Source organism: Actinoplanes xinjiangensis (assembly GCF_003148685.1).
GTDB lineage: Bacteria > Actinomycetota > Actinomycetes > Mycobacteriales > Micromonosporaceae > Actinoplanes > Actinoplanes xinjiangensis.
Genome location: NZ_QGGR01000014.1, coordinates 1 through 56,511 on the forward strand (window position 1 = coordinate 1; position 56,511 = coordinate 56,511).

Here is a 56,511-nt window from a genome sequence, read left to right on the forward strand (position 1 = left end):
CGACGCACCCCCGCCCGACGCACCCCCACCCGACGCACCCCCACCCGACGCACCCACGCCCGACGCACCCACGCTCGACGCGCCTCCGTCCCGCGCGCCCCCGTCCCGCGCCAGGACCGCCGCGGCGGCCAGTTCCAGACCCTCGGCCAGCGCGGCGGGCCGGCGCCCCGCGCGGGCCAGCGCGATCGCCGACTCGGCGTGACCGCGGGCGGCCGACGGGTCCACCGGCAGGGCGGCCCAGCCGGCGGCGGCGTACGCGGTGGCCGCGGTGAGACTCGTCGCCTCGGCGACCGCCCACCGGCCGGCGTCCCGGGCCACCACGACGTCGCCGGACGCGGCGAGCACCCGGGCCAGCCCACACAGCGCCGGCACCAGCGCCTGACTGAACCCGCGCTCCCCCGCCACCGCCACCGCCTCCTCGAACGCGGCCCGCGCCTGCACCAGATCACCGCGCGCCTCGTGCGTCTCCCCGAGCCCGGCCAGCGCATACGCGACCCCGGCGGCCCCGGCCCGCTGCAGCACGGTCAGCGCCGCCCGGAATCCGTCCCGTGCCTCGGTCAGCCGTCCGGCCCGTACCAGAATCTCGGCCCGGTTGTTGTGCACCAGCCCGAGTCCGTTCGGATGGGCGTCCGGCCCGATCCGAACCGCCACAACACGTGATCCAATTCGGCCAGGGCACCGGTGAGGTCACCCTCCTCCATCCGCTGCGACGCCCGGTTCGTCCGGATCCGCAGCTGCTGTGTACGGTCCTCGCAGCGCTCGGCAGCGGCCAGGCCCAGGGCATAGTGCCGCTCGTTCGCCCGCCGGGCCCCCTCGGCCGCCGCGAGCAGGGCGAGTGCGGTGTGCGCGGCGGCCAGCGCCCGTGGTTCCCCGGCGGCGCCGGCGAGTGCCCGGTCCGCCAGCTCACGGCAGGCGGCCACCTCACCGCGAGCCCACGCGACACTCGCCGACCAGGCCGCGAGCAGCGCGCGATCGGCATCCGCCCCACCCGGAGACACCAACGGGGGTACGGCCGAAGCACCCGCCAGATCACCCCGGAGGTAGAGCACCATCACTGCGGGCCAGGCGTCCCCGGCATCGAGGCGATCCCCGGCCTCGACGGCCCGCTCAGCCTCGGCCACGGCGAGTTCCCAGTCACCGGCGTCGGCGTGCCGCAGCACGGCGTTTTCGGACATGCGCGCCAGTATGGCCTGCTCGGGCCACGGTGTGATCCCGTCAAGTGGCTGGTCCGCGGGGGCCGCTTGATCGAAACCGGTAACTGCTCCACAAGCTCGCCCACATCATGCGCGTCCCTGTGGCCAGGTCGTCAGCCGGGCGGCTCCCGGGTCACGTCGCCGCGTAGTTCTCGCAGGTCGAGGGCGTACAGCAGGGTGTCGTAGCGGGCCGCACCGACGGCGACGAAGTTCGCCAGCCGCCCGTACCGGTGGAACCCCAGCTTCTCGTAGAGCGCCGCCGCACGGGTGTTGTCGCCGCGCAGGTCGAGCGTGAGCATCTCGACCTGCCGGTCCAGAGCCGCCGCGATCAGGGCCGACAGCAGGCTCCGGCCCAGCCCGGCCCCCTGCCGCGCCGGATCGACGGCCAGTTTCTCCAGGTCGGCGTGCGGCCGGTGGGTGGGCCGCCGGTAGCGCCGCCAGTACCCGAACCCGGAGATCTCCTCCCCCGTGTCCCCGCCCGCCGTATACGTCACCGCGATCGCGGCCGCTGCTTCCCCGCCGGGAATGTCCGCGACCAGTCCGTCCAGCAACTCCCGGACCTCCGCTACCGTCGGCGGCTCCACCCAGCCGAGCGCGGCCCCGTCGGCGACGAGCCCGCGCAGCAACCCCGCGATGCCGGCCACCTCACGCTCGCTGAACCCACCGTTCCCGACCAGCCGAACCTCCGAGTCCCCCACCCATCCAGTCAACCAGACCCGAGCCCCTCGGCTGGCCCTCACCGCTGTCTCGAACCCCCCGAGACAGCGGTGGGAACCAGCCGAGGGTGACGGACCAGCCCACAGTGACAGGCCCGCCGAGGGCGACGGACCGCAAACCCGGCTGGACGTCACCGCTGTCTCGAAGGGTCCGAGACAGCGGTGGGGACCAGCCGGGGGTGGGGGTCAGTCTTCGGTGAGGAGGGCGCGGACCTGTTTCTCGGCCTTGGCCGGGGGGTCGGCGGGGGTCGCGTCGATCACCTCGCCGTCGGTGTAGGCCTGCACCACCCGGGGGTCCACGTAGGAGTTGCGGGCCACGGTCGGGGTGTTGCCGAGCAGGTCGGCGACCTCACGCATGGCGTGGGCGACGGCCTTCTTGCGCTTGGTGGGGGTCGGCTGGGGACCGGCCTCGGCCAGGGCGGTGGCCGCGCGGACGGTGCCGTGCCAGGTGCGGAAGTCCTTGGCGGTCATCTGTTCGCCGGTGACGTCGCGGAGGTAGTCGTTGACGGTGTCGGCGCGGATCTCCTGCCAGCGGCGGCGGCCCGGATCCCAGTAGGCGAACAGGCGGTCCTCGCCCCGGCGGCGGCGCTTCAGATCGCGGAGCACCGCGCAGACCTCGCCGTTGCCAACGGTCGCGGCGTGTTCGATACCGGACTTGCCACGGAACTCCAGGAGTACGCACCCGCCGCTCGCCCGCAGGTGGTCGGGCCGGAGCGTGGACAGCCCGTAGGTGGGATCCTCCTCGCGGGCGGCGGACTCCTCGCCCCCGACCCGGAACATGCCCATGTCGAGGAGGCTGACGATCGCGGCCAGCACGCGTTCACGGGTCAGGCCCCGGCCGGTCAGGTCAGCACGCAGCCGGTCACGGACCTCGGGAAGGCGTTCGGCGACCTCCAGGGCGTGGTCGAACTTGGCGCGGTCCTGTCTCTCCCGCCACTGCGGGTGATAGAGGTACTGCTTGCGGCCGGCCGCGTCGACCCCGGTGGCCTGGATGTGACCGCGCGGGTCCGGGGAGATCCAGACGTCCCGCCATGCCGGCGGAATGACCAGGCCCTTGATGCGCTCGACGGCCTCGGTGTCACGCAGCGGGGCGCCGTCGGTGTCGAGATAGGCGAACCCCTTCCCGGCCCGGCGCCGGGACAGGCCGGGCCTGCGCAGGTCACTACGTCGCAATCGCACGGCTGTCACCGTCTCCCGTAGCCGGGACCGACCGCCGGCCGTCGCCTACGGCGGTGATCATGAGCGGGTCACCGCCGTGGGCGACGGACGGCGGGTGGGGTGGGCGGACTCCGCCTCGACGGCGGCGGCCAGGACCTCGTCCGGGGTGATCGCCAGCAGTGCCGGATGGACCGGGCCGGGGAGGTCGCCCCGTTCACTGCGGGTCCCGTGCCAGAGCGGGCGGTGGTAGGGACGGCCGGCGGGCGGGCCCCAGCGTGCCGGGGAGACCGGGCCGAACAGGACCACCGACGGGGTACGGTACGCGGTCGCCAGGTGGGCGATGCCGGTGTCGCCGCAGATCACCAGACGTGCCGAGGCGACCAGGGCGGCGAGTTCGCTCAATCCGGTACGCGGGACCGCCTCTTGCGTGAGGCCCGCGAGCTCGGCGACCCGTACACACAGGTCGTGCTCTTGCGGCGAACCGGTGACCAGGACCCGGTGGCCCGCGGTGACCAGACGGCGTGCGACGGCCGCGAAGCGGTCCGGAGGCCAGCGCCGGGCCGGGGATTTCGCGCCCGGATGGATGATCGTGACGCCCGGGGTGACGTCGGCGTCCGGGACGTGCAGGTCCAGATCGGACTCGTCGCAGGCCACGCCGTAGTAGCGGGCCAGCCGGCACCAGCGGCGGACCTCGTGCTCGTCGTCGTGCCAGCCGGGACCGTCGTGATGACCGGCCGCGCGGCTCGCGAACGCCCACAGCGTGTCCGGGTGCAGCGCCTGGAGGCGGCGATGCGACTCGGGGCCGGAACCGTGCAGGTTGACGGCGAGGCGGGGTCTCGCGGGCGCCGCGTCGAGGGGTTCCAGCTCCCGGGCCGGGATGATCCGGTCGACGCCCCCGATCGTGAGAATCAGCGGCGTGAGCCAGGCGGGGGCGGCCAGACTCAGCGTCTCGCCGGGGAAGGCGGCGCGGAGCCCGCGCAGGGCGGGCACCGCGGTCGCCAGATCTCCCACGCCGAGAGCGCGCAGGACGAGAATCACGGGTACGAGCTCTCCGTCTCCGCCGCGACGACGAGTTCGCGGACCGCGCAGCCGGCCGGCTGGCTGAGCGCGAACACGACCGCGGCGGCCACGTTCGCCGGGTCGTTGAGGATCGCGTCCGGGCCCGGCTTGTACTTCGCGTCCCGCTCGTCGAAGAACTTCGTGCGCATGCCCCCGGGGATGAGCAGCGTGACGTTGACCTGGCCGGCGAGTTCGGCGGCCAGCGCCCGGGTGAAGCCGACGACACCGAACTTGGCGGCGCAGTAGGCCGTCGCGTCCGAGACCGCCTTGATCCCGAGTGTCGAGGAGATGGTGACGACCCCACCGTGGGTCTGTTTGAGAGCCGGGACCGCGGCGCGGATCACCGCTGCCGTGGCGAGCAGGTCGACCGCCACGATCCGGTCCCAGACCTCGCCGGGGATCTCCTCCAACGTGCCCGGCACGTCCATGCCGGCGGCCGTGACCACACCGTCGACGCTGCCGCCGGCGCGGGCGATCAGGTCACGGGTCGCCTGCTCGGCGGCGCGGGTGTCGGCGAGGTCGCACTCGATCCACTCGACACCCTCCCGCGGTGCCTGACGGTCGATGACGTACGGCCGGCCGCCGGCCTTGATCACGGCGTCGACGACGGCGGCGCCCAGGCCACTGGACCCTCCGGTGACGATGACGGCATCCATGCGTTACCTCCTGCGTGCTTCGGCGATGGTTTTCGTGGTGGAGCGGCCGTCCAGGTAGGGGACGATGACGGTCTGACCGCCCCAGCGCTGCACGACCTCGGTCTCCGGGAGCGTGTCGTAGTCGCCGCCCTTCACCCAGACGTCGGGTCGCAGCCAGGTGAGCACCGGCTCGGGGGTGGGCTCGTCGAACACCACCACCGCGTCGACACAGTCGAGGGCGGCGAGCAGACGGCTCCGGTCGTCCTGATGGGTCAGCGGGCGGCCCTCGCCCTTCAGCCGGCGGACCGAGTCGTCGCTGTTCAGGCAGACGATCAGGCAGTCACCGAGAGCGCGGGCGGCGCGCAGGGTGGCGAGGTGGCCGGTGTGCAGCAGGTCGAAGCAGCCGCCGGTGGCGACCACCGTGCCGCCGCGGGCGTGGACCTCGGCGGCCAGACGGCCGGCCTCGTCGGCGCCGATCCGCTCGGGGCCGTCGCCGACGGTCCTCTGCCGTCCCGCGCCCGGTCCCCGCCCGGCCCGGCCCGGCCCGGCGGCACCGGGGCCGCGCCCGTTCGCGCCCGGTCCGCCGGCATGCGCTCCGTGCCCGTTCTGGCCCTTCAGCTCGGCGATGCCGCCGGTTCCGGCCACATAGCGGCTGGCGGCGTCGACCGCCGCCGCCACCGCCTCCGAGACGAGAGCACCGTTCGCCAGCGCGACCGCCGCCGCGGTGGCGAACGCGTCACCGGCGCCGCAGGTGTCCCCACCGGAGGTCTCCGGCACCGGGACGACCAGTGGTGTCGGGCTGCCCTGGCAGAGCACCGCTCCCTCGGCGCCGCGGGTGACCACCACCGCGCCGGCCTGCCAGCGCTGCCGCAGGGTGTGGCCGGCACGCTGCGCGGTGGAGAGCCCCGAACCGTGACCCGCGTCGCCGGACAACCGCCGGGCCTCGCCCTCGTTCGGGGTGACCAGACGGACGTTCGGGACGGGCGACGGGCCGTTCGGGTGCGGGTCCCAGACGACCGGTGCCTTCGACGCCTCGATCGCCGCGCGCAGCTCCGGATGCCGGGCCACACCACGGCCGTAGTCGCTGACCAGGATCGCGGTGGCGTCACGCAACAGTTCCAGCACGGCGGCCGGGGCCTCACCGGGCGGCTGGGGCGGGCCGCCGCGGTCCAGTCGCAGCAGTACCTGACCGGCGGCTCGCAGCCGGATCTTCTCCGGCGTCGCACCCGGCAGCGGCAGCGCGTACACCTCGACGCCGGCGGCCGTGAGCAGCTCGTTCAGCCGGGCCCCCGCGGCGTCCGTGGCTATTGCGGTCACCAGGGCGACCTCGTGGCCGTGTGCGGCGGCGAGCAGGGCCGCGAGGCCCGCGCCGCCGGGACGCTCGTGCACCGTCTCCTCGTCGAGCACGGGTGCCGGGGCGTCCGGGGCGATCCGGGTCACGGTGCCGTGCACGTCCCGGTCGAGAAGGGTGTCGCCGACGATGACAATCCTCATACGTTGACCATCTCCTCGAACTCGTCGCGGTCCAGACCGAAAGGGAGATCACGCGCCGGTCCGGAGCGGGCCGGGCGGGAGCCGGCCGGCTCGGCGGGAAGATCCCGGTCGCCGGTGAACATCGGCAGGTAGCGGTCGACGTACTCGCACATCAGATGGACCGAGACGAGGTGCAGCTCCTGCACGACCTGACTGTCCGGCGACGGGCAGCACAGCGCCTCGTGGCACATGTCGGCCAGCGGGCTGGGGCCTTCCCCGACCATCGCCCAGGTCCGCATGCCCACCTCCTTCGCGGCGCGCACCGCCGTGATCAGATTCGGACTGCGCCCGCTGGTGGACATCACGATCAGGATGTCGTCGCGGCGGCCGTGCGCCCGTACCTGCCGGGCGAAGACCTCCTCGAACCCGTAGTCGTTGCTGATCGCCGTGACCGCCGACGAGTCCGGGGTGAGGGCGATCGCCGACAGTGGCATCCGGTCCTCGCGGAGTTTGCCGACCAGTTCGGCGGCCAGATGCTGGGCCTCGGCGGCGCTGCCACCGTTACCGGCCACCAGCAGCCGTCCGCCGCCACCGAGATGCCGGGCCAGGTGCGCACCCCAGCGGGCCAGCCGCCCGGCCTGCGCCCGGTACGGCAGCAGCGCCTGGATGAGCCCGGTGAGATGCGCGTCCAAGGGGTTCATGCTGTGCTCCCTGAAGTCCGGCGGAAAAGCGGGATCAAGAGACTCGCGGCGCTCGCTCATGCCGCGACCTCCAGATCCGCCACGGTGGCGTAGACGGCGGCGAGCCGTTCGGCGACCCGGGGCCACGAGTACGAGGCGGTGGCCCGGTCGGCGGCCGCGGCCGCGTACCCGAACCGGCGCACGTCGTCGGCGACCAGGCGCCGGAGTGCCGTGGCCAGGGCCCGCGGGTTCCGGGGTGGGACGAGATCGCCGGTGATCCCGTCGACGACGGTGTCGGTGAGGCCGCCGACCTCGGTGGCGACCACCGGCACGCCGCAGGCCATCGCCTCCAGCGGGGTGAGCCCGAACGGCTCGTACCAGGGCGTGGCGGCCAGCACGTCCGCGGACCGGTACCAGGCCGGCATCTCGTGGGCGGGGACGGCGCCCACCAGGGTGACCCGGTCGGCGACCCGGCAGTGCTGGGCGAGGGCCTGAAGACGGCGGGCGTACGGGTCGGCGCGCAGCCCCGCGGCGGGCGGCCCGCCGACGACGACGAGTTCGGCGCCGGGTACCGCGGGCATGGCCCGGATGGTGTCCTCGATGCCCTTGCGCTCGACGAGCCGGGCCACGGTGAGGATCCGGGCGAGCCCGGGACGGCGCGGGACGGCCGGGCCGCGATCACTGAACCGGTCGGTGTTGACGCCGGACGGCACCAGTGACATCCGCGAACGCGGCACGCCGAGGCGCAGGAGTTCGCCGATCTCGTCGCGGCACTGGACGACGATCCGGTCGGCGGACTGCCCGATGTGGCGTTCCAGGCTGATCCGCCGGGCCGGGCTGGTGTCGGCCGTACCCTGATGGCGGCGTTTGACCGAACCGAGGGCATGGAACGTCTGGACGACCGGGACGTTGCAGGCCCGCCCGGCGTCGAGGGCGGCGAGCCCGCTCATCCAGAAGTGCGCGTGCACCACGTCGGGCATCCACTCGGCGCGCCAGTCGGCGGCCGTCCACTCGGCGAACGCCCCCATGTACGGCAGCAGATCGTCCTTCGGCAGCACGGCGGCCGGCCCGGCCGGCACGTGCACGACGTCGACGCCCTCGATCATCGGCACCACCTCGGGCCGGTCCGGGTCGTCCCGCCGGGTGTAGACGCGCACCTGGTGGCCGTGGCCGGCGAGCGCGGTCGCGAGTTCGGCGACGTGCGCGTTCTGCCCACCCGCGTCGACACCACCGAGCGCCGCGAGCGGGCTGGCGTGTTCCGAGATCATCGCGATGCGCATGTTTCCTCCTCCAGCAGTCGGTCCCAGTCGGCGAGGAAGCGGTCGAGGCCGTACCGGGTGAGCGCCACCTGCCGGGCGCGGGCGCCGAGGCGGGCGGCCTCGGCGGGTTCCTCGAGGAGCCAGTGGGCGGCGTCGACGAGATCGCCGACCCGGGTGGACAGGACACCGGCGTCGGGGGGCACGGCGGCGACCGCCTCGGTGGTGGCGAGGGCGATCACCGGCATGCCCATCTGCATGGCCTCGATCAGGCTCAGCCCGAGCGACGTCCACCGGCACAGGTGCAGGTAGGCACGGCGCTGGGCGACCGCCTCGTGCATCTCGTGCTGCGGCAGGTCCTCGTACACGCCGCAGCCCTTCAGGTCGGCGACGCCCATCCCGAAGACGTCCAACGACGGGAAGCGACCGAAAAGATCAGTTCCGGTCACCCGGCCGCGCCGAACCGGTTCGTTCGTGACCACCGCCAGCCGTTCGAGAGAGCCGGTCCACCGGGCGGTGGGCTCGACGATCCCGTGCTCGATCACCGTCGTCCGGGTGCCGCCGCAGTCCCAGAACAGCTCGTTGAAGTGGGTGACGTGCGCGATCAGGACGTCGTCGCGGTCGGCGAGCGGATGCCGGCTGTACGGCACGTCGCCCTTCGGGGTGTTGTGCTCCACGTAGATCACCGGCACGTGCGGCGGGATCAGGTCGAGTTCCTCGGGCCGCTGGGCGATCGCCACGTCGACGTCGCGGATCTGGTCGAGCGGCATCTCCTCCACCGAGGCGGGCCACGGGAAGGTACGGGCCCGGCCGCGCCCCCACTCGTCGCGGGCCTGGTTGACCGGCACCAGATAGCGGTGTTTGCCCTGGACGAACGATGTCGTCCAGGAGCCGTGCACGTGCCAGAGAAGGATGTTCACGCGGCCACCTCGTCGTGGTTCGGTTGCGGGGCGGTGACGCCGAGCAGGCGTACCGCGGTGCGGACGTCGTCCGGTGTGATGCCGGACAGGCAGGGATGACCGGGAACCGGGCAGCGGGTGGCCCGGGTGTCACGGCAGGCCGCGGCGGCGTCACCGAGACGCACCGCGGGGACGCGGTAGGGGCCCCAGCGCCCGTACGGGACGGTGGGGGCGTACAGGCTGATCACCGGGGTGCCGACGGCCGCGGCCAGGTGTGCCGGGCCGGTGTTGGCGACGATCAGACAGCGTGCGCCGGAGAGCAGTGCTCCGAGTTCGGCGAACGGCATCGGCCCGGCATCCTCGGCGGCGTCCCCGGCTACGTATGCCGCGAGGTGCCGCTCCCCCGGCCCGCCGGTCACCACGACGCGGTGCCCGTCAGCGGCGAGCGCGGCCACGATCCGGCGCAGATCGTCCGGCGGGCAGGACCGCGCCTCGCAGCTCGCACCGGGATGAACCACCAGGTAGTCGCCGGGCGGGCGGTGCGGCACCGTCACCCGCAGCCGCCCGTCGTCGGATTCCGGAAGACCGAACCCGGCCGCTGCCGCGACGCTGCGGGCACGTTCCGCCTCCGGCAGTTCATCCGGTACGCGGTGACGCACGTCCAGCAGCGAGCCGGGATAGTCGTCGCTGATCGCGGTGATCCGGGCGATCCCGGCCATCCGCAGCAGCAGCGCCAGTGGCAGCGCCGACTGGTGGAACGACGTGAAGATCACCGCCTCGTCCACGCCGGCCCGCCGCAACCGTTCGGTGAGAGCGCGCATGTCGTCCTCGTCGACCGGCCCGGGTTCCGGGTCGATCCACGGCAGCCGCCATTCGATGACCTCGTCGACGCCGGGCAGCAGGTCGGCGGCGGCCCGTCCGCGCGGTCCGCAGAGCAGGACGACCCGGTCGGCGCCGGCAGCGAGCGCGCGGATCGCCGGTCCGGTGACCAGGACGTCGCCCGCCGAGTCCGAACGCACCGCCAGGACCCCTCCGGGCCGTATCGGCCGGGATGCGGGTATCAGCAGCTCCTGGCGTTGCAGAATGAGATCAGCGGCGGCGGTGAGATCAGCGGCGCGGTGCGGGGCCGCGGCGATCTCGGCCGGCCGGGTGACGGCGGTCGGCACCAGGATGCCGGTGGCCCCGGCGGCGAGCGCGGCCTCCATGTCACGACCGATGTCCCCCACGACGGCACATCGCCAGGGTGCGACACCGAGAGCGGCCGCCGCGGCGGTCACCATGCCCGGTGCCGGTTTGCGGCAGCCACAGCCGGCGCCGTCGTCGTGCGGGCAGACCTGCCAGGTGTCGAACGGCCCGAGCAGCTCCTCGACCCGCCGGTTGACGGCGTCCATCTGGTCGGCGGTGAACCGGCCGCGGGCCAGCCCGGACTGGTTCGTGACGACGCCGAGCCGCAGCCCGGCCGCCCGCAGCCGGTCGAGGGCCTGCTTCGCACCGGGCATCGGCTGGACCTTCGCGGGGTCACCGTTGTAGGGCACGTCCACGACGAGAGTGCCGTCCCGGTCGAAGAGCACCGCTTCGAGAAGCGTTCCGGTCACCGGCGCGCTCCGGCTCTGCCGCCGGCGATGCGCCCGCCATCCGGAATGCGGGCATCCCCACCGTCCGGGTCGCGGTCACCGGCGGAGTCGGGAAGGCTGACGGCCGAACTCGGGGCGGTGACGCGGGTGGGGGCCGGGGAGATTTCCGGCAGGGGCTTGGCGCCGCGCCAGCGGAACCAGCCGCGCACCCAGTGGGCGATCGCCACCGGCGGGATCGCGACGCTGGTCAGGACCATGGTGGTCACCTCACGGCGGTCGCGGGGACCGGGCATGATGCGGGCCGCCGCGAACTCCGCCGTGCCTGCCGCCCAACCCGCGGCGGCCAGGGCGGCGGCGACACTCCATCGCCGGCTGCCGGTGCCGGGGACGGCACCCGATCCCCGACGGCCGGTGCCCGGGGTGACGGCTGATTCCCGACGGGCGGTGAGCAGGTGGGCGACGGTGCAGGCGGCGGCGGTGGCCAGGCCGGCGGTGATCAGTGCGTGCCGGTGGCGGCGGCCGGGCGGGATGCCGAGGCTGGTACGCCACTGCGGCCCGTACATCCGGCGCAGCAGGGCGTCATCGGCGTTGCCCCGTTGGACCCTCAGGCTGACCCAGCGCGCCTCCGGCCGTACCGGATGAGTGGTTGATCTCTGGCCGAGCCGCAGTCGCCAGCCGGCGCGCCGGATGCGGTGAGCCAGTTCGGCGTCCTCGCGGAAGGCCCGCGGCAGGCGTTCGTCGAAACCGCCGACCCGGGAGAGGGCCGCCCGGCGGTAGGCCATGTCCGCGGTGATCCATTCGCCGGAGGCGAGGCCCGCGGTGACCCGCTCCCAGTCGGTCGGCCGGCGGCCGTCCGGCAGCGGCACCCGGATCCGGCCCTGCACGCCGCCGACCTCCGGGCGGGCGTCGCGCAGGTCGCCGAGCAGCCGCCACGCCCAGCCGGACTCGGGAAGGACGTCGTCGTCGAGGAACGCCACCCACTCATGGCGGGCGGCACGCCATCCGGCGTTGCGGGCGGCGGCGGGTCCGGCCCGGCGGCCGGCGACGACGCGGGCGGTGCTCTCGGTGGGAAGAGCAAGGGGGGTACGGATGTCCGCCCGATCGTCCACGACGATCAGTTCCATCCCGGCCGGAAGGGGGCCGAGCGCCCGCAGCATCTCGGCGAGACTCGGCCGGCCGAGGGTGGGAACCACGACGCTGACGGTGTTCACCGGGGCTCGCTTCCGCCGCCGAAGACCTGGCTGCGGTGGACGGCGAACGGGCCGATGGCGAGCAGGTCCACCGGCGCCGACCCGAACAGTTCGAGAGCCTCGCGCGGGGTGTCGACCATCGGGCGGCCGGCCGTGTTCAGTGACGTGTTCACCACCACCGGCAGCCCGGTGAGCTGCTCGAACTCGGTGAGCATCGCGGCCACGAGCGGCTCGGTGTCGGTGTGGACGGTCTGCACCCGGGCGGTGCCGTCGACGTGGGTGACCGCCGGGATGCGGTCGCGCCATTCCGGCTTCACCCGGTGCACGAACAGCATGTACGGGCTCGGGAAGACACCGTCGAAGATGTCGTGGAAGCGTTCCGCGCGGACCATCGGCGCGATCGGGCGGAACTGCTCGCGGCCCTTGACGTCGTTCATCCGGGTCTGGGTGTCCCGGTCGCCGGGATGGGCGAGCAGTGAGCGGTGGCCGAGGGCGCGTGGCCCGTACTCGCTGCGGCCCTGGTACCAGGCGACGATGCCGTTGCGGGCCAGCACCGCGGCGGCCTCGGCGGCGATCGACGCCGGCCGGGTGTAGGGAACGGCGGCCCGCCGCAGCTCGGCCTCCAGTTCGTCATCACTCCAGCCACGCCCCAGAGCGGCGGTCGTGAAGGGCACGTGCTCCGAACCGAGAGCGAGCGCCGCACCGAGAGCGGTGCCCGCATCGCCGGCGGCCGGCTGCACCCACACCCGGTCGAACGGTCCCTCGGCGGCGATCCGGGCGTTGGCGACACAGTTCAGGGCGGTGCCGCCGGCCATGGTCAGCGTGGACAGGCCGCCGGACGCGTCGTACGTCCATCGGGCCAGATCGAGCAGCACCTCCTCGAGCCGCGCCTGGACGCTGGAGGCCAGGTCGGCGTGCGCCTCGGTCATCTCGCCGTCGGCGGCACGGGTCTTCGCGAGGGCGTCCCAGTCGATCCGGTCGATGGTGAATCCGCCCGCCCCGTCGGCCCGCACGAGTTCCCGCAGCAGGCCGAGGAACCGGGGTCGCCCGTAGGAGGCGAGGGCCATCACCTTGTACTCGTCGCTGGAGTGCAGGAAGCCCAGGTGGCGCGTCAGGTCCTCGTAGAGCAGGCCGAGCGAGTGCGGCAGTTCCTGGCAGCGGAACGTCTCCAGTTTCCCGCCGCGGTACGCCCCGGCCAGGTGGCTGGCCGACTCACCGCGCCCGTCCAGCACCAGAACCGCGCTGTCCTCGGGCACGCTGAGCCCGGCCGACGCCGCGTGCGCGACGTGATGTGGCACGAACCGCACCTGGTCCGGGTCGAGGCCGGGCAGCGCGGTCGCCAGGAACTGCGGGGCCCGGCGGGCGTAGTCGGCGCGCAGGTGGTCCCACGGGTCGCCGAGGTTCAGGTCGGCCTGGTCCCGGCAGAGGGCCGGATCGAAGGAGTAGGCGACCGCGTCCAGGTCACCCGGGCGCAGCCCCGCCTCCTGAAGACACCACGCGGCGGAGAGCTCCGGCAGCTCCCACGCCGAGAACGGTACCGGCCGCTTGCCGTGTTTACGGCGGCTGAACCGCTCCTCCTCCGCGGCGGCGAGCACACGACCGTCGACGATCAAGGCAGCCGATGGATCATGAAAGATCGCGTTGATCCCGAGAACACGCATAGCAGCCCGCTTACCCGGACTTCTCTCGCTTACTCACATGATCATTGACTTCTCCAATTTGCGGGACATCGGCGCTGACCTGCACGTTTCCCAGGGGTGTTTGCTATGGGCCAAGGTTTTATGCGATGCACTTCGGGAAGACTGCCTCTCATGTACGAGGCCGCTCAGCTCATCGACGGACGGTGGTCCACCGGCACCGCCGGACGCATCCTGACCGTTACCGACCCCCGCGACGACAGCCCGGTGACCCGGGTCCCGGTCGCCTCCGACGACGACGTGTCCGCCGCCGTCGGGGCCGCCCGGCGGGCCGCCCCCGGCTGGGCGCGCACCGCTCCGGCCGCCCGCGCCGCCGCCCTGCACGCCGCCGCGAACGCGATCGAGGCCGCCACCGGTGAACTCGCCGAGACGATGGCCGCCGAAATGGGCAAGCCCGCCGACGGTGCGGCCGAGTCCATCGGTGCCGGCGTCGCGACGCTGCGCCAATACGCGGAACTCGGCCCCACCCACCGGGGACGGACCCTGGCCGGCAACGACGAGGCGATCGACCTGATGGCGTACCGGCCGCGCGGCGTCGTCGCGGTGATCACCCCGTGGAACGATCCGGTCGCCGCCTCCTGCGGACTCCTCGGGGCGGCCCTGGTCACCGGCAACACGGTGGTGTACAAGCCGAGCGAGCGCACCCCGGCGACCGGCTGGCGACTCGCCCGACTGCTCGCGCCCCACCTGCCCGACGGGGTGCTCAACGTGCTCCAGGGCGACGGGCCGGCCGGAGCAGCGCTCGCCGGCGCCGAGGTGGACGTCGTGGCGCACGTCGGCTCCACCGCCACCGGCCGGGCCATCGCCGCGGCCTGCGCACGGACCGGGGCGAAAGCACTGCTCGAGAACGGGGGCAGTGATCCGCTGATCGTCGACGCCGGCGTCGACCCGGTCTGGGCGGCCGGGCAGGCGGCACTCGGCGCGTTCGCCAACTCGGGGCAGATCTGCGTCGCCGTCGAACGGATCTATGTGCACGCCGATCTCGCCGACGCGTTCGTCGAAGCCCTCGCCACCGAGGCGGAGACGTGGGGCAAACAGATCGGGCCCCTCGTCGACCGGCGGCTGCGGGAGGCGGTCCACGGTCAGGTGCGGGACGCCGTGCGTGCGGGGGCGACCCTGGTGTGCGGTGGATCGGTGCCGTCGGGGCCGGGTGCCTACTATCCGCCGACCGTGTTGTCCGGCTGTAGCGACGACATGGCGGTCATGCGGGAGGAGACGTTCGGGCCGGTCGCGCCGGTGGCGGTGGTGCAATCCTTCGAGGAGGCGCTGACCAGGGCGGCCGATTCGCCGTACGGCCTCGCCGCCACGGTCCTCACCGGATCGATGAGCCGTGCGCAGCGCGCCTGGCGGGAGTTGCCCGCCGGCACGATCAAGATCAATGCGGTGTTCGGCGGGGCGCCGGGCGGCGCGGCCCATCCGCGGCGGGCCAGCGGGCAGGGCTTCGGGTACGGCCCGGAACTCCTCGACGAGCTCACGGTCACCACGGTCGTCCACCTGGAGGCGCCGCCCTCCGGCTGGTAGCCACCCGGACAGCCGATCTCCAATCGAATGCTCCATTTAGAGAGCACTGCTCTTGACAGTGAACAGCGTTCCGCGGTTCACTTGTGTCAGGCGAGAGCAGTGCTCTCTAAATCATGAGGAGCGACCATGCGGTACCTGGCCCCGAAACGCGGTGCGAACGCTTTCAACTCCTTCGCCAAGTGGCTGACCTCCCGCGGCATCAGCCTCATGGGCAGCCGCGTCATCGCCATCCGCGGCCGCAAGTCGGGGGAGATCCGCACCACCGTGGTCAACCTGTTCGACAAGGACGGTGAGCGCTACCTGCTCTCCCCGCGCGGTCACACCCAGTGGGTGCGCAACCTGCGGGCCGCCGGCGAGGGCGAGTTGCGCCTGGGCCGCCGCACCGAGACGTTCACGCCGGTCGAGATCGCCGACGCCGAGAAGCCCGAGCTGATCCGCCTCTACCTGCGTAAATGGGCCTGGGAGACGGGCGCCTTCTTCGACGGTCTCAAGGCCGACTCCCCGGAGGCCGACATCGCTGCTGCGGCCCCCGGTTTCCCGGTCTTCCGTATCGTCACCCGCTGACAACGCCGCCCGCGATAGGCGACGCCCACACCGTCAGTGGGGAAACGCCGGCATCACGGCCGCGTTCCCGACATCCGCCATCTGCGAAGGCTATCGACGCCGGCGCAAGACCTTCGATGTCGGTGATACGGCCGGGCAGCAGGCACCGCCCGAGTTCGTGTGCCTGCTGCGTCTCCGCGGTTCGGGTCAGGTGTCCAGGCGGGTGAGTGCGGCCTCGGTGGACGGTGGCAGTGGACGGCGATGGCGCAGCGCCCAGGGGAGAGCGCGGGCCACGTCCCACACCGCGGGCGGTGACTCCCGGAGGGTGGCGGCCACGGTTCGGGCCACGACCGCTGGTGGACGGCGGAGCAGGGCCGTGAGCAGGCGGTTGCGGGACTCGATGCGGTGGCGGGCACCGGTGTCGCGGCCGGCGGGAAGCGGGAAGTGGCGTACCACCAGGTCCGGGCAGTAGCACAACCACCAGCCGGCCGCGGTCATGTCCATGGCCAGGAGGGCTTCCTCGCCGTACACGAAGAGGCGCGGCTCGAAACCGCCTGCCTGGAGGAACGCCTCCCGCCGGACCACGACGGCGCAGGAGAGGAAGCCCAGCACCGGCGGGCCGGGAGCGCCCGGCGGCGTGCCGAGCGGGGCGGCGGCCTGGGCGGCGGAGATGGGGTCCGGGCGGGCGTCCGGGCCGATCAGCACCTGCGCGGTGAGCAGGCCCAGGCGCGGGTTCGCGTCGAACAGCGCCGCGGCCCGGGCCAGGGAGCCCTCGGTCCAGTAGGAGTCGTCGTCGGCGAACGCGACGTACGGGGTGCGGGCCCGGTGTACGCCCTCGTTGCGGGCGGCGGCGCCCCGGTTCTCGCCGAGCCGGACCACCTCGACGGCCGGGAACGCCTCGCTGATCGCGTCCGGGCTGCCGTCGGTGGAGGCGTTGTCGACGAGGATCACCGGCGCGCGATGCTCCGGCATCGTCTCGAACAGCCGCTCGCGCCGATCGCGGGTGGCCACCACGACGGTCACCCGCTCGCTTTCCGGAGCACCGCCCGCGGCGGTGAGCAGGGCTGGAGATCCGGCCTCGGCGCCGGTGGGGTGCGGGGCCGCCCGCGACGGGCGGCCCGTGGTCGGTGACACGGTCATCGGGTCAGCCGCCCCCGCAGTTCCTTGGCGAAGAAGTCGAGGAAGCCGTCCGGATCGGGCCCGGTGTTCATCAGAACGATGTGGTCGAATCCGGCGTCGGTGTACTCGCGGAATCTGGCCACATACGGCTCGGGGTCGGGGCCGGCGGTCAGGAAGCCGCGGATGTCGTCCTCGGTGACGGTGGCGGAGGCGGCCTCGAAGTTGACCGGGTTCGGCAGCTCGGCCATCACCTTCCAGCCGGTGACCGCCCAGCGGGTGGTGCGGTGGGCCTCGGCGACCGCCTCCTTCTCGGTCGGCGCCCAGGCGACCGGCATCTCCGCGTACTTCGGTCCCCGGCCGCCCTTGCCGGTGAACGTCTCGACGAGGTCCGCGCGGGGTTCGGTGGCGAACAGGCCGGTGCCGTGGGTGGCCGCGAGTTCGGCGGCGGCCGTGCCGCCGGCCGCCACGGCGATCGTCGGCGGAGTCTCCGGCAGGTCGAAGACGCGGGCGTCCTCGAGCTGGAGATACTTCCCCTCGTACGACCGGTAGCCGCCCTGCCAGAGCAGGTTGATGATGTCCAGCGCCTCACGCAGGCGCTCGTGCCGTTCGCGGACACTGCCGAAACCCTGCCCGACGACGTGCTCGTTGAGCCGCTCCCCCGATCCGACGCCGAGCGTGAACCGCCCGTCGGAGAGGATCGCGAGCGTCGCCGCGGCCTGCGCGATGATCGCCGGGTGGTACCGCACCGTCGGGCAGGTGACGCCGGTGGCGAGCCCGAGCCGGGAGGTCTGTACGGCGATGGCGCTGAGCACGTTCCACGCGAACGGCGAGTGCCCCTGCACGTCCAGCCACGGGTGGTAGTGATCGCTGATCTCGACGAAGTCGAAGCCGGCCTCCTCGGCACGGATCGCCTGCCGGACGAGTTCCTTCGGGTCGAACGCCTCTGCGGCGAGCTTGTATCCGAGTCTCATGGTGCGCCGATTCCCCCGTGGGAACGGGACAAACGTGGCAGCGCGAGCTGCCACGTCTGTCCCGTCGACGATCAGGGGGTCGCCGCGTGCCGTACGTCCTGCGCGTCGGACCGCGCCGTCTCCTTGGTGGTCTGCGCCGCGTCGCGGGCGGTCTCGCGCACCTGGCCGGCGGCCTCCTGCACGGTGCCGCCGAGCTCGTCCTTCAGCTCGCTCGCCACGTCCTTGACCTTGTCGGTGAGGTCGCCGCTCTGGTCCTTGAGCTGCTGTCCGGCCCGCCGCTCGGCGTCGGTGACCGGCACCAGCGAGGCGGTGAGCAGGCCCACGCCGAACGCGATGATGCCGGCGGCGAGCGGGTTGCCCTGCGTCTGCCGGGCGACGGCCTGCGGGGCCTCACGGACCCGGTCGGCGGCCGCGGACGCCTTCTCCCCGGCGGTGTCGGAGAGTTCGGACGCCTTGTCACCGATCCGGTGCGCCTGCTCGGAAGCCTTGTCGCTGATCCGGTGCGCCTGCTCCGACGTCTTGTCGCTGATCCGGTGCGCCTGTTCGTGCGCGGCGTACCGGGTGTCCTCGGTGGTTCCCATGACTTTCTCCTTCACCGCGGTCCAGCGCCGGCGGGCGACCTGTCGCGGGCTCGTCTTCTCGGCCAGTAGGTCGACGTCACGGGTGAGCGACGCCCGGGTCCTCTCGATGTCCTGCCTCAGCCGGTCGGGTTCTTCAGCCATTGGGCGTCCTCCTTCAGCGTCTCGGCGGTGCGGCGCGGCACCGGGTCGACGGTCTTCATCTTCTTGCGGCCGTTCACGAACAGAACCGCGCCGATGGCGCCCCAGATGATCGCGACGATCAGCGCCGCCCAGCCGGGGTCCATCACGTTGGAGAGGCCGAACACGACCGCGAAGCTGAGCAGCACCACGGCCAGGTAGCCGGCGAATCCGGCGCCGCCGAGCATTCCGGCGGCCTTACCGGCCTTGGTGGCCTCCTGCCGGATCTCGGCCTTGGCGAGTTCCACCTCCTGGCGGAACAGCTGCGACAGGTCGTCGCTGATGTTGCCGATGATCTCGCCGATCGAGGTCTCCTCGACCCGGTCGGCGGGCTCGTTGCGGTACGGGGTGGTCATGACCGGTACTCCGGGTCACCGGGCGCGACGACGGCCGGCGTTCCGGTGCCGGTTCCGCTGTACTGGGTGGTAGCCGGCGTGACGTAGCCGGTGCCGGTGGAGGCCGGCACGTAGGCGAGGGTCTCGTCGGTCTCGGCCGGGTAGCCCGCCGAGGTGGCGGGGTAGCCGGTGGAGCCGGCCGGGTAGCCGGTGGAGCCGGTCGAGCCGGCCGGGTAGCCGGTGGAGCCGGCCGAGGTGGCCGGGTAGCCGGTGGACTCGGTGTAGGTGTCGGTGCTGGGCTTGGCGGTGCCGGCGTCCGAGTCGGCCTTGGCGATGCTCTTGCCGAGCCGGCCGACCACGAATCCGGCGGCCAGCGCGGTGGCCAGGAACGCGCCGGGGCGGCGGCGGGCGAAGTCCTCGACCTCGCGGAGCACACCGTCGGGGCCGTTGCGGTCCAGGTAGTCGGCGAACTGGCGACCGCCTTCGGCGACCCGCGAGACGACGGCCGCGGCCGGCGAGTCGGACCGGGCGCCGCCCATCTCGTCGAGGTGGTCGGCGGTCTGCCGGATGCTGCCGACGAGACGGCTGTTCTGCGTACGGGCCTGCTCGCCCAGCTTGTCGCGGACCTCCGAGGCCACGTTGCGGGCCTGGGTGCGGGCTTCGGCGCCGACCCGCTGCGCCTGCTCCTTGGCGGTGCCGGCCACGTCACTCGCGGCGTCTCCGGCCGCCGAGCGGGTCTGTTCGGCCACCTGTCGCACCTTGGACTGGTCCTGCCCCTGCGCCGGGGTGGTCTGCGGCGTGAGGTCGTAGGGCTGCGGCGGCACGTCGGCCGGGTACGCCGGCTCCGGCGCGCGGCCGGCCGGTGACACGTCACTCATGGTGGTTCCTCCCGAACCGAGGGGATGCGTACAGTCACTGAGCTACCCAGCCTGGAGCTATCGACTCGTCACCGGTTGTGGTGAATGGCGCAAAATCCCGACCTTTAAAACCGGTGATCTTGGGTACGGCGTACCGGCTCGTACGCCCGGCGGTCTTTGTTAGGGTCGCCAACCGTGAGCGAACTCCTCGGCCCGCGGGTCATCGGCGGCCGGTCCTTCGACTTCTCCCGCCAGGTCGCCGTGATGGCGATCGTGAATCGCACGCCCGACTCGTTCCACGACCGGGGCCGCACGTTCGCTCTGGAGAAGGCGACCGAGGCGGTGGCGCGGGCGGCCGCGGACGGGGCCGACTGGATCGACATCGGCGGGGTGCCGTTCGCGCCCGGCCCGGAGGTGTCGGCGGCCGAGGAGCTGGACCGGGTGCTGCCGGTCGTCGAGGCGGCCCGGGGGCTGGCGGTGGTCTCGGTCGACACGTTCCGCCCGGAGGTCGCCGCCGAGGTGATCAGGGCGGGTGCCGGGGTCGTCAACGACACGTCGGGGCTGCGTGACCCGGCGATGGCCGAAGCGGTCGCGGGCACCGGCGCGCAGCTGGTGATCTGCCACAGCCTGGCGGCGCCGCGTACCGAGTATCCGAGACCGCAGTACGGTGACGTGACCGCCGAGGTGGCCGCGTTCCTTCGGGAGAAGGTGGAGCTGGCCCTGTCCCGCGGGGTACGCCCGGACCAGATCATCATCGATCCGGGTCACGACCTGAACAAGAACACCCACCACTCGCTGGAGCTGTGCCGGCGGCTGGAGGAGATCACCGGCATCGGCTATCCGACGCTGGCGGCGCTGAGCAACAAGGACTTCATCGGCGAGACCCTGGACCGTCCACAGCGGGAGCGGCTGGCCGGCACCCTCGCGACGGTGGTGTTCTGCGTCCTGCGCGGCGCGCGGATCATGCGGGTGCACGACGTGAAGGCGGCCACCGACGCGATCCGGATGACCGAGGCGATGCTGGGCTGGCGGGAGCCCGCCTACACCCGCCACAACATCTGATCACTGTGGCAGGGTCCCGAGCAGGTCGGCCATCCACGGCTGGGTGGGGACGGCGTCCGGGCCGAGCACCCGCATCGCCCCCAGCACGGTGATCAGCATGCCGGCGGCGAAGAAGTCGCGGGCCTCCTCGGCGGACGCCCCGGTCAGCTCGCGGACCAGCGCGAACTGGTCGCCGTAGCACTGGCGCACGGCGTCACCGAGGGCCGGGTCGGCGGCGGCCGCGAACCCGTGCAGCAGGACGACGAGCAGGTCGCGCTCGGTGAGCAGTTGTTTGTAGGCCTTGCCGAGCCCGGCCAGGGTGGGGTCCACCGCGGCCGCGTCGCGCCAGATCTGCTGCACCCGGTCGCCGGCGTGCCGCACGGTGGCCAGGAACAGCTCCTGTTTGGAGCCGAAGATGCGGATCACATAGGGCTGTGACACCCCGGCGATCCGGGCCACCTGATCGGTCGTCGTCCCCGCGTAACCGCCCTGCGCGAAGGCGGTGACGGCGGCCTCCACGAGCTGCGCGTGGCGTTCCTGGGCGGTGAGGCGGGTCCGAACCATGTTGACAGGTTATCAGTCGATGCTTACGGTTTTAGTTATCAGTCGATAACAACTTCGGGGGAGCACTGTGACCACCCTTGCCGGGAAATCCACGAGAACGCGCCCGTTCGGGCTGGTGATCGCCGCCGTCGGCATCCCCGCCTTCATGGGCGCCCTGGACAACCTCGTCGTCAGCACCGCGCTACCGGTCATCCGCACCGAGCTCGGGGCGTCCATCGCCGATCTCCAGTGGTTCGTCAACGCGTACACGCTGCCGTTCGCCGCGTTCCTGCTGACCGCCGCCGCCCTCGGCGACCGGATCGGCCGCCGCCGGATGTATCTGGCCGGCATCGCCCTGTTCACCGCCGCCTCGGCCGCGGCCGCCCTGGCCACCGAGCCGTGGCAGCTCACCGCGGCCCGCGCCGTGCAGGGCATCGGCGGTGCCGCCATCGCCCCGCTGTCGCTGACGCTGCTGGCGGCCGCCGTTCCGGACCGGTTGCGCAACGCCGCGGTCGGCATCTGGGGCGGCATCACCGGCCTCGGCGTCGCGCTCGGGCCGGTGATCGGCGGAGCGGTCGTCGACGGCCTCACCTGGAACTGGATCTTCTGGGTCAACGTGCCGATCGGCGTCGGTGCGCTGATCCTGGCCGCGATCGTGCTGGAGGAGTCCCGTGGTGGAGCGCGCCGCCTCGACCCCCTGGGCCTGCTGCTGTCGTCGAGCGGGATGCTGCTGCTGATCTGGGGCATCGTCGACGGCCCGGACCGCGGCTGGACCTCCGGCCGGGTGCCGGTCATGCTGGCCGCCGGTGCCGCGCTGATCGTGGCGTTCCTGGTCTGGCAGTCCCGCAACAGTGCACCGATGCTGCCGCTGAGCCTGTTCCGGTCGCGGTCGTTCAGCCTGGTCAACGTGGTGACGCTGACGTTCTCGGCGGGTGCGTTCGGTTCGGTGTTCCTGCTCGCCCAGTTCTTCCAGGTGGTGCAGGGCCTCAGTCCGCTGGAGTCGGGGCTGCGGACGCTGCCGTGGACGGCCGCGCCGATGGTGGTGGCCCCGCTGGCCGGCATCTTCGGGGCCCGGCTCGGGCTGCGCAACCTGGTGGTGGCCGGGCAGGTGTTCCTGGCCGCGGGCATCCTGTGGATCGGGCTGGTCACCTCGACCGACGCGAGTTACGGCGACTTCGTGGGCGCGTTCCTGCTGGCCGGTGTCGGGATGGGGCTGACCTTCGCGCCGATCAGCACGATCACCCTGGCCAGTGTCACCGAGCAGCAGCGCGGGGTGGCCTCGGGCGCCAACAACACCATCCGGGAGTTCGGGGTGGCGGCCGGGGTCGCCGTGCTCTCCTCGATCTTCAGCAGCTACGGCGGGTTCGCCGGCGGGCAGGATTTCGTGGACGGGGTGGTGCCCGCGGTGCTGGCCGGATCCGCCGTCCTGGCCGTCGGAGCGCTGGTGGCCACCCGCCTGCCCCGCCGGATCTGAGCGGACGGCCCACCGGCCGGCACGCTTGCGAAACAACCTGTTGCGCGTACGCAACATGGCTGCAACGATGACCTTCGATTCAGCGCCGTCCGGTCAGTGCGTGATCCCCGGCACCGTCTTCGCCGGACCCGGTCACGCCCCCCCGCTCTCCCCGCAGGAACGGACGGCGCGGGATGCGAGAAGTGAGCAGCGTGTGCCGGCCCTCCGACCGGCACACGCCTCCCGCCCCGGCGGTCTGTCTGCCGTCCACAACGGCCGCCGGGGCTCTTCAGAGACCGCCCGGTGATTCCCATCGGCGGCCCTTCGCCGTTGAATCCGCGAACCGGCTCAGCCGATCTGGATCCAGACGTCGTCGAGGGTGCCGTGGAACTGGTCGTTGTTCTGGCCGACGCCCTTGCCGCCGATGGTGAACGGCTCATGCGACTCCACCGACAGCGCCGCCGGCACCGCGGTGACCGACTCGAGGCGGTCGTCGACGACGATCGCCAGCGTGGGACCGGTGCGGCGGCATTCCAGGGAGTGCCACTTGCCGTCGGCCACCGAGGTACGGCTGCGTGCCACGTACACGGTGGTCCCGGTCTTGTCGCTCATCCCGCAGCTGGGCTTGCCGGAGAGCCCGTCGACCTGGAGTTTGTACTGCCCGCCGCCCTTCGAGTAGCCCTTCTGGAGGATGTTCTCGCCACGGCCGGTCTCCGCCGGGGACAGCAGCACGCCGGCGCCGTACCGGAGGGGCCTGTCCTTGGGGTTGAGGTCGTCGGTGTCGCCGGTCTGGAGGATCAGGCGGGGGCACTCGCCGCCGGTGCAGGTGGCCGGGAAGGCCAGGGCCTGGCCGTTGCCGTTCGGGACCATCCGCGGGACGGCGCCGTGCCGGGTGACGGTACGCAGCAGATGCCCGTGCCCGGACCCGTCGTCGAAGGTGCCGTCGGCGATCGTGGTGTCGAAGTTGTACGCGGCGACGTGATCGGTGGCGACGCCTGCCGACTCGGTGCGCGGCGCGACCCCGTTGAACTCCACGTACCGTTTCCGGCTCACGCCACCGACCAGGGTGAAGTCGCCGACCGCACTGATCGACCCGAGCCGCGGGCTGGCCGCGAGCTGCCGGGTGCCGGCGACGCCGTTGGCCTGCGGCGCCCATGCGAGCAGGTTGCCCTCGCGGTCGACGGCGGCGAGCTTGCCCCGCACGACCGACCCGTCGGTGCACAGCCCGCGGGTCCCGTTGTTGGTGGTGGTGCATGCCTTGTCGAAGTGGCCGCCGACGTAGACGGTGTCGTCGAGCAGGGTGACGGCCTGCGCGTCGCCGTCGAAGACCCGGGTCCAGCGGCTCCGGCCGTCGCGGGTGTACGACACCGCCCGCCCACCCTGCCCGCCGAGTGCCGCGTACACGCCCTCGGTGTGCGCGGCCAGGGCGAACACCTGCGACACCGGCCTGGGCAGGAACGTCTTGTCGAGCACGCCGGTGGCCGGGTCGACGGCGGCCAGCCGCAGCGTCGAGCGCACGTCGTTGGTCTTGTGGAAGCTTCCCCCGATGTAGACCCGGTCGGCGGTGACGGCCAGCGCGTTCACGGTGTCGTCCGTGGTCGGCGCCCACGCGTCGAGAGCACCGTCCGCCGCCGTGAACGCCGCCAGGTTGGTACGCGGCTGCCCGTCCACCGCGGTGATCCGCCCACCCAGGTAGATGCGCCCGTGCCCGGCGGCGATCGCGTTCGGCTGCCCCAGCACGGTGTGCTTCAGCGCCGTCACCGTGCCGTCGGCGGCGGAGATGCCGGCCACCGCGTCCCGGGCCTCGCCGTTGACCGTGTCGAAGTCGCCGGCCGCGTAGACGACACCCTGCTCGACGGCGAGGGCCCGGACGTTGGCGTCGACGGCGGGCTTCCAGGCGCGCAGTTCACCGGTGCGCGCGTCGAACGCGGCCAGCCGGGTCCGCGGCTGCGCCTTGCCGCCGGCCGAGGCGGTGGTGAAGTCGCCACCCACGTAGACGGTGTCCCCGGCATAGGCGACGGCGTAGACAGGACCGTTGAACGAGGGGGTGACGGACGGTTGTGAGGAGACGATCTCCGCGAAGGCCGTGCCACCGGCCGCGACGAGGACCGTCGCGAGGCCGGTGAGGATGACACGACGCAGCACCTTTTTGCCTTTTTTGGGGATGTTTGCCACGTAGGTAGCTAACTTCCGAGATCGGCAAAAGTCGCGGTGGGCACTATGCTCCGGCGTACGTCATCGAAGGAGGGGAACGCAGTGCCGCATCGCCGCCGCACCGCCGTGACCGCCGCCCTGCTCGTGGCCTCGGCCGCGTTCGCGGCCGGATGCGACGGGATCGAGATCGAGATCCCGGCCGGATCACTGCCCGCCCCGGTGAGCATCGCTCCGATCCCCTCGGCGTCCGCCGGGCAGCCGGAGTATGTGTGCACAGCCGTCTACAAGGTCCTCACCGAGGGCGCTGTCCGCCTCGCCGAGCACACCGTGAACGACGACGCCGAGGGCCTGAAGCGCACCTTCGCCGACATGGCCGCCCAGGTGTCCGCTGCCGGCGACCGGAGTGCCGACGCCGCCCAGCGCACCGCGGCCGAGGGGATCGCCGACGCGCTCACCGGAGCCTCGCGGCAGGCCGACCCGACGGTGTTCCTCAACGGCGACTTCGCCACGATCGGCCAGAAGCTCGACGGCACCTGCACGTGACCGTTCGGCGCGCCGGCCCACACGCGGAGACCGACACGGCGATGGTGGCGAATGTTGCGGATCCGCCACCACCGCTCCGCGTCACTTCGTGTTACACCGCATCCACGTGAAGTGGTAGATCGTCTCGATGCTGCCGTCGGTGGAGTCCATCGTCAGGTAGCTGACGTCGGTCGACGTGCCCTTGGTGACCCGCAACTCGGTGTTGATGTTGAGGTTGCGCCGCTCGCCGCAGGGACGGAAGACCTGCGACGCGATCGGCACCTGGTCGGTGGCGATCCAGTTGTCGTCCAGGGGCGCGGCGATCGCGTGGTTGGCGTAGCTGCCGGTCGTCATGCCCTGGAAGTAGTAGTTCGCCCGCTGCTGCGCGACCGCGCCGCGCTGGAGGTATCCGTAGCCGCGGTAGTCCACCTTCGCGATGGCGAAGGTGAAACCGGCCGGCGCGTGGACCAGCACGTTGAGCTGGCAGTTCTTGCGGTTCTCGGTGACCGCGACGCCGGGTCCGGCCTGCGCCAGGTAGGCACTGTAGATCGCGGTGAAGGCCGAGTTGTCGGGCGAGATCGCGACGTCGGCGGTGCCGGGGGCGCACCCCGAGCCGGCCATCGCGACCAGCTCGATGGACATCTCGCCGGCGGGCGGCGGGTCGACGATGACGATGATCGCGGACGCCGGCGTGGCGCCGAGCAGCGTGGACGCGAGAAGCGCCAGCGCCACCACGCCACGGGTTAACAACCTTTTCATTACCACCCCTTCGGGGTCAGGGAACGGACGGGCTCAAGCTATTGATGCATGTCAATAGAAGTCAACAGTCCCGCACCCCGCAGGGGCACTTCTTGATGCCCACCGAGAAAGAGGAGGCCGAGGCATCAACCTGGCAAAAGAGTCCAAACTAGAACACGTTTTAAGGGAAATAAGCAGATTTGCCCGGCGGTGCGACCAGGGGCAATGCAACTTGCACAATTTCGTGGAGATCAATAACTAATTCATGCTTGTAAATGCGATCGGCCCGCCACTACGGTGGTCGCGGATGCGAAGACCGCCGTTCTGGAACGATTCCAGATTCAATACTGTGGCACCCACCCGTTCCCCCCGGAAGGAAGTCCATGAAAAACAGCAACCGCGTGATCGCGGCCGTGTTGACCACGGTCCTGGCCGTCCCGCTCGCCGCCGCCCCCGCCCACGCCGCGGCGGCGATCACCGTCGAGGTGATCGCCAGCAACGGCTCGGGCTGCGCCCCCGGCACCGCCTCGGTCGTCGGCAACGGCGACAACACCGGCTTCCGGATCAGGTACCGGGACTTCGTCGCCGAAGCCGGCGGCGGCGCCGCCGTCGTCGACCGGCGCAAGAACTGCCAGCTCGGCGTGCTGGTGACCATCCCGGACGGCTGGACCATCGCGATCGCCTCCGCCAACTACCGCGGCAAGGCCGGCCTCAGGTCCGGGTCCTCGGCCCTCCAGCGCACCAGCTACTACTGGCAGGGCGCCTCCGCGACCGAGCGCAAGGACACGACGTTCACCGGTCCCATGAACGGTCTCTGGACCACCTGGGACGTCGCCCCGGTGCTCACCTACACCGCATGCGGCTCGCAGAGCGTCCTCAACATCAACACCGAGCTGCGGCTCGACGCCGGCTCCTCCACCGGCACCAGCACGATATCGATGGGCGCCTCCGAGGGGGACGTCGACACCCTCTTCAACTACAGCCTGGCCCACTGCTGATCCCGGCCGCCCACCCCCGGCTGGCACTCACCGCCAGCCGGGACCGGCGTGGAACCGGCCGACGGGGGCGCCGGGACGTAGGCTCAGAAGCATGATCGACAGGCCGATTCGCATCGGGCTGCAGCTGCAGCCGCAACACATGGACTACGCCACCATCCGCCGTACCGCCTCGGAGGCCGAAGACCTCGGCGTCGACGTGCTGTTCAACTGGGACCACTTCTACCCGCTGAGCGGCGAGCCGGACGGTCTGCACTTCGAGTGCTGGACCATGCTCGCAGCCTGGGCCGAGTCCACCTCCCGGGTCGAGATCGGTGCTCTCGTCTCCTGCAACAGCTACCGCAATCCCGACCTGCTCGCCGACATGGCCCGCACCGTCGACCACATCTCCGAGGGCCGCCTCATCCTCGGTATCGGCTCGGGCTGGTTCGAACGCGACTACACCGAATACGGCTACGAATTCGGCACCGCCGGCGGGCGCCTCGACGACCTGGCCACGGCACTCCCCCGCATCGAATCCCGCTGGCAGAAGCTCAACCCGAAGCCGACCCGCGACATCCCCGTCCTGATCGGTGGGGGCGGCGAGAAGAAGACCCTCAAGCTGACCGCCAAGCACGCGAACATCTGGCACAGCTTCTCCGACCCGGAAACCCTGGAACGCAAACTCGGCATCCTCGGCCAGCACTGCGCCGACATCGGCCGCGACCCGAACGAGATCGAGATCTCGGTCATGGGCAACACCGAGAACCGCGACCGGATGTACGAACTCGGCGCCCGCCTGTTCACCGTCCACACCGGCGGCCCGAACCCTGACTTGACGGAGCTGCGAGAGTTCCTCGCCTGGCGCGACAAGCTCAACGCGTAGATTGCACGACGCGGGGTGGCGTGGCCCGTCACCCCGCGGTCGCCTGGCGCGACAAAGTCAACGTGTAACGCTCACGGCAGGGCTGAATCTCCATTCCCGGTGTTCAGCCCTCTGCTCGCGGATCATCGGGCGCTCGTCTTCCTTCGGGCGTCGGTGGCCGCAGTCGTAGTTGCATGGACCGCCCGTCGCGCGAACAGGGATCAGAGTCGGCCGAGGTCGATCTCGATGGGGAAGGGGGCGGTCAGCTTCACGACCCCGGTGAAGACATCGCCATCGCGATAACGTCCCGCTGCCGGATCGAGGACGTAGGTGTAGACGAGAGGCGCACCAGTCACGGCCTGCTCGACTCGCCAGTAGAACTGAATACCAGCTTTCGCGTACTGATCAGTCTTGACGATCCGGTCAGTCGTCTCTGAGCCGGGAGAGACCACCTCGACCACGAGAAGCACGTGCTCGGGTCGAGTCGGAGTGACGTCGATGGTGTCCGCCCGGTAGACCGTCACGTCAGGACGACGGTTGTTCAACGGCACGTCCCGGAGCCTGACATCGAAATCGGTGTCAGCGTTCCAATCCGGGCCCGCAGCAGCGTCCAGGGCGTTGGCCAGAAGTCGGGCCAGGCGGTTGTGCCGTTTGGAGGCGCTCGGGCTCACGAGGACCATCCCATCCACGATTTCGATACCGGCGCATTGTTCCTCTGACCACGTCGCGTATCGCTCGGCCGTGACCTGTTCGTGCATCCAGGCTGGCGCGACCATCTCGGCAGTCATGTACACCTCCCGAATGGTGCTTCGGCTGTCGGCCCAAAGATACCGTGGGCCCCATCGGCGCGGTGGCATACACCGTCGCGGCCCCGGAATACGAGTTCGGCACCGCCGGCGGCCGCCGCAAGCTCGGCATCCTCGGCGAGCACTGCGCCACCATCGACCGCGACCCGAGCGAGATCGAGATCTCGGTGATGGGCAGGACCGCCGACCGCGACGAGATGTACGAGATCGGCGCCCGTATCTTCACCGTCCACGTCGGTGGCCCGTCACCCGACCGGACGGAACTCCGCGAGTTCTCGCCTGACGCGACAAGCGCAACGCCTGACCAGCGGGCCGCCCCAGCGATTCACCATTTACCCAGTTTTCAATAGGATATCGCCGTGACCTTCTCCATCAAGTCCGTGAGCTGGGACGATCCCGCGGGCGAGGCGCTACGGGTGGCGATGCGGGCCGAGATGCGGGAACGCTACGCCGACCGGCTGCCGCCCGGCCGCGACGAACCGCAGATGGTCGTCACCGGCGAGAACGTGGTCTGGGTCGGCCTCGCGGTCACCGCCGACGCCACCGCGATCGGGCACGCCCTGCTGCGCCGGCACGGCCCCGACCTGGAGATCAAGCGGATGTACGTGGCGCCGGCCTGGCGCGGCCACGGCGTCGCCACCGCGCTCCTCGACGCCATCGACGTGGAGGCCCGACGGTTCGGCGCGCCCCGCGTCATCCTGCACACCGGCGACCGCCAGCCGGAGGCCGTCGCCCGCTACGCCCGGCACGGCTACCAGCCGATCCCCGTCTACGAGCCCTACCTCGGCATGCCCGGCGCCCACTGCTTCGCCAAGTCCCCACCCTCGTAGTCGCGGCCGCCCGACGCAGAGCGCTGCTCGCGAGCCGGGTCCGGTCTTCCTTCACAAGATCAAAACCATGCTCCGGTACGCCGTCGGCCGCCCTTCGCCGGACCACACCTCCCGGGCCTGTCCCCGCGACGTCCGTGCGGCGCACGGCCGAATCGCGGCCTCCGGGCCGGAGCCACTGGTCACCGACCCCCACAACATCCGAACGCCGCGCGGCCGAACCGCGGCCTCCGGGCCGGAGCCGCTGGTCACCGACCCCACTGCCGGCCCGGTCGGGGGCGGCCGGAACTTTCCGGGTCCGGCGGCCAGAATGGGGTCATGACTTCGTTCGTCGTCACCGGTGGGGCGCGGGGTGTGGGCCGGGCGATCGCGGAACGCCTCACAACAGACGGGACCGTCGTGGTCGTCGATGTGGTGGAGCGGCTCGAACCGCCGTACGAGCGGATGGTCTTGATCTCCGGTGATGCCGCGGATCCGGAGGTGGCCCGGCGGGCCGCGATGACCGCCGAGGCCGCCGGGCCGCTGACCGGGTGGGTCAACAACGCCGCGATCTTCGACGACGCGAACCTGATCGGCGCCCGGCCCGCGCGGATCCTGGAGTTGATCACCGCCAATCTGGCGCTCACGGTGACCGGCTGTCACACCGCCGTGAACCACTTCCGGCAGCACCGGCGGGCCGGTGCGATCGTCAACGTCTCGTCGCACCAGGCGCAACGGCCGGTCCGGGGCGCGCTGCCCTACGCCACCGCGAAGGCCGCGATCGAGGGCCTGACCAGGGCGGCCGCCGTCGATCACGGGCCGGACGGCATCCGGACGAACGCGGTCGCCCTGGGTTCGATCACGACGGCACGGTCCGAGGCGTACCGGAGGGAGCACCCCGAAGTGGACGACCAGATGGCCGCGCTGCACCCGCTCGGCCGTCCCGGTACCGTCGCCGAAGTGGCCGACGTGGTGGCGTTCCTGCTCTCCCCCGCCGCCGGATTCGTCAACGGTGCGATCCTGCCGGTCGACGGCGGCCGCGCCGCGAACGGTCCGGACCCGGAGGCTCAGAACCGGATCACCTCGTCGTAGGCCGTCACCTAGGGTGGCGATCACCGGCCGTGCGGTCACTCATCCGGCTTCCTCGCGGCCCGCTCACCAGCCTCACCGATGGCGTTGAGCATGTCGCCGGCGGCCTTGCCGTCCTTCTTCGCGGCGTCGAGCTTCGCCTGCTGCTCGGCGGCGGCCGTCTTGTCGTGTGCGGCGACCTTGGCCACCTCCGCGGCCTTCGCCACCTCCGCAGCCTTGCCGACCTCGGCAGCCTTGGCGACCTCCACCGGCTTGGACTGCACGGCGGGCCTCTCGACGAGCGCGCCGTTGCGCTGGTTGTCGTAATGCTCGGCAAGCTTGCCCTTGTGCTCGATGGTCTGCAGCACCGGCGTCCCGACCATGATCACCCCGGCCGCGACGCCCGCCGCGGTCCGCTTCGCCGCGCCGCCCTTGTCCGCGACAGCGCCGGCCGCGGCATGGACGGCAGCGTCCGCCCGGTCCTTGACCGCCCCGCCGGCGTCCTTGATGGCACCCCCGGCCCCCTTGACCGCGTTGCCGCCGGCATCCTTGATCGCTCCACCGGCGTCCTTGACCGCGCCACCGGCGTCCTTGAGCTTGCCGACGGCCAGCGCCGCACCATGCCGCACCTGGTCGACCTTGTCGTGCACGTTGGCTTTCGCCAGGTCGAGTTGCGACGGCTTGCCCTTGTCCTGCGCGGCGACCGCACCGGCCGCCCGACGGGCCGGATTGTTCTCCGCGACGGGTGCGGGCGGTGGTGGGGGCGGCGTGTCGCGGGGCTGCCGGTTGTCGGTTGCCACGTCTCTCCTCAGTCTTCGAGATGGTCGCTGAGCTGGCTGATCAGCAGTTCCAGCGCACCGTCACGGCAGGTCAGCCGGATCGCCTGGGTGAACCAGGACGGCCCGACGCCGCCGGCCACCGCGATCACCGCGCTGGTCAGCCCACTTGCCGCGGCGTCACCGAGGGCGGCCTTCTCCGACCCTTGGGCGTACGCCGGATCGCGCAGCAGTTGCTCGAACTGCCCGCCGAGCGTCCCGGCGTCGAGCCGGAGCCCCTGCGCGGCCCAGTCCCCGGTGTCCGGATGCGGCAGGTAGCCGTGTGCCGCCTCCTCGCCGCCGACCTGTTCGATCGCCGCTTCGAGGGCACCGTGGACGTTCGCCCACCGGTAGGCACCGGCCCGCCACCGCCGCACGTCCCCGTCGGGCACGTCCTCCCCGGTGAGCAGCGCTCCGAGCACGGCATGCAGGCGCCGCCCGTAGTCGGCGGGGTCCAGCCGGCGGGCCAGCCAGGGGCGCCGGGCCGCGACCGCGGCGTCGACCACGGTGGCCAGCGCGCAGTCCCGTGCCCGTGGCTCCCCGGGCCAGGCGGCGAGCACGTCGGGGGCGGGTCGCGGTGGTTCCACACCCATCACCACGGACGCCGCCGCCATCTCGGCCCAGATCGTCGCGTAGGCCGGGACCGCCGCGCCGGCCATCTCGGCGAGCGTGCAGGCGCGCACCTCCCGGCAGGCCGTTCCGCACAGGTCGCTGCGCCGCCCGTTCAACGGCGGGTAGGTGCCGCACCCGTCCGCCGACTCGTTCCCGGCACCGCCGGCCATCTTGGCGAGCAGTGGCCGGTCCCAGCCGTCGACCGACACCGCGGCGTGTCCGGGCCGGAACGCGACGACCGACTCGTGGCCGCCGGGCTGGAGGTTCATGGTGGCGCCGACGGCGTCCCGGTCGTCCTTGGCGGGCAGCCGGTGCATCACTTTGAGAGCAGTGTTCTTGATGACGTCGGGCAGGATCTTCGCCGGGATCTGCTCGACCACCACGACACCCTCGCCGTACGCCCGGATCTCGGCCAGCAGCGAGGCGAACAGCTCGACGGCGGCCGCGGCCGGCCCGTCCTCGACGTTCTTGAGCAGCCGGTGCGCCTCCTCGATGAGCAGCACATGCCGCAGCCCGCCCGGTTCGCCGTCCCGGGCCGCGCGCACCCGCAGATGCTCGACGATGCGGATCAGGACCGTACCCATGAGGAAGGCCTTGTCCTGGTCGTTGGTGATCGATTCGAGTTCCAGGACGACGTTGCCGTCGAGGAGGGCGGCGACGTCGAGGGGATGACCGCCCTCGAAGAAGCGGCCCGGCGTGCCGTCGCGCAGGCTGCCCATCCGGACGTCGACGAAACCGCGCACGTCGGCGGCGACCTCCCGGCCGTACCCGATGTCGTCGACCACCCGGCGGGCGACCGCCTGCAGGTCGCCGAGGGTGGGGTAGCGCCCGGCCGCGTGGGCGCCCGGCCGGGTCGCGCTGGTGATCAGATCCCAGCCGGCGGCCGTGTAGCACTCGGTGAGCGCCCGCGACAGCACCTGCGGGAACGGCTCGTTGGCCTCGAACGCGGCAAGGAACAGTGCCCGCACCAGGTCGGCGTGGCTCTGCAACGGGAAACCGGGTTCGGGTTCGAGCGGGTTGAGTGAGGCCGGGACGGCAGTCGGGTCACCGGGCCGGATGACCAGCACCTCGGCACGCCCGCGCAGCCGGCCCGCCATCCGGGCGTATTCGGCCTTGGCCGGCTCGACGACCAGCCACGGGATCGGGTGGTCGCCGGTGGCGAGGGATTCCAGCAGGCGGCGGGCGGTCTGTGACTTGCCGGAGCCGGTGGCGCCACAGATGAACCCGTGCCGGTTGAGGGTGTCGTGCGCGACGGTGAACGCGCCGGCCGGCTGGAGCCCGGCGTCCAGCACCGATCCGAGTTCGATCGACGGGCCGGTCACCTCGACGTCGGGGGTGACGTCGAAGTCGGGCGCCGTGACGAGGCGGATGCCGGGTAGTTCACGGGCCGGTCCGCGGGCCAGCCGGGCGGCGGTCTCGCTGGCCGCGAGGAACGGTGACGCCGAGCCGTCCGGGTCCTGCTCCGGTTTCGCCCACACGGTCGTCAGGTCGCCGGTGGTGCGGGACGGCAGCAGCGACCAGGACAGGTCGTCGAGGTCGCCGGCGCCGCAGAGCACGGCGGCGGCCTGCCGGGCGGCGACCGGGGTGGCGCCACCGGCGAGCACGTCGATGCTCCACAGCCCGGTGCGGCGGCCGCGGTCCAGCTCCCGGAAACGGGTCTGCCCGCGTTCCAGGGTGAGGCGGGCCTGTTCGGACTGCTCCCGTTTACGCAGCAGGGTCAGATCCACGGTGAGATCGGCGACGGCGTCGTCCAGGACGCGGTCCGGCTGCGGGTGGGCGGCGACGATCCAGGCGTACGGCTGACGCAGGTGCGCCACCCAGTCGTCGAAGGAGCGCGCCCCCTCCGGCTCGTCCGGCTGCTCGGGCCGGGCGACCACGGTGCCGAGACACCGTACCCAGTGCCCGAACCCGCCGATCCGCTCCCGAACGGCCCCCGGGTCGGCGGGCGTCGCGGTCGCACCCGGGGGGAACAGCAGAGGCTGCTCACCGTGGCCGTCCTCGTCGGCGTCACCGGCGACCGCGGACAGTCCGGGCCGTCCGCCGACGAGGAACTCGAACGGGGCCGTCCCGCCCGGATGCAGCCAGGCCACATAGAGAGCACTGTCCGCGATCCCGGCCAGTTCGGCGTGCGCGGCGGTCAGCAACGGGACGATGCCACGGGCCGTCCACCGGCCGGGATGCACGTCCCGCGGCGGGCGCGGCACGGACCGCAGCCGCCACCAGCGGACGCCGTCGAGCGGTTCGGTCACCGGAGGCTCATGATCTCTTGCTCGTTGAGCGGACGGCCGTCCCGGTGCCCGGTGATCTGCCAGCCGCTGAACATCGGCTTCTCCGCGTCCTGCTGGTAGGAGACCAGGTAGCCGGCCTGGGTGAGCTTGTCGGCGAACGTCCGGTGCATGCCGGTCGGGTCGACGATGCTCACCACGTCCACACCCTGCGTCGCCGGCCGGCCGGCCCGCACGTCCGGCGCCAGCGGTGTGTCGGCGACCCCGTCCAGCGCCAGGACCGCCGGGTCGCAGGTGCCGGCCCGGAGCCGCCGGCCACCGCCCGCCGCCGGGTCGACCAGCACGAAGCTGCACGGGTCGAGGCCCTGGAACGTGGTGGGTTCGACGCTGAACTCGTACACCCGTGATCGGGTCTCGCCGTCGGACTCGGTGGTGCCGTCGGTGCGGCTGGTGCCGTCGGTCTGCCCGTGCGAGTGGTTGTGCCCGGTGCTGGAACCCCAGGTGCTGCCGCCGACGCCGCCACCGCGATTGGTGCTCTCGCTCGACCCGTGGGTGACCGTGGTGCTGCTGTTCGTCCCCCGCGTCGTCGACGTGCCCGCGGTGTGCGTGAACTGGGTCAGCTGGAAGGTGTGGCCACGCCCGATGTACTCGGCGGCCCGGCCGGCCTCCCTGGTGTTCTGCATCCGCATGAAGATCGAGGCGCTCTCCGCGTCCCCCAGGTACGTCTCGAACTCCTCGCCCAGGTGGTCGATCATCAGCACCAGACGGGTGCCGGCCCGCTGGGCGGCGGCGTGCAGGCGCTTCAGAGGCTCGGCGCCGACACCGTCGGCCGCGGCGATCGCGATGACGTCGCCCGTACCGCTGCCGGGCTTCTGATCGCGAAGCCGGTGGACGAGGGTCTGCACGACGAGCCGGTTCAGCAGGTCACGGCGGCGATGGTTGCTGTGCTCGGAGACGAAGACGGTCAGCCCGGGGCTCTGCTCAGGCGTGCCACCGGCCGCCTCCGGCTCGGACTCGAGGGCGTCACCGGCCAGCGCCTCCAGGGTGCTGCGCAGATCCTGGACCTGCGCGGCGGTGCGTTCGCCGGTGCCGAGCACGTCCACGTACTCGGCCAGGCGCAGCCGCTCCTGGCTGGACAACGACGCGTTGCGGCCGTCGTCGATGCGCTGCACCACCCGGAGGGCGGCGACCAGACGTACGAAGGTGATCTCGCCGTCCAGGCGCCGCCCCACGTTCTTGAGGATGTCGGCGTCCAGGTCGAGTAGCGAACCGCTGTCCCGGTCACCGCGCCGTGCGTGCAGCGCCTCGGCGATCAGCTCGGCCACGTCGTCGGCGGCCATCCCGTCGAGCAGCCCGGCCCGGTGCAGGTCGGCCGGCAGGTTCACCTCCTGGTACGGGAATCCCGCCAACCGGGCCAACTGGAGCAGCGGGTCGGCGGCCGCCCGCTCCGACAGGTCCACCACGGTCAGGCCGGTCCCCTTCGCCAGCAGCCCCGAACCCAGCGTGAGCAGGAACGCGGCCCGCCCCTCGGCGGTACCGCCGAACACGTCGATCCGTGACGGCGTCACCTCCGGCATGATCGGGAACCAGCGATCCGCCGACGCCACCCGGCGCTGCTCGGACAGCCGCCACGCCTGCTCGGCCTGCTCCCACTGGGCGACCGTGGCGTGATACTGCTGCCCGGCCTGCTCCCGGTGCACGGCGTGCTCGGCCAGCAACTGGTCGGCCTTCTGCTTCGCGGTCACCATCGGGGCGAACCAGAACGCGGCCAGGCCCAGACCGGCCAGCACGAACAGGATGCCGGCCTTGCCGGCGCAGAGACCCACCAGCACGACGGCCGCGACCACCGCGATGCGTTTCGGCATCGCGGCGCGGGCCCGCTGATATTTCTCCTCCATCGTCGGGAGGTACGGGGCCCGAGGCTCCGACCACTGCGGCCGCGACGCCGGGAACCCGCGAACGGGAAGCGGCTCGTGGAACTCCCAGCCCCAGCGCTCGTCCGGGGTGGCCAGGCGCCGTGCCACCTGCTCGATGTGGAGGACTTCCAGTTCCGCCATGTGCCGTTGTCCCTTTATTGCCAGTCGATCTTCAGATTCGGGACTCTCGCATGGGCACTTTCCAGGGGGCAAGCGTCTGGGGTCGCCCTCGTTGGTGCCGTATGCGCTGGTCAGCGACTTGCGCCCGCGTGGGCGGGAGGGTGCGAGAAATGCACCGGCGGCCAGTGAACGCCGAGATCTTCGGCCATCCGGTCCGGCCGAACGGCCAGCGCCTCCCGCGACTCGCGGTGGTACATCGCCGCCTATCGGGGTGGCCCGGGGTCGGCGGACGTGGCACCACTCTCCGGTTAGCCCTGCTGGCAGGGCGGCACCACCGTTGCCGGCTGGCAGGCCCGCACCACCGTTGTCGATTGGTAGCCCCCACCGCCGTTGTCGATTGGCCCGCACCGCCGTTGTCGATTGGCCCGCACCGCCGTTGTCGATTGGTAGCCCGCACCGCCGTTGTCGGTTGGTAGCCCGCACCGCCGTTGTCGGTTGGTAGACCCAGCACCACCATGAAGAGCAATGCTGGCGGGATGTCGCCGGGGCCGGCGCCGGACGAGCATCAGGGCATGCGAAATTTCCGGGAAGCGCCCGCCACGGTGCGGGTGGCATTCGTCAGCTGGCTCGCCGCCGTGGGCGCGGGCGTGCTGGAGACGCTGCTGGTGGTGATCGGCAGCGACGTGCGGGCTGGTCTGGTCACCGGCCTCGCGATCCGGGCGGTGGTGTTCGTGACCGCCGTCGTGGTGGCGTGGCAGATGCTGGCCGGCCGGCGATGGGCCCGGCTCGCCCTGGCCGCCGGGCTCGGTGTGGTCGGCCTCTCCTCCCTGGTCGCCGACCCAGTCACCTGGCTGGCCGAGGGCAACTCGGTCGCCACCCTGCTGGCCGACAGCACAGCCGTCGACCTCCTCTTCGGCGCCGTCCGCTCGATCCACATCGTCGCGGTCCTGTCCGCGACGGCCCTGATGTTCACCCCACCGTCGAATGCGTGGTTCCGCCCCGTGCCGCCACCGCCCGGTTCGTGGTCGGCGATCCGGCCACCGGCCACCGCGGGCCGCCGTCCGGAGTGACCGGTGCGGCACGCGGCCGGTCGACTAGCGTTCTCCGGGCGCACGACTCCCGAGGAGGACACCCCATGAGCGACCGTCTGACCAGGCTGCTCGGCATCGAGCATCCGATCGTGCAGGGCCCGTTCGGCGGCGGCATGTCCGCGGTGGCGCTCGCCGCCACGGTCAGCGCGGCCGGTGGCCTCGGCTCGTTCGGAGCGAACCACCTGCCCCCGGACGACATCACCGCCCTGGTCGGGGAGTTGCGTTCGGCCGTGCCCGCGGGCCTGCCGTTCAACGTCAATCTGTGGGTGCCGCATCCCGGTGAGCGGGAACTGCGTCCCTCGGCCGCCGACTTCGAGCGCCTGCGGCCGTTCTACGAGCGTCTCGGCCTGCCGGTTCCCGAGGGCTATACGCCTCCGCCGCTCTTCGACGACCAGATCGACGCGCTGCTGGCCGCCGGACCACCGGTGATCAGCTTCGTGATGGGCGTCCCACCGGCCCGGGTGATCGACGAGGCACGCCGCCGCGGCATCGTCACCCTCGGCACCGCCACGACCGTCGACGAGGCGGTGGCCCTGGAGCAGGGCGGCGTCGACGTGGTGATCGCCTCCGGCAGCGACGCGGGCGGCCACCGTGGAGCGTTCCTGCGCCCGCTCGCCGAGTCGCTGGTGGGCACGTTCTCCCTGGTCCCCCAGGTGGCCGACGCGGTACGGATCCCCGTTCTGGCCGCCGGCGGCATCGCCGACCGTCGCGGCGTGACCGCGGCGCTGACCCTCGGCGCCGACGGCGTGCAGATCGGCACCGGTTTCCTGGCCACCGCCGAGTCCGCGGCCAGCCCCGTGCACCGGGCCGCCCTGGCCGGCCCCGAAGCCCGAATCACCGTCCTGACCAGGCTGTTCTCCGGCCGCCACGCCCGCGCGATCGTCAACCCTCTGATCCGCGAACTGGCCGCCGCCGAGGACACCGTCCCCGCCTACCCGGTCCAGAACACGCTGATGCGCCCACTACGCGCGGCCGGCGCCGCCCGCAACGACGCCACCTACGTCAACCTGTGGGCGGGCCAGGCCGCGCCCCTGTCCCGGCCCCTCCCCGCCGCCGACTACCTGAAGTCCCTCATCTGACCCGCCCGCCGGGCTCCAGCACCGCTGACCGCGGCGGCCGTCCCGCCCCCGCCGCCCACCGCCACCTACACCGAGCCAGACACGGACCGAACCGAACCGAACGAACCGAACCGAACCGGAACGAACCGAACCGAACAATGCCAAACACGCCGAGGGCGGGCCGGACAACGCCGCAATCCAGCCACAACCGGGCAACGCCGTAAACAAGCCGACGCCTGGCCACGCAACGCCGCAATCCAGCCACGGCCGGGCAACGCCGTAAACAAGCCGAGACCGGCAACGCCGCAAGCAAGCCGACGCCTGGCCAGACAACGCCGTAAGCAATCTGGGGATTGGCCGGGCAAGGCCACAAGGGAGTTATGCGGCGCGGCGCGGGCAGTGTCTGCTTTCCGGTGCATGCAGGCGCCCGATCTTGCTCGGCTGGCCGTCACCGCTGTCTCACGCTCCTTGAAACAGCGGTGAGGACCAGCCGAACAGATCCGGCTGGTTGTCACCGCTGTCTCAGACGCGCTGAGACAGCGGTGGGGACCAGCCCGGCGTGAGCCACGGTTGCCCAGGCAGTCCCAGGCGAGCGGCACTCCACACGAGTACCGCATAGGAGCGAAGCGCCATACGCGACAAGCGCGGTCGGCTCTTCAACCCCGTGGCGCGCAGCTGGCAGCGTCCGCGGCTGGCGACGAGGGTCTGGCCGGGTCGGGCGGCCGCGAGGCGGTCCGGCGGTGATGTTTGCGGCCGGCTTGCGTGGATCGGGTGGCGCGACAGCCGGTGACCGGCGGATTCGGCCCGGCGGGCGCGTTTCGGCCTGGAGTGGCGGCCGCCCGGCGTGGACGGCCACGGGACTTTTCGTAGACCGTACAAAATGGTTAAACGATCAGGGAGAGGAGCATGACGCAGGCGAAACCGACGACCGAGATGATCGTCTCCATAACCGACCAGGTCTTGATCGTCTGGCCGACCGTCATGCCGAAGTATTCCTTGACCATCCAGAAGCCGGCGTCGTTGACGTGGGAGAAGAACAGCGAGCCGGCGCCGATCGCCAGCGCGAGCAGGGAGACCTCGGGGCGGTCGAGGGTCGTGGCGAGTGGGGCGACGATGCCGGCGGCGGTGATCGTCGCGACGGTGGCGGAGCCGGTGGCCACGCGGATGCCGACGGCTACCAGGAAGCCCAGGAGCAGGGCGTTGAAGTCGGCGTCGCGGGCGGCGTCGGCGATCACGTTGCCTACGCCGGCGTCGACGAGGACCTGTTTGAAGCCGCCGCCCGCCGCGACGATCAGCAGGATGCCGGCGATCGGCGGGAGCGCGCCGCCGAGGACGGCGTTGGTCTCGCGGCGGTCGAAGCCGGCGCGGTGACCGAGTGCCCACATGGCGACGAAGACGCCGGCCAGCAGGGCGACCACCGGTTCGCCGACGACTTCGAGGACGTCGCGGACCCGGTCGCCTTCGGGGAGCAGCAGTTCGGCGGCGCCGCGGGCGAGCATCAGGGCGACCGGCAGGAGGACGGTGAGCACGGCCGCCCAGAAGCCGGGGTTGCGGCGCGGGCCGAGCTGCTCGTCGACGGTTTTGCCGGGGCCGACCGGGTCGGCGATGTCGTCACGGTCGACGAAGTCCTGCCCGCCGACGGGCCCGGTGGGCGGCCGATCACCGGAAGCCGCGCCGCCCGAAGAAGGGCCGGCGGAAGAACCGGAGGCCGCGCCGCCTGAAGAGGAGCCGGCCGAAGAACCGGAAGCCACGCCGCCCGAGGAAGAGGAAGAGGAAGACCCGGCGGAGGCCGTGGCCAGCAGTGCCGGAACCGGCAGCGGGACCCGCTTGGCGATGAAGTTGCCGAAGATCGGGCCGGCGACGATCACCGTCGGGACGGCGCAGATCAGGCCGAGCATCAGGGTCAGCCCGAGGTCGGCCTGAAGGCTCTCGATCGCGACGAGCGGCCCGGGGTGCGGCGGCACGAGACCGTGCAGCACCGACAGTCCGGCGAGCGCCGGGATGCCGAGGCGGAGCAGTCCCACATCGGTACGCCGTGCGACGAGCAACACGATCGGCACCAGCAGGACGACGCCGACCTCGAAGAAGAGTGGGAGCCCGATGAGGGCCGCGACGCCGGCCATCGCCCAGGGCAGGGCGGCTCCGGAGACGCCGTTGACGATGCGGTTCACGATGCCGTCGGCGCCGCCGGACTCGGCGAGGAGCGCGCCCACCATCGAGCCGAGGGCGATGAGGACGCCGACACCGCCGGCGGTGGTGCCGAGTCCTTTGGTGAACGATTCGACGGTGTCGGCCGGCGCGGCGCCCGCGGCGAGGCCGAGGACGCCGGCGCCGGTGATCAGCGCGAGGAACGGATGCCACTTGGCCCATGCGATGAGCAGGACGACCGCCGCGATGCCGAGCACCGCCGCGAACACGAGCTGGGCGGTGCCGGCATCGGTGATGGTCTCCGTCATGCGGCGCGTTTACCCCGCGGTGCCAGCCCTCAATCCCGGGGTGAGGGGATTGACGGGTCCGGATTTCAGGGTGACCGGCGACTCGGGGAAGACGGCCGGGCAGTGCGTGTTCTTCGGCGGGGTACGCCGCTCGATCAGGTACGTGTCGATCGCGGCCCGGGCGCAGTCGCTGAGCCAGTAGGTGCCGTGCCCGACGCCGTCGTAGGTGAGGAACGTGGCGCTGGGCAGCTGGTTCGCGAGGCTCCGGCCCCACTGGTACGGGGTGGCGACGTCGTACCGGCTGTTGGCGAGAAGGATCGGCGGCAGCTTCGGCGAGGCGTGCAGCCGGTGCGGCGGGTTGGTGACCGGGTACGGCCAGTTCTGGCAGGAGGTCAGGTCGGTCCACGCGATCGGGCTGAGCCGGGTGTGCGGGGCGAGCCGGTTCTGTTCCTTCTCCAGCCGCCGGACGTTCTGGTAGGAGCCGACGTCGAACCGGAAGTCGGAGCACATGACCGGCAGGTAGCCGTAGGGCGTGGGCTCGCCGCGTTTGCGGGCCTCCGACCCACCGCCGTTACCGAAATAGATCAGGTCCTCGGCGAGGTAGAACCAGCCGGCGGGCTCGTACATGTACATGAAGACCAGGGAGACCACGAACTCCGGCACGATCTGGACGCCGTCCACGATCAGCTCGCCCGCTTCGGCCCGCGCGTACAGAGCGTCGAAGTACGCCAGTGCCCCCTGCTCGTGCAGCGCGCACTCGGGTGTCCGGTCGCACCAGGCCGTGAACTGGAGGAACGAGCCCTCCATGGCGAGCGTCTCCCACTTCTGGTAGTCGCGGATGTTCTGTGAGTGGTCCATGTTCGAGTCGAGCGCCATGGCCCGGATCCGGTCGGGGAACAGCTCGGCGTACTGCTGGCCGATCATGGTCCCGTAGGACACCCCGTAGTAGCTGATCTTGCGTTCGCCGAGGGCGGCCCGGATCGCGTCCATGTCGCGGACCACGCTCGCGGTGTCGACGTACTTGACCAGCGGCCCGGACAGATCACGACATGTCCGGGCCAGCTCCCGGTTGGCGGCCCGCAGTTTCGCGTAGTCGGCGGCGCTGTGCGGATACTGCCAGTTCGACTGCTCGAGGACCGCGTCGAGGTCGCAGTTGATCACGTTGCTGCGGGCCTGGCCGCGCGGGTCGAACCCGATGACGTCGAACCGGTCGGTGATCGTGTCCGAGAATGCCTCGCCGGCACCGTAGGCGAAGTCCACCCCGGAACCGCCGGGGCCGCCCGGGTTGATCAGCAGGGGCCCGATCCGCCGGGACGGCTCGGAGGCCGGCAGCTTGGCCAGGGCCAGGGTGATGGTGGAGCCGCCCGGCCGCGACCAGTCGACGGGAACCTCCAGCTCACCGCAGACCACCCGCTCCGGCGCCTCGTCCTCGGGGGCACACGGCCCCCAGTCGATCGTGTCCGCGATCGATCCGGTGGGTGGCGCGGCTTGGGCGACCCCCGGTATTGCCGGTCCGAGCAGGGCAAACAGCATCATTGGTACGGCCAGACGCACAACTGAGCGACGCATGGGCAGACCTCACGTGTCGACGACAGGGTCGTGGCCCATTCAAGTACGCCGATGCAAGTGCCGTTCTCTCACTGCCCGGACAGCTGAGCCTTGACCCCTCGGGTCAGGTCGTCACCGAGGATCTCGGCGTCACCGCGGGCGACCGCATCGAGGGCGAGCGCCGCGACCAGCGCCGGGTCGCTCTTCTGCTCCGGCGGGACGGCGGCCGCCATGTCGGTGTCCATGTAGCCGACGTGCAGCCCGGTCACCGTGATCCCGCGCGGGGCGAGCAGGTCACGGCTGGCGTTGGTGAGCGCCCAGGCCGCCGCCTTGGCCGCCGAGTAGGAGCCGTAGCCGCCGGGGTGCAGCCAGGACAGCACGGACAGCACGTTGAGCACCGCTCCCCCACCGTTGCCTTCGATGACCGGCGCGAACGCCCGGGTGGCGAGCAGTGTGCCGAAGTAGTTGGTCTCCATGTCGAGCCGGATGCCGTCCAGGTCGCCGTCGAGGACCGGCCCACCGACGGCGACGCCGGCGTTGTTGATCAGCAGGGTGGCGTCGGCGGCGGTCACGGCCGCCTTGGCCACCGACTCGGGGTCGGTGACGTCGAGCTGGAGCGGGATCGCGCCGGGAAGGTCGACGCTCTCGGGGTTGCGGGCGGCGGCATAGACCTTGGCGCCGCGCTCGATCAGCTGACCGGCGAGGTGACGGCCGAACCCGCGGTTGGCTCCGGTGACGACGGCGACTGCACTGGTGAGTTCCATGGGACTTAGATTATGGCCATCATCTAATGAGCGCCAGAGCCTCCGGAGGTAATAGATGACACACATAATCTATAGTGGCACGCATGGGACGGGTGTCGCAGGCGCAGGCCGCCGAGAACAGGGAACGCATCGTCGCCACGGCCGCACGCCTCTTCCGTGAGCGAGGGATCGCCGGGGTGAGCGTCGCCGACGTGACGGCCGAGGCCGGCCTGACCCACGGCGGCTTCTACAAGCACTTCGCCTCGAAGGACGCGCTGGTCGCCGAGGCGGTGGCGCGGGCCTTCGCCGACCAGGCCACCGCCGTCCGCGCGACCGCACCGGAGCCCGGCGGAGGCACGGCCGTCCGGCCTCAGGAGCTGATCGACGCCTACCTGTCCGCCGCACACCGCGACGACCCCGGCGGCGGATGCCCGTCGGCCGGCTTCGGTGGTGACGTGGCACGGGCCACCGGTGGCGACGCGACGCGCGGGGCGTACGCGAAAGGGGTCGAAGGTTTCGCCCTCCACCTCGGTGGCGGCGCCGAGCCGGACCTGGCCGCCCTCAGCACCATGGTGGGTGCCCTGATCCTGGCGCGCGCCACCGCGGGGACCGAGCTCTCCGACCGCATCCTCGCGGCGGCGCGGGAGAGTCTCGACCGCCCGGCTCAGCCGGATGATCCGCTGCGACGGAGGCCTGAGCCTGAGCCCGCCGCGGTCAGCCCAGCGGAAGGCCCTGCTGCAGGAGAGTGAGCGCCTGCTCCAGACGCCGGTAGTCGTCGGGCGTGACCCCCTCGACCGGCGCCACCCGACCGGCGGGCAGGACCGCCAGCATCGCGCCGACCGCCGCCCCGGCGGTCACCCGCGCCGAGAAGTCGTCGGCGGGCAGCCCGGCCCGCTCGGCGATCACGCCCGCCATCAGGTCGATGGCATCGGTCATCTGGTGCATCATCCGCATCCGCAACTCCGGAACCCCGAGGATGAGCACCTGCCGGCGCCGTTCGAACGCCCACATCTCGGGGCTCAGGTTGCCGAAGACCTCGCGCATCGCCCGCAGGATCGCCTCGATCGGCGCCAGGTCGGCTGGCTGGGCGCGGATCGCCTCGACCAGCACCGCATCGACGTCGTCGACGAGAACCGCGTCCTCCTTGGTCGGGAAGTAGCGGAAGAACGTGCTCGGCGAGACCTCGGCCGCCTCCGCGATCTGTTCCACGGTGGTCGCCGCGAACCCCTGCTCCTCGATCAACCGCATCGCGTGCTCGCGGAGGGCGGCGCGGGTCTTCGCCTTCTTACGTTCGCGCAGGCCGGTCGGGGAGGTGGTCATACCCCCGATTCTGCCAGCACCGCCGCCGGCTGCCCGGTCCGCGCGCCACGAGGAAGGATCACCAGGGCGAGGATCACGCCGGCCGCCGCGACGCCACCGGAGACGATCAACGACAGGTCCATGCCGTGTACGAACGCGTCCCGCACCGCGCCGAGCAACTCGTCGTCGCCGAGCCGCTGGGCGGCAGCGGCCCCGGCGGCGGCGCTGTCCCGCAACTCCTCCCCCGCTCCCACGGGCAGGGCGGACCGGTAACCCGCGTTCAGCACCATGCCGAGCACGGCGACACCGATCGCGCTGCCGACCTGGCGGATCGCCTGGATCAGGGCGTTGCCGACGCCGCTGCGCCCGGCGTCCAGGGTGCTGATCGTGACGTTCATCGAGGTCGGCATGGTGAAGCCGAGCCCGACGCCGGCGACCCCGATCCAGGCGGCGACCACGCCGTAGCCCGCCGCGGCGTCGGTCGCCGCACCGGTGAACAGGGCCGCGGCCATCAGCGTGAGACCGGCGGCGATCACCGCACGCGGGCCGAACCGGGTGGCCATTTTCTCCCCGATGCGGGCGCCGACCATCAGACCGCCGATCACCGGGAGCAGCCGCAGGCCGGTGCCGAACGCGTCCGCGCCGCCGACCGCCTGGAACAGCTGCGGCAGGGCGAAGAGCAGCCCGAAGAAGGCGAACCCGGCGATGGTGGCGAGCAGGGTGCCACCGGCGAACGACCGGTTCCGGAAGAGGCCGAGATCGATCAGCGGCGACGCGGCCCGCCGCTGCCACCACACCAGCGCGGCGAGCGCCAGAACCCCCACCGCGATGATCACCGAGGCGCGCACGTCACCCCAGCCGCGTTCCCCGGCTTCGATGATGCCGTACGTGACACCCACCAGCGCCGTCGTGGACAGCAGGATGCCGGGCAGGTCGAACCGGCGCCGACGGTCGCCGTGCGACTCGGGGACGAGGACGGCGACGGCGATCAGCCCCAGCCCGACGATCGGCAGATTGATCAGGAAGACCGATCCCCAGTGGAAGTTGTCGAGCAGCCAGCCGCCCAGCAGCGGGCCGAGCGGGATGCCCAGCGCGTTCGCGGTGATCCAGATGGTGAGGGCGCGCGGGCGCTCCCGATCGTCGAAGAGGACAGTCAGGACCGCGCCGATCAGCGACATGATCACGGCCGACCCCAGACCGAGGACGGCTCGGGCGGCGATGAGCTGCCCCGTCGTGTCGGCCAGGGCGCAGGCGGCGGACGCGGCCCCGAAGATCGTCAGCGCGATCAACAGCAGCCGCTTGCGCCCGAACCGGTCGCCGAGCATCCCGGCCGGCAGCAGCGCCGCGGCCAGGACCAGCAGGTAGGAGGTGGTGAACCACTGAAGGTCGGCGGTGGTGGCACCGAGATCACGGGCCAGGGTGGGCAGCGCGACGCTCAGCACGGTGCTGTCCAGCCCGATGACGACCGTGCACAGCGCCAGGGCGGCCAGGGCCGACCAGCGGTGCGATGTTTTGAGAGAGGCCATGAATTGAAGGTAACTCTCAAAATAAAGTGGCTGTCATAATACTGTGGGATCTCTCAGGATCGGCGCGCCTCCTGCGGTCCCTTGCGGGGCTGTGTCACGATCTTGGATGGCGTTTCCACGGGTCAGCAGGTTTCCACGGGTCAGCAGGTTTCCACGGGTCAGCAGGTTTCCACGGGTCAGCAGGTTTCCACGGGTCAGCAGCGTGCGGAGGATCGAGTTCCGATGAAGAAGGTGCTGGGCTGGATCCTGCTGTTCCTGCTCGTCTTCTGGATCGGCACCAACCCGACGCCGGCCGCCGAGGTGGCCCGCAGCATCGGTGACGGGGTCGCCGACATCTTCAGCAACATCGGCACGTTCTTCGTCGAGCTGGCCAACGGCAACTGACGTGCGCCCGCACCCCGCCGGCCCGCATCCCCCTCCCGCCGGCCTGCACCCTCATCCCGCCGGCCTGTATCTCCATCCCGCCGGCCTGTATCCCCATCCCGCCGGCCTGCGTATTTCTGGCCCGCACCCCGACCCTTCCGGCCCGCACCCCGCCGCCGGGCTGGTCGGCCGGCGCTGACATGCGGCTGCTCTTCGTGGGTCTGGTGACGGTCGACCTGGTGCAGCGGGTGGCGCGGCTACCCGGCGTCGACGAGAAGGTGCAGTCCGAGTCGGTGGACGTCGCGGCGGGCGGGCCGGCAACCAATGCGGCGGTCACCGCGGCGGCGCTCGGGGCGACGGTCACCCTGGTCAGTGCGGTGGGCTCGCACCCGCTCGGCGATCTGGTCCGGGCCGACCTCGCAGCGCACGGGGTAACCCTGGTCGACGTCACGCCGGAATCACCGGTGCCCCCGCCGGTCTCCGCGGTGACGGTCCTCGCCTCCACCGGCGAGCGCACCATCGTCAGCCGCAATGCCGGAACCCGCGAGGTCGCCGTGCCGCCCGAGGGCCTACCCGACGCCGACCTGACTCTGGTCGACGGGCATCATCCGGCACTCGCGGTCGCCGCGGCCCGCGCCGCCCGCCGTCTGCTCGTCGACGCCGGAAGCTGGCGCCCGGTCTTCGCCGACGTCTTCCCCCACGCCGAGGTGGTTGCCTGCTCCGGCGACTTCCGCCACCCGGCGGCCACCGGCGGTCTCCACCAGCCCGTGGCCACCGGCAATCTCAGCGACCCCGCGGCCACCGAGGATCTCGACCCCTCCGTAGCCGCTGGCGATCTCGGCGGCCCCGAAGACACCGGCGATCTCGGCCGGCCCGCGGCCACGGTCTTCCGGCGCCCCGGGGACATCGGCGAAACCGAAGCTGCCGCCGACATCGACGCCGCCACCGCCACGGCCATCAGGAGGACCCACCCCGCTGCCCACGTGGTGATCACCCACGGTCCCGAACCGGTCCGCTGGTTCAGTCCGGAGGCCGCCGGCGAGGTCCCCGTGCCAACCGTCACCGCAGTCGACACCGCGGGAGCCGGCGACGCCTTCCACGGCGCCCTCGCCGTCGCTCTGGCACGCGCCGCCCCGGCCCGGAGCGACGCTACCCGCCGCGCCGTTGCCCGCGGCGCCGTTGCCCGCGGCGCCGTGGACCTTCCGGCCGCGATCAGCTACGCCGCCAGGATCGCCGCCGTCCGAGTCAGCCATGCCGGACCTCGTGCCTGGCTGGCCCACCTGCCCGGCTGAGATCTCAACCGGCTCGAGAGTCCGTGGACCGGCCCGGCCGGCGGCCGGCTTGAGACCGGCCCACCGGTGACGAACGACCTGGTCAGGCCCGCCGACCACCCAGTGTCGGCGGGCCGGAACAGCAGGTCAGACCGTCTGGGCGAGACGGTCGGCGAGGAGCTTGGCGAAGCGGGCCGGGTCCTCCAGGTCGCCGCCCTCAGCGAGCAGCGCCGTCCCGTACAGCAGCTCGGCCGTGTCCGGCAGGGCCGCGTCGTCAGCGCTGCGCTCGTAGGCCGCCCGCAGGCCGGTGACCAGCGGGTGGCCCGGGTTGAGTTCGAGGATCCGCTTGACCCGCGGGCCCTCCTGCCCCATCGCCCGGTACATCTTCTCCAACGCGGGAGTGATGTCGTCGGCGTCGCTGACCAGGCACGCCGCCGAGGTGGTCAGCCGGTGCGACAGCCGCACCTCCTTGACCTGCTCGGTCAGCTTCTCGGTGAGGAAGCCGAGGAGCGGGCCGAAGTCACCCTCCGGCTCTGGCTTGTCCTCGTCCTTGGGCAGGTCGACCGATCCGCGGGCGATCGACCGCAGCTTCTTGCCGTCGAACTCGGGAACCACGTCGACCCAGATCTCGTCGACCGGGTCGGTGAGGATCAGCACCTCGTAGCCCTGCTCACGGAAGGCTTCCATGTGCGGCGAGTTCTCCACCTGGGACCGGCTCTCACCGGTCAGGAAGTAGATCTCCTCCTGGCCCTCCTTCATCCGCTCCACGTAGGCGGCGAGCGTGGTCGGCTCGGTGCCCTCGGTGGTGGCGAACGAGGCGATCTCGAGGATCGGCTTGTGGTTGTCGGGCTCGGCGAGCAGGCCCTCCTTGACCGCCCGGCCGAACTCGCGCCAGAACGTCGCGTACTTCTCCGGGTTGCTGCTCAGCAGGTCCTTGATCGTGGACAGCACCTTCTTGACCAGGCGGCGCCGGATCATCTGGATGTGCCGGTCCTGCTGGAGGATCTCGCGGGAGATGTTCAGCGAGAGGTCCGCGGCGTCCACCACGCCCTTGACGAAGCGCAGGTAGTCGGGAATCAGCTCCCGGCTGTCGTCCATGATGAAGACGCGCTTGACGTAGAGCTGGAGACCGCGGCGGGCGTCCCGCTGGAACAGATCGTGCGGGGCCCGGGAGGGGATGAAGAGGAGAGCCTCGTACTCGAAGGTGCCCTCCGCCTTCATGTTGATGATCTCGAGCGGGTCGGTCCAGTCGTGGCTGATGTGCTTGTAGAACTCGTGGTACTCCTCGTCGGTGACCTCGCTGCGCGGCCGGGCCCACAGGGCCTTCTGCGAGTTGAGGACCTCGTCACCCTTGCGGATCGGGAACGAGATGAAGTCGGAGTACCGCTTGACGATCTCCTTGATCTTCCACTCGTCGGTGTAGTCGTAGAGCGCGTCGTCCTCGTCCTTGGGGCGCAGGTGCAGCGTCACGGTGGTGCCGATCGGCGCATCGGGCGCGTCGTCGATCGTGAAGGTGCCCTCGCCGGCCGACTCCCAGCGGGTGCCGTGGCCCTCGGTGCCGGCCTTGCGGGTCACCAGCTCGACCCGGTCGGCGACCATGAACGTCGAATAGAACCCGACACCGAACTGGCCGATCAGCTCGGGGCTCTCCTTGGCCTCCTTGAGCTTGCTCAGCAGCTCCGCCGTGCCGGACTTGGCGATCGTGCCGATCAGCGCCACGACCTCCTCGCGGGTCATGCCGATGCCGTTGTCACGAACGACAAGTGTGCGCGCCTCCGCGTCGACCTCGATCTCGATGTGCAGGTCGGAGGTGTCCGCCTCGAGCCCGTCCTGCAGCTTCGCCAGGCGCAGCTTGTCCAGCGCGTCGGAGGCGTTCGAGATCAGCTCGCGCAGGAAGATGTCCTTGTTCGAATAGATCGAGTGGACCATCAGCTGCAGCAGCTGGCGCGCCTCTGCCTGGAACTCCAACGTCTCCATCGTCACCCGTTTCCGTCATGTCCGGTGTTACGTCCCCGATCGTAGGACGCCCGCCGGGGCGACCGGTCACCCGGCGTCGAACCACTCCTCGCCGGCCGCCCAGTGCCGCACCCAGCCGGCGAATCCGGGCTCCCCGGTGACCTGCCCGAACGGCATGGCGCCCTCCCCGGAGACCATCCACACCTGGCCACGGTGGGCGCCGGTGACGACGAGATGCCAATTCATCCCGCAGCCGTCGGTGCCGAGCACGATCGACCCGTCGTCGAACACGCTCGCCAGCCGCGCCTCGTCGGGCTCCTCGTCGTCACCCTCCCACAGCCATGGCTCGGTCAGTGGGAAAGGCCGGGTCAGGTCACGCCCGGAACCGTCGCTGCCGTAGTCGGAGGGCAACGCGCCGAGGGCGACCAGGCCATACTCCGGTGGGCCCGCGTGTGAACCGTCGGACACCTCGGCCACGAACGACCGATAAGGCTCGGGCAGCACCACCCCGTGCCGCTGCTCGAAGGCGTGCACCGCGGGCCAGCCCAGCGCCGACGCACCGTCGTCGTCGGCCCCGACGGCGTCACGCAGCTCGGTCAGGACGCCGGGATCGACATGCTCGATGCTCATGGCGAAAGTAATATCAGCCCGGTCCGACACTTTCGCGAACCCGCTGGTCAGGCGACCCGGTGGACCCTTCCCGCGGGGACCGGCGGGGCCGAATCCGGGTGCAGGATCGTGGCGATCGCCTCCACGCCGTCCACGAGACGCGGCCCCGGTCGTACCACCAGGCCGTCGCCGTCGATCGCCCACACCGCCGCGCCGGGGAAATGCGGGACCACCGCCTCGGCCTGCCGGATCGCGCCTTCCAGGTGGTAGCCGCAGGGGGTGACCAGCACGATCTCCGGCCGCGGAGCGGCCAGTTCGGCCCAGGAGACCTGCACCGACCGCATGCCGGGCCGGGCCGCGACCGGTTCGCCGCCGGCCGCCGTGATCAGGTCCGGCACCCAGTGCCCCGCGGTGAACGGCGGATCCACCCATTCCACCACGGCCACCCGGGGGCGCCGCCTCCCGGCCACCGCGGTGGCCACCGCCGCCAGCCTCTCCCGCAGACCGGCGACGAGATCAACACCCCTTTCCGGTACGCCCACCGCGTTCGCCACCACGCAAAAGGTGGCCAGAACGTCCTCCAGCGAGTAGGGATCGAGGGACAGGACCTCACTGCGGCAGCCCAGGTGGCTCAGCGCCCGGTCGACATGCCCGGACGGCAGCGCGCACACCCGGCACAGATCCTGCGTCAGGATCAGATCGGGGTCGAGGCCGGCGAGCGCGCCGGCGTGCAGCGTGTAGAGATCACCGCCGGCCGACATCTGGGTACGCACGTAGTCGTCGATCTCGGCCGGCGTCATCCGGCTGGTGTCGCGGCCACCGACCACGACGGTCTTCTCCGAGCGGGCCTCCGCCGGCTCGTCGCACTCGAACGTGACGCCGACCAGGTCGTCACCGAGCCCCAGGGCATAGACGATCTCGGTCGCGGACGGCAACAAGGACACCAGGCGCATACCCCCATACTCCCGGACTACGACCACGGGATGATGCCGGGCCGCGGAGTTACCACCTTGGACCGATGCGGCGGCGACGGCCGGACGGGAATGCTGGTCGGCACCGGATCGGCGGCCGACCCGCTGATCCGGTGCCACGGGGCAACGGGAGGACACTCATGACGACGGCACCGCCGGCCCACGACGACGTTCTCGTTCTCGACTACCTGGCCTCGCTCTGGGCGGCCGCCGGCGACCTGCCGCCGGAGACCCGCGACGAGCTGATGAACACGGTCGCCGGTTACATCGCGATGCGCCGTGACCTGGCCGACGATCCATCCCGGGTGCTCGGCCGGTTAGGGCCGCCCGATCAACTGGTCGCCGCGGTGCGCCGCAGCGGCGCCCCGACCCATCTGCGCCTGCCGGCCGGCTCCGTCCCGGCGCCGGACGCACCGGGCGGTTCCGAAAGGGTGGCGGTCGCGCTGCTCACCGGCGGTGCGATCGCCCTGCCACTGGTCGGTCAGACGGCCGGGCTGATGATCGCGACGGCGTCGCCCCACTGGACCCCGCTGCAGAAGGTCACGGCGTGGCTGCTGGCCACCGGCCCGGTCGCCGGTGCGCTGTTGGTGCTCCTGGTGCTGGTCGGCGTCTCACTGTTCACCGGCCTCGGCTTCCTGGTCGTCTACGCCGCGGCCTGCACCGGCTCAATCGCAGCGGGCCTGACCCTGCACGCCGCCACCCGACCATGACCGCCCCACCCGCACCCCCAACCCCCCACCCTCAACCTCCGACACCGACACCGACACCGACACCGACACCGACACCGACACCCTGAACGACCAGCACCGCTGGCACAGCGCATCGTCGGTATCACCGGCAACCGCATCCCTGCGCCCTCTGCCTAAGCGGCCCCTCACGAGTGACCCCTTTCGAACAGCGCGGGAGTGTCTGCTTTCAGAGCAGTTGGTGGCCATCGATCCTTCCCGGCTGGTTCCCACCGCTGCCTCACGGCCCTCGAAACAGCGGTGGGAGCCAGCCGGGAAGATCCGGCTGGCCGCCACCGCTGTCTCACGACGCTCGAAACAACGGTGGGAACCAGCCACAAAGATCCGGCTGGCCGCCACCGCTGTCTCACGACGCTCGAAACAACGGTGGGAACCAGCCACAAAGATCCGGCTGGCCGCCACCGCTGTCTCACGACGCTCGAAACAACGGTGGGAACCAGCCACAAAGATCCGGCTGGCCGCCACCGCTGTCTCACGACGCTCGAAACAACGGTGGGAACCAGCCACAAAGATCCGGCTGGCCGCCACCGCTGTCTCACGACGCTTGAGACAGCGGTGAGGACCAGCCGGGCGTGATCCACAGATGCGCGGGCAGTCAATGGCGCCGCGGGGGAAAGCGGGCCCACCGGCCGGAGAGATCATGCGATCGGGGGCCGGCCGGTGGGGGCTCCGTCGGCCCGCGCAGCCCGTTGCCAGCCTCGTCCGGCACCGTCCGTGGGGCGCCATCACTGGCACGACGGCGTCAGAGTCGCAGGCGGGCCACGACCGGGATGTGGTCGCTGGCCGTGGGCGGCAGGGTTCGGACCGCGGTGACGGTCAGTGAACGGGCGAGGACGTGATCGATCCGGGCGATCGGCAGGGCCGAGGGGAAGGTGAACGCGAAGTCGGAGCCGTCGGTGGACAGGTGGGTGGTCACCGGGTTCAGCCCACGGTCGGCGACGGTCGCGTTCAGGTCACCGAGCAGGATCACGCGCTCGTGTCGCTCGGCGCCCAGCGCTGCGCCGAGTTTGGCCGCGCTGTCGTCCCGGCGGGTCGTGTCGAGGCCGGTCAGGCCCGGTCGCACGGAGGAGAGGTGGGCGACGTAGACGGCGACGTCGCCGTGCGGGGTGCGGGCTACCGCGCGGAGGCCACGGTTCCAGTCGGTGCCGAGGTCTGCGGGGCGGATGTCCAGTGGTGCGGCCTCGATGAGCGGATACCGCGACCACAGTGCGACGGTTCCCTGGACGGTGTGGTGGGCGTATGCGGTGGGGAACGCGGCCGCATAGGCGGGGGCTGCCTCGGGGGTGATCTCCTCCAGGGCGACCAGATCAGGTTCGGCCTCGAGGAGTGTGCGGACGGTGCCGGCCGGGTCCGGGTTCTCGTCGCTGACGTTGTGCTGGACCGCGATCAGGTCGTGCGGGGCGTCGCCGTCCGGCAGGAGGTGGCCGCCGAACACTGCCAGCCAGGCGGCCAGCGGAAGGAGAGCGCCGAGCAACGCGGGCCGGGAGCGGCGCCACAGCGCCGGCAGAAGCAGTATCGGCACGGTCAACCCGAGCCACGGCAGGAAGGTGGGCAGCAGGCTGCCGCCGGGCAGCACCGGAGAGCACGCGAGGAGAACCGCGACCAGTCCCCCGATCGGCGCCAGCACGAACCGGCCCGACCGGTCCCGGCCGGTGGCCCTGAAGTTCCGCACCGCGTCGGGAATCCGCACGCGGCGATGCTCGCACAGCCGATCAAGCGGCCGGATCCACGCGGGGCGCAGGACTCGACGGTTCGGCGAGGCGAGCTGAGGGCTCCGGCGGTCGGATCGGGCGAGCCGACAGGTCCGGCAGCCAAGCGGGGCGGTCCGACGAGCACGACGGTCCGACGGAGTGACCCGCCGGCCACGACAGCCCGACAGGGCGATCCGAGGAGCACGACAACCGGACAGCGCGACCGGCGAGCACGCGCCCTGGAGGCCCAGCCGCTGGCGCCGGCGTCGACAACCCGACAGCACAACCAGACGGCGACTACCCGACAGCGCAACCCGACAGGCACGAGAACCGGACAGCGCAACCCGACAGGCACGAGAACCCGACAGCGCAACCAGACAAGCACAACAACCGCACAACGCAACCAGACGGCACGACGGCCCGACAGCGCAAACCCAGGGCGGGAGAACTGGGCAGGGCGAGCCGGCGAGGACGAGAACTGGGCAGCGGCAGCGCTGCCCGGCGCGTCCGGCGGCCGGGACAGGGCGGGCCTACGAGCCCGCGGGCCGGGCACGGTGGTGGGCGGATGGGTTTGAGGGTGGGACGGGGTGTGGTGGGCGTCGGGTGGGGTCAGGTGGCCAGGGCGAGGATCGCGGTGAGGACCTGGGTCCAGACGGCTCGGGGTGGGAATTCGTGGCCTATGCCGTCGAGCCAGACGAGGCGGGCGCCGGGGATGCTGCGGGCCAGTTCCTCGGGGTGGTCGGTGGTGATGTGCCGGTCCAGGGTTCCGTGCAGGACGACCGTGGGTGCCGCGATGCTGCACAGCATGTCGCGGACCGGGGGGCCGTAACCGGCGAGGCGATGGTTGAGGCGGGTGGCGGCCAGGTCGGCGGACCGGTCGAAGACACGTTCGGCGGAGCGGCGCAGGTGCGGTTCCTCGGGGGTGAACGGGCCGCCGCGGGCGCGGACCTCGTCGATCATGCGGGCCACCGCGGCTCTGCGGTTCGACCAGTCGGTCTCGTCGGTGGCCGGTGGTGCTTCGACCGTACGCACGACGGCCGTGACCGTGCCCGCGGAAACGGCGACCGGACCGGCCACGGTGACCGGCGCGTGGCCGGGGGCCGTCCCGTCGACGCTGGTCGACATGAGGGTGAGGGTGAGCACCCGGGACGGATGGTGGACGGCGATGCGCTGGGCGAGGGCGCCACCGAGCGAGAAGCCGACCAGGTGTGCCGCCGGGACGCGGAGGGCGTCGAGCACGCCGATCGCGTCATACATGAGGTCGACACCGGAGTAGGCCGGCCGGCCCGCCGGGTAGGAGGTCGACCGGCCGGTGTCCCGGTGGTCGTAGCGGATGACGAACCGTCGGCCGGCCGCCAGGCGCCGGCAGAACTCGTCGTCCCACCAGTCCATCGAACTGGCGTCCGCGGCCAGGAGCAGCAGCGGGGGGTCGATGGGCTCGCCGAACGTCTCCACGCACATCTCGATGCCGTTGACCGGCAACATCGTCTCGGTCACCACGTGTTCATTGTGGCCAGGCTCACTGACAGCGAGGTTACGCCGACATCACATCGGATGACCGGCTCGCTGAGAGGACCCGGTCATCCGATGGACCCTTACCGGGTTGCGGGTGCCGCGGCACGTGCCCGGCCGCGCACCACCCGCAGCGAGACCGCGGTCAGGCCGAGTGCGATGCCGAACAGGGTGAGATGCAGATACGGGTTGTCGATCGGCACGAATCCGATGACCGCGACCGGGATCTGGACCACCCCGATCAGTGCGGCCAGCAGCCACCGGCGGCCGCCGCTCCACAGCAGGGCCGTCCAGACCGGGGCGGAGACGATCAGCAGGGTCAGCCCGTCGAGCAGCGTGTGCATGGCCGGGTTGTGGACCGCGTTGTGGGCGAAGGCGCTCGCGGGCGCGGCGATCCAGAGGCCGGCGAGGACGAGGGTGAGAACGACAGCGGCACGACGCATGGGGATCCTCCAGCGTGATCAGACCGTTGCTCGGAGTAATCAACCTAGCATCACCATGGTGAGTCACGTCGATTCATTCGCCCGGCCACCCCTGTTACACAGTGTTGCCGTTGGGGTTGATGATCTCGCCCGTTCGGCCAGCTGACCACCGTCAGTGATCATGACTAACCTGCCCCAGTGCGTTTGATCGAGTTAGCCATGGCCAGTGCGATCACTATGAGTATTGGCGGTGTTTCTTACGTTGCGTTGAACCCGGCGCAGCTCCAGTCCCGGGCGCAGGTCGTCGCGGACCAGGCGACCTGCCGGACGGTGGACACCGCGATCGTCGGCTACCTGATGAACAACGGAACGGCGCCGACGTCGATCCGGCAGCTCAAGGACTACGTGCGCGGCGACATCTCGAAGTACCGGATCGTCGGCGGGGTGGCGGCCGGGCCGGGGTGCAGCCAGACATAGAAGAAGTTCACCACGATGCAACACGGGGACCTCTGCCGTAAACATGGCGTGCCGGGGTGACCCCGGCGGGCTCACCGGCCGGCCGCCGATCGGGGGCGCCGCCGGAGGGCTTCGCCGACCGCCTGCTCCGGGCCGTCCGCCCAGGTGACACCCGGCACCGGCGCGCCGTCCGCGGTGACGACCCGCCAGCCGCCCAGCGCGACCACCGGAATGCCGCCGCGGCGCATGGCCAGCGCGATCTCGCTGAGCGTGCCCCACGATCCGCCCACGCTGATCACCGCGTCGGCGGACCAGACGATGACGGCGTTGCGGGCCTGTCCCATGTTCGTCACTACGGTCACCGTCAGATCCGGTGACGCCACCTCACTGCCGTCATCGGGCCGGACACCGACGACGGTCCCGCCCCGGGATCGGGCTCCCGCCGCCACCGCCGCCATCACCCCGCCCCCGCCGCCGCAGAGCACCGTCGCCCCCCGCTCGGCGAGCAACTCCCCCACCCGC

Annotated in this window: 54 protein-coding genes (1 of these 54 only partly in view); 17 read left to right on the forward strand and 37 right to left on the reverse strand. The window is 71.7% G+C overall.

The genetic code is table 11. The annotated features are described in order from the left end of the window. The 13 genes from BC793_RS50710 to BC793_RS28205 form a co-directional block, all read right to left on the reverse strand. Window positions 1-651, reverse strand: a 651-nt coding sequence (locus BC793_RS50710) for a tetratricopeptide repeat protein (protein ID WP_211340651.1), incomplete at its 3' end; no start/stop codon positions are given. Then, the gene (locus tag BC793_RS28150; protein WP_109597750.1) at window positions 558-1,175 is read right to left on the reverse strand and encodes a hypothetical protein; all 618 of its coding nucleotides are present in this window, start codon (window positions 1,173-1,175) and stop codon (window positions 558-560) included. The genes BC793_RS50710 and BC793_RS28150, both read right to left, overlap by 94 nt. A 131-nt stretch (window positions 1,176-1,306) precedes the next feature. After that, window positions 1,307-1,891 (reverse strand): GNAT family N-acetyltransferase, encoded by a 585-nt coding sequence (locus BC793_RS28155; protein ID WP_109597757.1) that lies wholly within the window; start codon window positions 1,889-1,891, stop codon window positions 1,307-1,309. Window positions 1,892-2,095: 204 nt separating this feature from the next. Next, complete coding sequence (locus tag BC793_RS28160) at window positions 2,096-3,088, reverse strand: DNA topoisomerase IB (RefSeq protein WP_109597764.1); 993 nt, start codon at window positions 3,086-3,088, stop codon at window positions 2,096-2,098. 57 nt (window positions 3,089-3,145) lie between these two features. Further along, on the reverse strand, window positions 3,146-4,105 hold the full coding sequence (locus BC793_RS28165) for a glycosyltransferase family 9 protein (RefSeq protein WP_109597771.1): 960 nt from the start codon (window positions 4,103-4,105) through the stop codon (window positions 3,146-3,148). Next, the gene (locus BC793_RS28170; RefSeq protein ID WP_109597778.1) at window positions 4,102-4,782 is read right to left on the reverse strand and encodes an SDR family oxidoreductase; all 681 of its coding nucleotides are present in this window, start codon (window positions 4,780-4,782) and stop codon (window positions 4,102-4,104) included. Before BC793_RS28170 ends, BC793_RS28165 begins: the two co-directional genes overlap by 4 nt. Window positions 4,783-4,785: 3 nt before the next feature. Then, entirely contained in the window at window positions 4,786-6,255 is a 1,470-nt protein-coding gene (locus tag BC793_RS28175; RefSeq protein WP_109597785.1) for a PfkB family carbohydrate kinase, read from the reverse strand. After that, window positions 6,252-6,935, reverse strand: a complete 684-nt coding sequence (locus tag BC793_RS28180; RefSeq protein ID WP_109597792.1) for a D-sedoheptulose-7-phosphate isomerase — start codon at window positions 6,933-6,935, stop codon at window positions 6,252-6,254. Before BC793_RS28180 ends, BC793_RS28175 begins: the two co-directional genes overlap by 4 nt. 56 nt (window positions 6,936-6,991) lie before the next feature. Continuing rightward, entirely contained in the window at window positions 6,992-8,194 is a 1,203-nt protein-coding gene (locus BC793_RS28185) for a glycosyltransferase (protein ID WP_109597799.1), read from the reverse strand. Beyond that, window positions 8,179-9,090, reverse strand: a complete 912-nt coding sequence (locus BC793_RS28190) for a glycosyltransferase (RefSeq protein ID WP_109597805.1) — start codon at window positions 9,088-9,090, stop codon at window positions 8,179-8,181. Before BC793_RS28190 ends, BC793_RS28185 begins: the two co-directional genes overlap by 16 nt. Then, window positions 9,087-10,664, reverse strand: a complete 1,578-nt coding sequence (locus BC793_RS28195) for an HAD-IIIA family hydrolase (protein ID WP_239169920.1) — start codon at window positions 10,662-10,664, stop codon at window positions 9,087-9,089. The genes BC793_RS28190 and BC793_RS28195 overlap by 4 nt, the downstream gene beginning before the upstream one ends. Continuing rightward, complete coding sequence (locus BC793_RS28200) at window positions 10,661-11,854, reverse strand: glycosyltransferase family 2 protein (protein ID WP_158319403.1); 1,194 nt, start codon at window positions 11,852-11,854, stop codon at window positions 10,661-10,663. Before BC793_RS28200 ends, BC793_RS28195 begins: the two co-directional genes overlap by 4 nt. Then, window positions 11,851-13,494 (reverse strand): carbamoyltransferase family protein, encoded by a 1,644-nt coding sequence (locus BC793_RS28205; protein WP_109597811.1) that lies wholly within the window; start codon window positions 13,492-13,494, stop codon window positions 11,851-11,853. Before BC793_RS28205 ends, BC793_RS28200 begins: the two co-directional genes overlap by 4 nt. A gap of 150 nt (window positions 13,495-13,644) precedes the next feature. On the opposite strand from BC793_RS28205, the gene BC793_RS28210 reads away from it, so the two are divergent. After that, window positions 13,645-15,051: an aldehyde dehydrogenase family protein gene (locus BC793_RS28210; protein ID WP_109597818.1), complete on the forward strand. Its 1,407-nt coding sequence runs from the start codon at window positions 13,645-13,647 to the stop codon at window positions 15,049-15,051. Between the two features lie 126 nt (window positions 15,052-15,177). Next, entirely contained in the window at window positions 15,178-15,615 is a 438-nt protein-coding gene (locus tag BC793_RS28215; RefSeq protein ID WP_109597825.1) for a nitroreductase family deazaflavin-dependent oxidoreductase, read from the forward strand. Window positions 15,616-15,801: 186 nt separating this feature from the next. Here BC793_RS28215 and BC793_RS28220 read toward each other — a convergent pair whose 3' ends face one another. The 5 genes from BC793_RS28220 to BC793_RS28240 all read right to left on the reverse strand — a co-directional run bounded on the left by BC793_RS28220 (window position 15,802) and on the right by BC793_RS28240 (window position 19,655). Beyond that, window positions 15,802-16,734 carry a glycosyltransferase family 2 protein gene (locus BC793_RS28220; RefSeq protein ID WP_109597831.1) on the reverse strand — a complete coding sequence of 311 codons (933 nt, stop codon included), beginning with the start codon at window positions 16,732-16,734 and terminating at the stop codon, window positions 15,802-15,804. Beyond that, a complete protein-coding gene (locus BC793_RS28225) occupies window positions 16,731-17,684 on the reverse strand; it encodes a TIGR03557 family F420-dependent LLM class oxidoreductase (protein WP_109597838.1) in 954 nt (317 codons plus the stop codon). The genes BC793_RS28220 and BC793_RS28225 overlap by 4 nt, the downstream gene beginning before the upstream one ends. Before the next feature lie 71 nt (window positions 17,685-17,755). Further along, window positions 17,756-18,406 (reverse strand): DUF3618 domain-containing protein, encoded by a 651-nt coding sequence (locus BC793_RS28230; RefSeq protein WP_109597844.1) that lies wholly within the window; start codon window positions 18,404-18,406, stop codon window positions 17,756-17,758. After that, complete coding sequence (locus BC793_RS28235) at window positions 18,382-18,798, reverse strand: phage holin family protein (RefSeq protein WP_109597851.1); 417 nt, start codon at window positions 18,796-18,798, stop codon at window positions 18,382-18,384. Before BC793_RS28235 ends, BC793_RS28230 begins: the two co-directional genes overlap by 25 nt. Continuing rightward, window positions 18,795-19,655 carry a hypothetical protein gene (locus BC793_RS28240; protein WP_239169921.1) on the reverse strand — a complete coding sequence of 287 codons (861 nt, stop codon included), beginning with the start codon at window positions 19,653-19,655 and terminating at the stop codon, window positions 18,795-18,797. The genes BC793_RS28235 and BC793_RS28240 overlap by 4 nt, the downstream gene beginning before the upstream one ends. 243 nt (window positions 19,656-19,898) lie before the next feature. Between BC793_RS28240 and folP the strand changes: the two genes are divergently transcribed. Next, complete coding sequence (folP, locus tag BC793_RS28245; RefSeq protein ID WP_109598355.1) at window positions 19,899-20,696, forward strand: dihydropteroate synthase; 798 nt, start codon at window positions 19,899-19,901, stop codon at window positions 20,694-20,696. Here the strand turns inward: folP and BC793_RS28250 are convergent, their stop codons facing one another. Next, entirely contained in the window at window positions 20,697-21,239 is a 543-nt protein-coding gene (locus BC793_RS28250) for a TetR/AcrR family transcriptional regulator (RefSeq protein ID WP_109597858.1), read from the reverse strand. A gap of 67 nt (window positions 21,240-21,306) precedes the next feature. On the opposite strand from BC793_RS28250, the gene BC793_RS28255 reads away from it, so the two are divergent. Further along, window positions 21,307-22,692: an MFS transporter gene (locus tag BC793_RS28255; RefSeq protein WP_109597865.1), complete on the forward strand. Its 1,386-nt coding sequence runs from the start codon at window positions 21,307-21,309 to the stop codon at window positions 22,690-22,692. 327 nt (window positions 22,693-23,019) lie between these two features. Here BC793_RS28255 and BC793_RS28260 read toward each other — a convergent pair whose 3' ends face one another. Beyond that, window positions 23,020-24,816, reverse strand: coding sequence for a LamG domain-containing protein (locus tag BC793_RS28260; RefSeq protein ID WP_239169922.1), 1,797 nt, complete (start codon window positions 24,814-24,816; stop codon window positions 23,020-23,022). Window positions 24,817-24,927: 111 nt separating this feature from the next. On the opposite strand from BC793_RS28260, the gene BC793_RS28265 reads away from it, so the two are divergent. Next, window positions 24,928-25,368: a hypothetical protein gene (locus tag BC793_RS28265; RefSeq protein ID WP_239169923.1), complete on the forward strand. Its 441-nt coding sequence runs from the start codon at window positions 24,928-24,930 to the stop codon at window positions 25,366-25,368. 81 nt (window positions 25,369-25,449) lie between these two features. On the opposite strand, the gene BC793_RS28270 is transcribed toward BC793_RS28265, so the two are convergent. Continuing rightward, window positions 25,450-26,106, reverse strand: coding sequence for a DUF4360 domain-containing protein (locus BC793_RS28270; protein WP_109597885.1), 657 nt, complete (start codon window positions 26,104-26,106; stop codon window positions 25,450-25,452). A gap of 362 nt (window positions 26,107-26,468) precedes the next feature. On the opposite strand from BC793_RS28270, the gene BC793_RS28275 reads away from it, so the two are divergent. After that, complete coding sequence (locus BC793_RS28275; protein ID WP_239169924.1) at window positions 26,469-27,083, forward strand: DUF4360 domain-containing protein; 615 nt, start codon at window positions 26,469-26,471, stop codon at window positions 27,081-27,083. 91 nt (window positions 27,084-27,174) lie between these two features. Further along, a complete protein-coding gene (locus tag BC793_RS28280; protein WP_109597892.1) occupies window positions 27,175-27,945 on the forward strand; it encodes an LLM class F420-dependent oxidoreductase in 771 nt (256 codons plus the stop codon). Window positions 27,946-28,145: 200 nt separating this feature from the next. Here the strand turns inward: BC793_RS28280 and BC793_RS28285 are convergent, their stop codons facing one another. Further along, complete coding sequence (locus BC793_RS28285; RefSeq protein WP_109598359.1) at window positions 28,146-28,712, reverse strand: Uma2 family endonuclease; 567 nt, start codon at window positions 28,710-28,712, stop codon at window positions 28,146-28,148. A gap of 62 nt (window positions 28,713-28,774) precedes the next feature. Between BC793_RS28285 and BC793_RS50715 the strand changes: the two genes are divergently transcribed. From BC793_RS50715 to BC793_RS28300, 3 genes are all read left to right on the forward strand, one after another. After that, a complete protein-coding gene (locus tag BC793_RS50715) occupies window positions 28,775-29,080 on the forward strand; it encodes a hypothetical protein (protein WP_203896137.1) in 306 nt (101 codons plus the stop codon). A gap of 9 nt (window positions 29,081-29,089) precedes the next feature. Continuing rightward, window positions 29,090-29,560 (forward strand): GNAT family N-acetyltransferase, encoded by a 471-nt coding sequence (locus BC793_RS28295; protein ID WP_203896138.1) that lies wholly within the window; start codon window positions 29,090-29,092, stop codon window positions 29,558-29,560. A gap of 315 nt (window positions 29,561-29,875) precedes the next feature. Further along, complete coding sequence (locus BC793_RS28300) at window positions 29,876-30,628, forward strand: SDR family NAD(P)-dependent oxidoreductase (protein WP_109597899.1); 753 nt, start codon at window positions 29,876-29,878, stop codon at window positions 30,626-30,628. A 35-nt stretch (window positions 30,629-30,663) separates the two neighbouring features. On the opposite strand, the gene BC793_RS28305 is transcribed toward BC793_RS28300, so the two are convergent. From BC793_RS28305 to BC793_RS28315, 3 genes are read right to left on the reverse strand one after another with little or no spacing between them, the layout of a single operon-like run. Continuing rightward, on the reverse strand, window positions 30,664-31,404 hold the full coding sequence (locus BC793_RS28305; RefSeq protein ID WP_109597905.1) for a hypothetical protein: 741 nt from the start codon (window positions 31,402-31,404) through the stop codon (window positions 30,664-30,666). Window positions 31,405-31,412: 8 nt separating this feature from the next. Further along, the gene (locus tag BC793_RS28310; protein WP_109597912.1) at window positions 31,413-34,280 is read right to left on the reverse strand and encodes an ATP-binding protein; all 2,868 of its coding nucleotides are present in this window, start codon (window positions 34,278-34,280) and stop codon (window positions 31,413-31,415) included. Beyond that, a complete protein-coding gene (locus BC793_RS28315) occupies window positions 34,277-36,313 on the reverse strand; it encodes a serine-rich family protein (RefSeq protein ID WP_109597918.1) in 2,037 nt (678 codons plus the stop codon). The genes BC793_RS28310 and BC793_RS28315 overlap by 4 nt, the downstream gene beginning before the upstream one ends. A 551-nt stretch (window positions 36,314-36,864) precedes the next feature. Between BC793_RS28315 and BC793_RS28320 the strand changes: the two genes are divergently transcribed. Both BC793_RS28320 and BC793_RS28325 read left to right on the forward strand, forming a co-directional pair. Beyond that, the gene (locus BC793_RS28320; protein ID WP_146246486.1) at window positions 36,865-37,362 is read left to right on the forward strand and encodes a hypothetical protein; all 498 of its coding nucleotides are present in this window, start codon (window positions 36,865-36,867) and stop codon (window positions 37,360-37,362) included. Between the two features lie 65 nt (window positions 37,363-37,427). Continuing rightward, window positions 37,428-38,462: an NAD(P)H-dependent flavin oxidoreductase gene (locus BC793_RS28325; protein ID WP_109597931.1), complete on the forward strand. Its 1,035-nt coding sequence runs from the start codon at window positions 37,428-37,430 to the stop codon at window positions 38,460-38,462. A gap of 863 nt (window positions 38,463-39,325) precedes the next feature. On the opposite strand, the gene BC793_RS28330 is transcribed toward BC793_RS28325, so the two are convergent. From BC793_RS28330 to BC793_RS28340, 3 genes are all read right to left on the reverse strand, one after another. Continuing rightward, window positions 39,326-40,897: a GntP family permease gene (locus tag BC793_RS28330; RefSeq protein ID WP_109597938.1), complete on the reverse strand. Its 1,572-nt coding sequence runs from the start codon at window positions 40,895-40,897 to the stop codon at window positions 39,326-39,328. Window positions 40,898-40,906: 9 nt separating this feature from the next. Next, window positions 40,907-42,445: an alpha/beta hydrolase gene (locus BC793_RS28335; RefSeq protein WP_109597945.1), complete on the reverse strand. Its 1,539-nt coding sequence runs from the start codon at window positions 42,443-42,445 to the stop codon at window positions 40,907-40,909. Window positions 42,446-42,513: 68 nt separating this feature from the next. Then, window positions 42,514-43,188: an SDR family oxidoreductase gene (locus tag BC793_RS28340; RefSeq protein WP_109597952.1), complete on the reverse strand. Its 675-nt coding sequence runs from the start codon at window positions 43,186-43,188 to the stop codon at window positions 42,514-42,516. An 83-nt stretch (window positions 43,189-43,271) separates the two neighbouring features. Between BC793_RS28340 and BC793_RS28345 the strand changes: the two genes are divergently transcribed. Beyond that, window positions 43,272-43,916: a TetR/AcrR family transcriptional regulator gene (locus tag BC793_RS28345; protein ID WP_109597959.1), complete on the forward strand. Its 645-nt coding sequence runs from the start codon at window positions 43,272-43,274 to the stop codon at window positions 43,914-43,916. Here BC793_RS28345 and BC793_RS28350 read toward each other — a convergent pair. Next, window positions 43,882-44,487 (reverse strand): acyl-CoA-like ligand-binding transcription factor, encoded by a 606-nt coding sequence (locus tag BC793_RS28350; RefSeq protein WP_109597966.1) that lies wholly within the window; start codon window positions 44,485-44,487, stop codon window positions 43,882-43,884. The two genes, BC793_RS28345 and BC793_RS28350, sit on opposite strands and share 35 nt — an antisense overlap. Beyond that, on the reverse strand, window positions 44,484-45,992 hold the full coding sequence (locus BC793_RS28355) for an MFS transporter (RefSeq protein ID WP_109597973.1): 1,509 nt from the start codon (window positions 45,990-45,992) through the stop codon (window positions 44,484-44,486). Before BC793_RS28355 ends, BC793_RS28350 begins: the two co-directional genes overlap by 4 nt. 222 nt (window positions 45,993-46,214) lie before the next feature. On the opposite strand from BC793_RS28355, the gene BC793_RS50325 reads away from it, so the two are divergent. Beyond that, window positions 46,215-46,376 (forward strand): hypothetical protein, encoded by a 162-nt coding sequence (locus BC793_RS50325; RefSeq protein ID WP_170167282.1) that lies wholly within the window; start codon window positions 46,215-46,217, stop codon window positions 46,374-46,376. Between the two features lie 179 nt (window positions 46,377-46,555). Further along, window positions 46,556-47,647, forward strand: coding sequence for a PfkB family carbohydrate kinase (locus tag BC793_RS51630; protein WP_239169927.1), 1,092 nt, complete (start codon window positions 46,556-46,558; stop codon window positions 47,645-47,647). Between the two features lie 126 nt (window positions 47,648-47,773). Here the strand turns inward: BC793_RS51630 and htpG are convergent, their stop codons facing one another. From htpG to BC793_RS28375, 3 genes are read right to left on the reverse strand one after another with little or no spacing between them, the layout of a single operon-like run. After that, a complete protein-coding gene (gene htpG / locus BC793_RS28365) occupies window positions 47,774-49,609 on the reverse strand; it encodes a molecular chaperone HtpG (protein ID WP_109597985.1) in 1,836 nt (611 codons plus the stop codon). Between the two features lie 60 nt (window positions 49,610-49,669). Then, complete coding sequence (locus BC793_RS28370) at window positions 49,670-50,212, reverse strand: SMI1/KNR4 family protein (protein ID WP_109597992.1); 543 nt, start codon at window positions 50,210-50,212, stop codon at window positions 49,670-49,672. A 47-nt stretch (window positions 50,213-50,259) separates the two neighbouring features. Further along, a complete protein-coding gene (locus BC793_RS28375) occupies window positions 50,260-51,144 on the reverse strand; it encodes an ABC transporter substrate-binding protein (protein ID WP_109597999.1) in 885 nt (294 codons plus the stop codon). A gap of 158 nt (window positions 51,145-51,302) precedes the next feature. On the opposite strand from BC793_RS28375, the gene BC793_RS28380 reads away from it, so the two are divergent. Beyond that, the gene (locus BC793_RS28380) at window positions 51,303-51,872 is read left to right on the forward strand and encodes an HAAS signaling domain-containing protein (protein WP_109598006.1); all 570 of its coding nucleotides are present in this window, start codon (window positions 51,303-51,305) and stop codon (window positions 51,870-51,872) included. Window positions 51,873-52,650: 778 nt separating this feature from the next. On the opposite strand, the gene BC793_RS28385 is transcribed toward BC793_RS28380, so the two are convergent. From BC793_RS28385 to BC793_RS28395, 3 genes are all read right to left on the reverse strand, one after another. Continuing rightward, a complete protein-coding gene (locus tag BC793_RS28385) occupies window positions 52,651-53,598 on the reverse strand; it encodes an endonuclease/exonuclease/phosphatase family protein (RefSeq protein WP_239169928.1) in 948 nt (315 codons plus the stop codon). A gap of 610 nt (window positions 53,599-54,208) precedes the next feature. Beyond that, complete coding sequence (locus tag BC793_RS28390) at window positions 54,209-55,099, reverse strand: alpha/beta fold hydrolase (protein ID WP_239169929.1); 891 nt, start codon at window positions 55,097-55,099, stop codon at window positions 54,209-54,211. A gap of 95 nt (window positions 55,100-55,194) precedes the next feature. Beyond that, the gene (locus BC793_RS28395; protein ID WP_109598014.1) at window positions 55,195-55,554 is read right to left on the reverse strand and encodes a hypothetical protein; all 360 of its coding nucleotides are present in this window, start codon (window positions 55,552-55,554) and stop codon (window positions 55,195-55,197) included. Between the two features lie 177 nt (window positions 55,555-55,731). Between BC793_RS28395 and BC793_RS28400 the strand changes: the two genes are divergently transcribed. Next, complete coding sequence (locus tag BC793_RS28400) at window positions 55,732-56,010, forward strand: hypothetical protein (RefSeq protein WP_109598020.1); 279 nt, start codon at window positions 55,732-55,734, stop codon at window positions 56,008-56,010. A 71-nt stretch (window positions 56,011-56,081) separates the two neighbouring features. Here BC793_RS28400 and BC793_RS28405 read toward each other — a convergent pair whose 3' ends face one another. Next, on the reverse strand, window positions 56,082-56,511 hold the 3' portion of the coding sequence (locus BC793_RS28405; RefSeq protein ID WP_109598027.1) for a TIGR00725 family protein. 65 nt of this gene lie beyond the right edge of the window; the window shows 430 of its 495 coding nt (coding positions 66-495); its start codon lies beyond the right edge, outside the window; it ends in the stop codon at window positions 56,082-56,084.

What these genes read in the sequence shown, in the direction of transcription:
- BC793_RS28150 (WP_109597750.1), bottom strand. Translation starts at nt 1,175, where the DNA reads ATGTCCGAAAACGCCGTGCTGCGGCACGCCGACGCCGGTGACTGGGAA.
- BC793_RS28170 (WP_109597778.1), bottom strand. Translation starts at nt 4,782, where the DNA reads ATGGATGCCGTCATCGTCACCGGAGGGTCCAGTGGCCTGGGCGCCGCC.
- BC793_RS28175 (WP_109597785.1), bottom strand. Translation starts at nt 6,255, where the DNA reads ATGAGGATTGTCATCGTCGGCGACACCCTTCTCGACCGGGACGTGCAC.
- BC793_RS28180 (WP_109597792.1), bottom strand. Translation starts at nt 6,935, where the DNA reads ATGAACCCCTTGGACGCGCATCTCACCGGGCTCATCCAGGCGCTGCTG.
- BC793_RS28185 (WP_109597799.1), bottom strand. Translation starts at nt 8,194, where the DNA reads ATGCGCATCGCGATGATCTCGGAACACGCCAGCCCGCTCGCGGCGCTC.
- BC793_RS28205 (WP_109597811.1), bottom strand. Translation starts at nt 13,494, where the DNA reads ATGCGTGTTCTCGGGATCAACGCGATCTTTCATGATCCATCGGCTGCC.
- BC793_RS28210 (WP_109597818.1), top strand. Translation starts at nt 13,645, where the DNA reads ATGTACGAGGCCGCTCAGCTCATCGACGGACGGTGGTCCACCGGCACC.
- BC793_RS28215 (WP_109597825.1), top strand. Translation starts at nt 15,178, where the DNA reads ATGCGGTACCTGGCCCCGAAACGCGGTGCGAACGCTTTCAACTCCTTC.
- BC793_RS28220 (WP_109597831.1), bottom strand. Translation starts at nt 16,734, where the DNA reads ATGACCGTGTCACCGACCACGGGCCGCCCGTCGCGGGCGGCCCCGCAC.
- BC793_RS28225 (WP_109597838.1), bottom strand. Translation starts at nt 17,684, where the DNA reads ATGAGACTCGGATACAAGCTCGCCGCAGAGGCGTTCGACCCGAAGGAA.
- BC793_RS28230 (WP_109597844.1), bottom strand. Translation starts at nt 18,406, where the DNA reads ATGGCTGAAGAACCCGACCGGCTGAGGCAGGACATCGAGAGGACCCGG.
- BC793_RS28235 (WP_109597851.1), bottom strand. Translation starts at nt 18,798, where the DNA reads ATGACCACCCCGTACCGCAACGAGCCCGCCGACCGGGTCGAGGAGACC.
- BC793_RS28240 (WP_239169921.1), bottom strand. Translation starts at nt 19,655, where the DNA reads ATGAGTGACGTGTCACCGGCCGGCCGCGCGCCGGAGCCGGCGTACCCG.
- folP (WP_109598355.1), top strand. Translation starts at nt 19,899, where the DNA reads ATGGCGATCGTGAATCGCACGCCCGACTCGTTCCACGACCGGGGCCGC.
- BC793_RS28250 (WP_109597858.1), bottom strand. Translation starts at nt 21,239, where the DNA reads ATGGTTCGGACCCGCCTCACCGCCCAGGAACGCCACGCGCAGCTCGTG.
- BC793_RS28270 (WP_109597885.1), bottom strand. Translation starts at nt 26,106, where the DNA reads ATGAAAAGGTTGTTAACCCGTGGCGTGGTGGCGCTGGCGCTTCTCGCG.
- BC793_RS28275 (WP_239169924.1), top strand. Translation starts at nt 26,469, where the DNA reads ATGAAAAACAGCAACCGCGTGATCGCGGCCGTGTTGACCACGGTCCTG.
- BC793_RS28280 (WP_109597892.1), top strand. Translation starts at nt 27,175, where the DNA reads ATGATCGACAGGCCGATTCGCATCGGGCTGCAGCTGCAGCCGCAACAC.
- BC793_RS28285 (WP_109598359.1), bottom strand. Translation starts at nt 28,712, where the DNA reads ATGACTGCCGAGATGGTCGCGCCAGCCTGGATGCACGAACAGGTCACG.
- BC793_RS28300 (WP_109597899.1), top strand. Translation starts at nt 29,876, where the DNA reads ATGACTTCGTTCGTCGTCACCGGTGGGGCGCGGGGTGTGGGCCGGGCG.
- BC793_RS28315 (WP_109597918.1), bottom strand. Translation starts at nt 36,313, where the DNA reads ATGGCGGAACTGGAAGTCCTCCACATCGAGCAGGTGGCACGGCGCCTG.
- BC793_RS28320 (WP_146246486.1), top strand. Translation starts at nt 36,865, where the DNA reads ATGCGAAATTTCCGGGAAGCGCCCGCCACGGTGCGGGTGGCATTCGTC.
- BC793_RS28325 (WP_109597931.1), top strand. Translation starts at nt 37,428, where the DNA reads ATGAGCGACCGTCTGACCAGGCTGCTCGGCATCGAGCATCCGATCGTG.
- BC793_RS28330 (WP_109597938.1), bottom strand. Translation starts at nt 40,897, where the DNA reads ATGACGGAGACCATCACCGATGCCGGCACCGCCCAGCTCGTGTTCGCG.
- BC793_RS28335 (WP_109597945.1), bottom strand. Translation starts at nt 42,445, where the DNA reads ATGCGTCGCTCAGTTGTGCGTCTGGCCGTACCAATGATGCTGTTTGCC.
- BC793_RS28340 (WP_109597952.1), bottom strand. Translation starts at nt 43,188, where the DNA reads ATGGAACTCACCAGTGCAGTCGCCGTCGTCACCGGAGCCAACCGCGGG.
- BC793_RS28345 (WP_109597959.1), top strand. Translation starts at nt 43,272, where the DNA reads ATGGGACGGGTGTCGCAGGCGCAGGCCGCCGAGAACAGGGAACGCATC.
- BC793_RS28350 (WP_109597966.1), bottom strand. Translation starts at nt 44,487, where the DNA reads ATGACCACCTCCCCGACCGGCCTGCGCGAACGTAAGAAGGCGAAGACC.
- BC793_RS28355 (WP_109597973.1), bottom strand. Translation starts at nt 45,992, where the DNA reads ATGGCCTCTCTCAAAACATCGCACCGCTGGTCGGCCCTGGCCGCCCTG.
- BC793_RS50325 (WP_170167282.1), top strand. Translation starts at nt 46,215, where the DNA reads ATGAAGAAGGTGCTGGGCTGGATCCTGCTGTTCCTGCTCGTCTTCTGG.
- BC793_RS51630 (WP_239169927.1), top strand. Translation starts at nt 46,556, where the DNA reads ATGCGGCTGCTCTTCGTGGGTCTGGTGACGGTCGACCTGGTGCAGCGG.
- BC793_RS28370 (WP_109597992.1), bottom strand. Translation starts at nt 50,212, where the DNA reads ATGAGCATCGAGCATGTCGATCCCGGCGTCCTGACCGAGCTGCGTGAC.
- BC793_RS28375 (WP_109597999.1), bottom strand. Translation starts at nt 51,144, where the DNA reads ATGCGCCTGGTGTCCTTGTTGCCGTCCGCGACCGAGATCGTCTATGCC.
- BC793_RS28380 (WP_109598006.1), top strand. Translation starts at nt 51,303, where the DNA reads ATGACGACGGCACCGCCGGCCCACGACGACGTTCTCGTTCTCGACTAC.
- BC793_RS28395 (WP_109598014.1), bottom strand. Translation starts at nt 55,554, where the DNA reads ATGCGTCGTGCCGCTGTCGTTCTCACCCTCGTCCTCGCCGGCCTCTGG.